The organism is Trinickia sp. Y13 (genome assembly GCF_029522115.1).
In the GTDB taxonomy this organism is placed as follows: domain Bacteria; phylum Pseudomonadota; class Gammaproteobacteria; order Burkholderiales; family Burkholderiaceae; genus Trinickia.
On record NZ_JAKWFK010000008.1, the window covers coordinates 229,651 to 287,321 of the forward strand.

Annotated in this window: 45 protein-coding genes (2 of these 45 only partly in view); 26 read left to right on the forward strand and 19 right to left on the reverse strand. The window is 63.0% G+C overall.

Annotation, left to right across the window (positions count from 1 at the left end):
* The 3 genes from MMB74_RS16360 to MMB74_RS16370 form a co-directional block, all read left to right on the forward strand.
* Positions 1 to 865 carry the 3' portion of a 3-keto-5-aminohexanoate cleavage protein gene (locus MMB74_RS16360; RefSeq protein WP_277429764.1) on the forward strand. Its footprint begins 191 nt before the window's first position, so 865 of the gene's 1,056 nt are visible here — the last part of the coding sequence; its start codon lies off the left edge, out of view; its stop codon occupies positions 863 to 865.
* Positions 866 to 1,029: 164 nt separating this feature from the next.
* Complete coding sequence (locus MMB74_RS16365; RefSeq protein WP_277429699.1) at positions 1,030 to 2,364, forward strand: MFS transporter; 1,335 nt, start codon at positions 1,030 to 1,032, stop codon at positions 2,362 to 2,364.
* Between the two features lie 23 nt (positions 2,365 to 2,387).
* Entirely contained in the window at positions 2,388 to 2,948 is a 561-nt protein-coding gene (locus tag MMB74_RS16370; protein ID WP_277429700.1) for an alpha/beta hydrolase, read from the forward strand.
* A gap of 145 nt (positions 2,949 to 3,093) precedes the next feature.
* On the opposite strand, the gene MMB74_RS16375 is transcribed toward MMB74_RS16370, so the two are convergent.
* Positions 3,094 to 4,227 carry an acyl-CoA dehydrogenase family protein gene (locus MMB74_RS16375; RefSeq protein WP_277429765.1) on the reverse strand — a complete coding sequence of 378 codons (1,134 nt, stop codon included), beginning with the start codon at positions 4,225 to 4,227 and terminating at the stop codon, positions 3,094 to 3,096.
* Positions 4,228 to 4,255: 28 nt separating this feature from the next.
* Here MMB74_RS16375 and MMB74_RS16380 point away from each other — a divergent pair, with 28 nt between their 5' ends.
* From MMB74_RS16380 to MMB74_RS16405, 6 genes are all read left to right on the forward strand, one after another.
* Complete coding sequence (locus MMB74_RS16380; RefSeq protein WP_277429701.1) at positions 4,256 to 4,441, forward strand: hypothetical protein; 186 nt, start codon at positions 4,256 to 4,258, stop codon at positions 4,439 to 4,441.
* A gap of 21 nt (positions 4,442 to 4,462) precedes the next feature.
* Entirely contained in the window at positions 4,463 to 5,560 is a 1,098-nt protein-coding gene (locus tag MMB74_RS16385; RefSeq protein ID WP_277429702.1) for an AraC family transcriptional regulator, read from the forward strand.
* A 134-nt stretch (positions 5,561 to 5,694) separates the two neighbouring features.
* Positions 5,695 to 7,473 (forward strand): CHASE3 domain-containing protein, encoded by a 1,779-nt coding sequence (locus MMB74_RS16390; protein WP_277429703.1) that lies wholly within the window; start codon positions 5,695 to 5,697, stop codon positions 7,471 to 7,473.
* A 26-nt stretch (positions 7,474 to 7,499) separates the two neighbouring features.
* Positions 7,500 to 7,958 carry a response regulator gene (locus tag MMB74_RS16395; RefSeq protein WP_277429766.1) on the forward strand — a complete coding sequence of 153 codons (459 nt, stop codon included), beginning with the start codon at positions 7,500 to 7,502 and terminating at the stop codon, positions 7,956 to 7,958.
* Entirely contained in the window at positions 7,955 to 9,460 is a 1,506-nt protein-coding gene (locus MMB74_RS16400) for a PAS domain-containing protein (RefSeq protein WP_277429704.1), read from the forward strand. Before MMB74_RS16395 ends, MMB74_RS16400 begins: the two co-directional genes overlap by 4 nt.
* Positions 9,461 to 9,778: 318 nt before the next feature.
* Positions 9,779 to 10,066 (forward strand): H-NS histone family protein, encoded by a 288-nt coding sequence (locus MMB74_RS16405; RefSeq protein ID WP_277429705.1) that lies wholly within the window; start codon positions 9,779 to 9,781, stop codon positions 10,064 to 10,066.
* Positions 10,067 to 10,374: 308 nt separating this feature from the next.
* Here MMB74_RS16405 and MMB74_RS16410 read toward each other — a convergent pair whose 3' ends face one another.
* Entirely contained in the window at positions 10,375 to 13,485 is a 3,111-nt protein-coding gene (locus MMB74_RS16410) for an ATP-binding protein (protein ID WP_277429706.1), read from the reverse strand.
* A gap of 310 nt (positions 13,486 to 13,795) precedes the next feature.
* The gene (locus MMB74_RS16415; RefSeq protein ID WP_277429707.1) at positions 13,796 to 14,536 is read right to left on the reverse strand and encodes a response regulator transcription factor; all 741 of its coding nucleotides are present in this window, start codon (positions 14,534 to 14,536) and stop codon (positions 13,796 to 13,798) included.
* 405 nt (positions 14,537 to 14,941) lie between these two features.
* Between MMB74_RS16415 and MMB74_RS16420 the strand changes: the two genes are divergently transcribed.
* The 7 genes from MMB74_RS16420 (at position 14,942) to MMB74_RS16450 (ending at position 23,917) form a co-directional block, all read left to right on the forward strand.
* Entirely contained in the window at positions 14,942 to 16,402 is a 1,461-nt protein-coding gene (locus MMB74_RS16420) for a FecR domain-containing protein (protein WP_277429708.1), read from the forward strand.
* Positions 16,403 to 16,413: 11 nt separating this feature from the next.
* On the forward strand, positions 16,414 to 18,852 hold the full coding sequence (locus tag MMB74_RS16425) for a CHASE2 and HATPase_c domain-containing protein (RefSeq protein WP_277429709.1): 2,439 nt from the start codon (positions 16,414 to 16,416) through the stop codon (positions 18,850 to 18,852).
* Between the two features lie 79 nt (positions 18,853 to 18,931).
* Positions 18,932 to 19,576 (forward strand): DUF4136 domain-containing protein, encoded by a 645-nt coding sequence (locus tag MMB74_RS16430; protein ID WP_277429710.1) that lies wholly within the window; start codon positions 18,932 to 18,934, stop codon positions 19,574 to 19,576.
* Positions 19,577 to 19,688: 112 nt separating this feature from the next.
* Positions 19,689 to 20,267 carry a hypothetical protein gene (locus tag MMB74_RS16435; RefSeq protein WP_277429711.1) on the forward strand — a complete coding sequence of 193 codons (579 nt, stop codon included), beginning with the start codon at positions 19,689 to 19,691 and terminating at the stop codon, positions 20,265 to 20,267.
* Positions 20,268 to 20,360: 93 nt separating this feature from the next.
* Positions 20,361 to 21,764, forward strand: coding sequence for a GGDEF domain-containing protein (locus MMB74_RS16440; RefSeq protein WP_277429712.1), 1,404 nt, complete (start codon positions 20,361 to 20,363; stop codon positions 21,762 to 21,764).
* Positions 21,765 to 21,917: 153 nt separating this feature from the next.
* Positions 21,918 to 22,580: a response regulator transcription factor gene (locus MMB74_RS16445; RefSeq protein ID WP_277429713.1), complete on the forward strand. Its 663-nt coding sequence runs from the start codon at positions 21,918 to 21,920 to the stop codon at positions 22,578 to 22,580.
* Complete coding sequence (locus MMB74_RS16450; protein ID WP_277429714.1) at positions 22,577 to 23,917, forward strand: ATP-binding protein; 1,341 nt, start codon at positions 22,577 to 22,579, stop codon at positions 23,915 to 23,917. Before MMB74_RS16445 ends, MMB74_RS16450 begins: the two co-directional genes overlap by 4 nt.
* 27 nt (positions 23,918 to 23,944) lie before the next feature.
* On the opposite strand, the gene MMB74_RS16455 is transcribed toward MMB74_RS16450, so the two are convergent.
* Together MMB74_RS16455 and fusA are read right to left on the reverse strand one after the other, a co-directional pair.
* Positions 23,945 to 24,499, reverse strand: a complete 555-nt coding sequence (locus tag MMB74_RS16455; protein WP_277429715.1) for a thioredoxin family protein — start codon at positions 24,497 to 24,499, stop codon at positions 23,945 to 23,947.
* Between the two features lie 98 nt (positions 24,500 to 24,597).
* The gene (fusA, locus tag MMB74_RS16460) at positions 24,598 to 26,649 is read right to left on the reverse strand and encodes an elongation factor G (RefSeq protein ID WP_277429716.1); all 2,052 of its coding nucleotides are present in this window, start codon (positions 26,647 to 26,649) and stop codon (positions 24,598 to 24,600) included.
* Between the two features lie 959 nt (positions 26,650 to 27,608).
* Between fusA and MMB74_RS16465 the strand changes: the two genes are divergently transcribed.
* Complete coding sequence (locus MMB74_RS16465; RefSeq protein ID WP_277429717.1) at positions 27,609 to 28,241, forward strand: hypothetical protein; 633 nt, start codon at positions 27,609 to 27,611, stop codon at positions 28,239 to 28,241.
* A 157-nt stretch (positions 28,242 to 28,398) separates the two neighbouring features.
* Here the strand turns inward: MMB74_RS16465 and MMB74_RS16470 are convergent, their stop codons facing one another.
* The 3 genes from MMB74_RS16470 to MMB74_RS16480 all read right to left on the reverse strand — a co-directional run bounded on the left by MMB74_RS16470 (position 28,399) and on the right by MMB74_RS16480 (position 33,703).
* Positions 28,399 to 29,520 (reverse strand): porin, encoded by a 1,122-nt coding sequence (locus MMB74_RS16470; RefSeq protein WP_277429718.1) that lies wholly within the window; start codon positions 29,518 to 29,520, stop codon positions 28,399 to 28,401.
* Between the two features lie 432 nt (positions 29,521 to 29,952).
* On the reverse strand, positions 29,953 to 31,407 hold the full coding sequence (locus MMB74_RS16475) for a carbohydrate porin (RefSeq protein ID WP_277429719.1): 1,455 nt from the start codon (positions 31,405 to 31,407) through the stop codon (positions 29,953 to 29,955).
* Positions 31,408 to 31,633: 226 nt separating this feature from the next.
* Entirely contained in the window at positions 31,634 to 33,703 is a 2,070-nt protein-coding gene (locus tag MMB74_RS16480) for an NAD(+) synthase (protein ID WP_277429720.1), read from the reverse strand.
* A gap of 284 nt (positions 33,704 to 33,987) precedes the next feature.
* Here MMB74_RS16480 and MMB74_RS16485 point away from each other — a divergent pair, with 284 nt between their 5' ends.
* Positions 33,988 to 34,590, forward strand: coding sequence for a Spy/CpxP family protein refolding chaperone (locus MMB74_RS16485; protein ID WP_277429721.1), 603 nt, complete (start codon positions 33,988 to 33,990; stop codon positions 34,588 to 34,590).
* Positions 34,591 to 34,753: 163 nt separating this feature from the next.
* Here the strand turns inward: MMB74_RS16485 and araH are convergent, their stop codons facing one another.
* The 9 genes from araH to MMB74_RS16530 all read right to left on the reverse strand — a co-directional run bounded on the left by araH (position 34,754) and on the right by MMB74_RS16530 (position 45,095).
* Positions 34,754 to 35,749: an L-arabinose ABC transporter permease AraH gene (gene araH / locus MMB74_RS16490; RefSeq protein ID WP_277429722.1), complete on the reverse strand. Its 996-nt coding sequence runs from the start codon at positions 35,747 to 35,749 to the stop codon at positions 34,754 to 34,756.
* Positions 35,750 to 35,825: 76 nt separating this feature from the next.
* The gene (gene araG, locus MMB74_RS16495) at positions 35,826 to 37,337 is read right to left on the reverse strand and encodes an L-arabinose ABC transporter ATP-binding protein AraG (RefSeq protein WP_277429723.1); all 1,512 of its coding nucleotides are present in this window, start codon (positions 37,335 to 37,337) and stop codon (positions 35,826 to 35,828) included.
* A 50-nt stretch (positions 37,338 to 37,387) separates the two neighbouring features.
* The gene (locus MMB74_RS16500) at positions 37,388 to 38,392 is read right to left on the reverse strand and encodes an arabinose ABC transporter substrate-binding protein (RefSeq protein ID WP_277429724.1); all 1,005 of its coding nucleotides are present in this window, start codon (positions 38,390 to 38,392) and stop codon (positions 37,388 to 37,390) included.
* Positions 38,393 to 38,592: 200 nt separating this feature from the next.
* On the reverse strand, positions 38,593 to 39,519 hold the full coding sequence (locus MMB74_RS16505; protein WP_277429725.1) for a Gfo/Idh/MocA family oxidoreductase: 927 nt from the start codon (positions 39,517 to 39,519) through the stop codon (positions 38,593 to 38,595).
* Positions 39,520 to 39,533: 14 nt separating this feature from the next.
* Positions 39,534 to 40,460, reverse strand: a complete 927-nt coding sequence (locus MMB74_RS16510) for a dihydrodipicolinate synthase family protein (RefSeq protein WP_277429726.1) — start codon at positions 40,458 to 40,460, stop codon at positions 39,534 to 39,536.
* A gap of 21 nt (positions 40,461 to 40,481) precedes the next feature.
* Positions 40,482 to 41,591 (reverse strand): galactofuranose ABC transporter, permease protein YjfF, encoded by a 1,110-nt coding sequence (gene yjfF, locus MMB74_RS16515; protein WP_277429727.1) that lies wholly within the window; start codon positions 41,589 to 41,591, stop codon positions 40,482 to 40,484.
* The gene (locus MMB74_RS16520; RefSeq protein ID WP_277429728.1) at positions 41,588 to 42,631 is read right to left on the reverse strand and encodes an ABC transporter permease; all 1,044 of its coding nucleotides are present in this window, start codon (positions 42,629 to 42,631) and stop codon (positions 41,588 to 41,590) included. The genes yjfF and MMB74_RS16520 overlap by 4 nt, the downstream gene beginning before the upstream one ends.
* A complete protein-coding gene (locus MMB74_RS16525; RefSeq protein ID WP_277429729.1) occupies positions 42,628 to 44,154 on the reverse strand; it encodes a sugar ABC transporter ATP-binding protein in 1,527 nt (508 codons plus the stop codon). Before MMB74_RS16525 ends, MMB74_RS16520 begins: the two co-directional genes overlap by 4 nt.
* Positions 44,155 to 44,180: 26 nt before the next feature.
* Positions 44,181 to 45,095, reverse strand: coding sequence for an ABC transporter substrate-binding protein (locus MMB74_RS16530; protein WP_277429767.1), 915 nt, complete (start codon positions 45,093 to 45,095; stop codon positions 44,181 to 44,183).
* Positions 45,096 to 45,562: 467 nt separating this feature from the next.
* On the opposite strand from MMB74_RS16530, the gene MMB74_RS16535 reads away from it, so the two are divergent.
* Positions 45,563 to 47,308 carry an IlvD/Edd family dehydratase gene (locus MMB74_RS16535; protein ID WP_277429730.1) on the forward strand — a complete coding sequence of 582 codons (1,746 nt, stop codon included), beginning with the start codon at positions 45,563 to 45,565 and terminating at the stop codon, positions 47,306 to 47,308.
* A gap of 492 nt (positions 47,309 to 47,800) precedes the next feature.
* Here MMB74_RS16535 and MMB74_RS16540 read toward each other — a convergent pair whose 3' ends face one another.
* Positions 47,801 to 48,529, reverse strand: a complete 729-nt coding sequence (locus MMB74_RS16540) for a FadR/GntR family transcriptional regulator (protein ID WP_277429731.1) — start codon at positions 48,527 to 48,529, stop codon at positions 47,801 to 47,803.
* Between the two features lie 298 nt (positions 48,530 to 48,827).
* Between MMB74_RS16540 and MMB74_RS16545 the strand changes: the two genes are divergently transcribed.
* The 6 genes from MMB74_RS16545 (at position 48,828) to MMB74_RS16570 (ending at position 53,938) form a co-directional block, all read left to right on the forward strand.
* Positions 48,828 to 49,367 (forward strand): DUF4142 domain-containing protein, encoded by a 540-nt coding sequence (locus MMB74_RS16545; RefSeq protein ID WP_277429768.1) that lies wholly within the window; start codon positions 48,828 to 48,830, stop codon positions 49,365 to 49,367.
* Positions 49,348 to 49,710, forward strand: a complete 363-nt coding sequence (locus tag MMB74_RS16550; protein ID WP_277429732.1) for a cupredoxin family copper-binding protein — start codon at positions 49,348 to 49,350, stop codon at positions 49,708 to 49,710. The genes MMB74_RS16545 and MMB74_RS16550 overlap by 20 nt, the downstream gene beginning before the upstream one ends.
* Entirely contained in the window at positions 49,707 to 50,420 is a 714-nt protein-coding gene (locus MMB74_RS16555) for an RNA polymerase sigma factor (RefSeq protein ID WP_277429733.1), read from the forward strand. The genes MMB74_RS16550 and MMB74_RS16555 overlap by 4 nt, the downstream gene beginning before the upstream one ends.
* An 84-nt stretch (positions 50,421 to 50,504) precedes the next feature.
* The gene (locus MMB74_RS16560) at positions 50,505 to 51,665 is read left to right on the forward strand and encodes an iron-containing alcohol dehydrogenase (RefSeq protein ID WP_277429734.1); all 1,161 of its coding nucleotides are present in this window, start codon (positions 50,505 to 50,507) and stop codon (positions 51,663 to 51,665) included.
* Positions 51,666 to 52,002: 337 nt separating this feature from the next.
* A complete protein-coding gene (locus MMB74_RS16565; RefSeq protein WP_277429735.1) occupies positions 52,003 to 52,281 on the forward strand; it encodes a hypothetical protein in 279 nt (92 codons plus the stop codon).
* A gap of 13 nt (positions 52,282 to 52,294) precedes the next feature.
* Positions 52,295 to 53,938 (forward strand): DUF2334 domain-containing protein, encoded by a 1,644-nt coding sequence (locus tag MMB74_RS16570; RefSeq protein ID WP_277429736.1) that lies wholly within the window; start codon positions 52,295 to 52,297, stop codon positions 53,936 to 53,938.
* 70 nt (positions 53,939 to 54,008) lie between these two features.
* On the opposite strand, the gene MMB74_RS16575 is transcribed toward MMB74_RS16570, so the two are convergent.
* Positions 54,009 to 56,573, reverse strand: a complete 2,565-nt coding sequence (locus MMB74_RS16575; RefSeq protein ID WP_277429737.1) for an EAL domain-containing protein — start codon at positions 56,571 to 56,573, stop codon at positions 54,009 to 54,011.
* Between the two features lie 312 nt (positions 56,574 to 56,885).
* Between MMB74_RS16575 and MMB74_RS16580 the strand changes: the two genes are divergently transcribed.
* A protein-coding gene (locus MMB74_RS16580) for a class I SAM-dependent methyltransferase (protein WP_277429738.1) crosses the window boundary here: on the forward strand, positions 56,886 to 57,671 show its 5' portion. 81 nt of this gene lie beyond the right edge of the window; only the first 786 of its 867 coding nucleotides appear in the window; its start codon is at positions 56,886 to 56,888; its stop codon lies beyond the right edge, outside the window.

Consider the following 57,671-nt stretch of genomic DNA (forward strand, 5'->3'; position numbering starts at 1 on the left):
ACTCGACGGCAAGGGCTCCAAGCGCTTGTCGAAGTTCAACGAACTGATCGCCGGCGTGCGCGAAGCGGTGCCGGACATGATCATTCAGGTAGGCGGATCGATTTCGTTCGCCCCGGAAGATGAAGGGCAATCCGCCAAGTGGCTGTCGGACGACACGCGGCACATGCTCGCCGATCTAACGCCGAAGCCGGATCAGGTCACCGTCGCGATTAATACGGTGCAGATGAACATCACCGAGCTTATGCGCCAGGACGAGATCGGCGACACGTCGCTGTGCGAGCCCGCCTATTGGGAGGCATACAAGGAAATGACCGTCCCCGCCGGTCCGCGCTGGGTCGAGGAACATCTGAAGCGCCTGCAGGGCGCGCACATTCAGCCGCATTTCCAGCTCACGGGCATGCACTCGCTCGAGACGCTCGAGCGCCTGATCCGGCGCGGCGTCTATCATGGTCCGCTCAACGTCACCTGGGTCGGCATTGGCGGCGGCTTCGACGGACCGAACCCGTACAACTTCATGGAATTCATCCGTCGCTGCCCAGATGGCTCGTGCATCACGCTCGAATCGTTGATGAAGAACGTGCTGCCGGTCAATACGATGGCAATGGCGATGGGCCTGCACCCGCGCTGCGGGATCGAGGATACGATCATCGACCAGAAGGGAAGGCGGATGACGTCGGTGCAGCAGATCGGGCAACTGGTGCGGATCGCGCACGAACTCGGCCGCGAGATCGCCACCGGGAAGGAAGCCCGAGAGATCTACAAGATCGGCGTCCAGTACCGGGATGCCGACGAGACCCTCGCGAAGCTCGGCATGGCGCCGAACCGCAGGGCGGGGCAGCTCAACGTGCCGCTACGCGCGGCGTAAAACCGGCGCGGCGGGGCGCCTTTGCCGATCCGCCGCACTACTGCAACCCGATCAACTCGTCGCGACAGCGGCGCTCGAACGAGCGCCGTGACACATTCATCGAGCGGTCCCGCGCAAGGCTGCGCGCGGACACACCGCCACGCGACGTTTCGGAGGAGACGGCTTTGTATCTGCACACCGCCAAACCCGCATCGGGCGACGCGATCGATTCGCCCTCGGTCTCGTACGCCTATGCGTGGATCGTTTTCGCGCTGACGTTCGGCCTGCTCCTGTCCGACTACATGTCGCGACAGGTACTGAACGCCGTGTTCCCGCTGCTCAAAGCTACGTGGCATCTGTCCGACACACGGCTTGGCTCGCTCAGCGGCGTCGTCGCGCTGATGGTCGGCGTGCTGACCTTTCCGCTTTCGGTACTGGCCGACCGCTGGGGGCGCGTGCGCAGCGTTATTCTGATGGGCACGCTCTGGAGCATTGCCACGTTGGCCTGCGCGCTCTCGCGCAATTACGACGACATGCTGCTGGCGCGCGCGTTCGTCGGCGTCGGCGAAGCCGCCTACGGCAGTGTCGGCCTCGCCATCGTGCTGAGCATCTTTCCGCCGTCGCTGCGCGCTACGCTCACGGGCGCGTTCATGGCAGGCGGCGCATTCGGCTCAGTGTTCGGCATGTCGCTCGGCGGCATCGTGGCCGTGCGTCTCGGCTGGCGCTGGTCGTTCGGTGCAATGGCCGTGTTCGGGTGCATTCTCGTCCTCGCATATTGGCTGATCGTGACCGAGCGGCGGATCAGCGCATCACGGGCGAGCACGGATGGCGACGCGAACTTGATCGCCCAATCCGCGGCGCGCCCGAGCTTTGGCGCGCTGCTGCGGGGGCTGTTCTCGACGGTATCCGTGATTTGCGCCTATGTTGGCAGCGCGCTGCAACTCTTCATCATGGGTGCCGTGCTGGCGTGGATGCCGAGCTTCCTGCATCGCTATTACGGCCTCGCCCCCGACCGGGCGGGTGTCGGCGCGGCGGCGTTTCTGCTGCTGGGCGGCGCCGGGATGATCGTGTGCGGCATCGTCACCGACCGGATCAGCCAGACCTTCGCGATACGCAAGTGGGTGTCGGCGATCGCCTATTCGCTGAGTTCCTTCGTCCTGCTCACGGTCGGCTTCCATCTGCACGCCGGCCCCGCGCAACTCGCCGTGATCGGCGCCGGCGTGTTCTTCGTCGCCGGTACCTCGGGCCCGGCGGGAGCGATGGTCGCACGACTCACGCCAGAAGCCATTCACGCGTCTGCGTTCGGCACGCTCACGCTCGTCAACAACCTGCTTGGTCTCGCCCCCGGTCCGCTCGTGACGGGCATGATCGCCGATCGCATCGGTCTGCTGGGCGCGTTGCAGGCGATCCCATTCGCCGCGCTCGCCGCCACACTGGTGTTTGCCATCGGTAAACGGTATTACTCGAGCGATCTGGCGCGCCTCGCGAAGCTGGAACGCGCAGCGGCGGCTCGTCGATGATGCATTTGCTTGGATGACAGCGCATGAACGCTCTCGAAACCCCGACGCTCCTCATCGTTCCCGGCTTGCGCGATCACGTCGAGGACCATTGGCAAACCCATCTCGAACGGATGACGCCTGGGTCGCGCCGCGTGCCTCCGCTCGAACGCGACAAGCTCAGTTGCGCCGTGCGCGTCGCGGCGCTCGATGCGGCACTCGCGCAAATCGAAGGCCCTGTCATTCTGGCGGCTCACAGCGCGGGCGTCATGATTGCCGTGCACTGGGCCCGCTGCCACCGCCGCCCGATACACGGAGCGTTGCTCGCCGCGCCGGCCGATCTCGAAACACCGATGCCGGAAGGCTATCCCACTCAGGAGACGCTGGCACGGCATGGCTGGCTGCCGATACCGCGAGAGCGCTTGCCGTTTCCGAGCATCGTCGCGGGCAGCACCAACGATCCGCTTGCGGCGCTCGACCGAGTCGAGGCATTCGCGCATTCATGGGGTAGCCGGTTCGTGAACGTCGGCGCCGTTGGGCATTTGAATCCGGCGGCGGGCTATGGCGCGTGGCCGCAGGCCCAGGCGCTGATCGGAGCGCTCGTCTAGGCGAAGCGTTCGACCGTTGTCGGACGCGGATCGGTTGCCGAAGCGATCGCGCTATACGCCGAGCGAGAATGGCGGTATCGGCCGCCATGAGGCCGGCAATGCCGCCACGACGGGTAGCGCCGCATGCAGATGCGACATCACCCCGTTACAAATGCCGAGCAATCACCATTCGCTGGACTTCGCTCGTCCCTTCGTAGATTTGTGTGATGCGCGCGTCGCGGTAGTGGCGCTCGACCGGGTAGTCGGCGAGGTAGCCATAGCCGCCGTGGATTTGGATCGCCTTCGAGCACACTTCTTCCGCCACTTCGGAGGCGTACAGCTTCGCCTGAGAAGCTTCCGACAAGCAAGGTTTGCCCGCGCTGCGCAGCCGTGCCGCGTGATGGACGAGCAGCCGCGCCGCATTCAGGCGCGTGGCCATGTCGGCGAGCATGTGGGCGATCGCCTGATGGTCCTTGATCGCCTTGCCGAACTGGATCCGGTCGCCCGCATAGGCCCTGGCTGCGTCGAAAGCGGCGCGCGCGATACCAACGGCTTGCGCGGCAATCCCGATCCGGCCGCCTTCCAGATTCGATAAAGCGATCTTGAGCCCTTCGCCGCGGGCGCCGAGCAGGTTCTCCTCAGGCACGGCGCAATCTTCTAGCGTGATCGGACAGGTGTCGGACGCACGAATTCCTAGCTTGTTTTCAGGGCGGCCGACCGAGAAACCGGCCGTATCCGTCGGCACGATGAAAGCCGACAAACCGCGCTTTCCTAGCTCCGGGTCCGTGACGGCGAATACGATCGCCACGCCGGCGCGCCCGCCGTTCGTGACGAATTGTTTGCTGCCGTTGATGACCCATCGCCCATCGGTGAGGACGGCGCGCGTTTTCAAGTTGTTCGCTTCGGAACCCGCTTGCGGCTCCGTCAGGCAGAATGCGCCGATCGTCTTGCCGAGCGCAAGCTCCTGCAGCCAGCGCGCTTGTTGCTCGGGCGTGCCGAACTTCAAGATCGGACCGCAGCCGACCGAATTGTGGACGCTCATCAGCGTCGCGCAAGCCGCGCAACCGGCCGCGATTTCCTCGAGGGCTAGCGCATAGGCAATGTAGTCGGTATAAGTGCCGCCGAGTTCGGGCGGCACCATCATGCCGAGCAGCCCCAACTCGCCCATCTGGCGAACGATGTGCGCGGGCAGGGCGCCGTCACGATCCCACTCGGCCGCATGCGGCGCCAAGCACTGCGTCGCGAACTCGCGCGCGGCATCGCGAATCATTCTTTGTTCGTCGGTATAAAGCTCGTCCATCGCAGTGGCAGTCAATCGTTCGAGAGGCATGAAATCGATTCGGTTCGCGTTCGGCCATCGCACCCGCATGGGCAACGAACGGCCAAGCATCGCAACGCAGCGCGACCATGGGCGCGAGCGCCCCGGCCTTGGCGAGACCTTGCGCCGGCATTACACTCTCCGGCTCGATGCACGCAAGAGCAAGAGTGCGCGGCCGGCATGCGACGAAGTGTAGGCACAGCGGCTGCCGCTTTCGATGCTCAGGCCGCTCATTCGCCGTGAGCGCATTTGCCACGAGGCGGCTGTGCGCGCCGGCAGGCCTTCAGAACAAGATATGGACAAAGAAAAAGGGACCATTGCCGTCAGTCTCGTCGAAGAAGCCGTGCGATGCGTGAAGCGCTGCGGCGTCGATCCATCGCCGATGCTCGAGCAAGCAGGCATCTCGCCACAGTTGCTCGCAGCAGCGCAAGCGCGCGTCTCCTCGGCGCAATACGGCGCATTGTGGAATGCGATCGGGCGCGGGCTCGACGACGAGTTCTTCGGTCAGGATTCGCACCCGATGCGCAGCGGCAGCTTCATCGCGATGTGCCAAGCGGCGCTGACCGCACGCAACGGCGCACAGGCGATCGCACGCACGACTGGATTCATGCGGCTCGTGTTGGACGACCTCGCTGCGCAAGTCGACGCGACGCCTGAACGCGTGCGCCTGGTGTACCGGCTGCGCGAAGGCGTGCGCGAGAAGGAGATGTTCGCCTACGCGACGCACTTCATCCTCGTGTACGGCGTCGTATGTTGGCTGGTCGGGCGGCGCATTGCGGTGCGCGCGGCGCGCTTCAGTTGCGCCGAGCCCGCTGCCGGGCACGAGTACCGCTCGATGTTTTGCGACGATCTGCGCTTCGGCGAACGCGACTCCTACGTCGACCTCGCACCGGCATTCTTGGAACTACCGGTCATCCAAACGGCGAACTCGCTGAAAACGTTTCTGCGCAATGCGCCCGCGAGCTTCATCGTCAAGTACCGCAACCCCGATTCGCTCGGTGCGCGCGTGCGGCGCGCGCTGCGCACGCGCCCGATCGAGGCGTGGCCCGGCGCGGATACGCTCGCCGTCGAACTGGGCCTGGCCGAAGCGACGATGCGGCGCAGGCTCAAGCGCGAAGGAGAAACGTATCAGTCGATCAAAGACGCGCTTCGACGCGACATGGCCATCGCCGCCTTACAAAGCGGTGACCGAACCATTGCCGACATCGCCGAAGCGCTGGGCTTCGCCGAGCCGAGCGCGTTCCATCGTGCTTTTCGCAAGTGGACGGGCGCTCGACCGACCGATTATCGCCAAACCAAGGCCGCCCGCCGCTGAGCACGCCGCTTGCACCACCGCTGCGCGTTGAAAACACATTGGCGCCGAATACGATTTGTCGCTCGATTCTTCAGCGGAATTGCCTATCTTGTAACGTATAGACGAGCCGAGCTTGCGAGTTCGAGGCGAGGGACATGGATAAAGCCGTCAAACGGTTCAGCAGCACCGCATCGAGTTGGGTCGGGTGGGGCTTGCCCCTGATTGCCGTCCTGATGCTGATTACCGCCGGGATCGGCGCATTTGGCACCATGAGCCTGTACGACAGCGAGGCTCAGGTTCAACATTCGAACGAAATCCGTTCGAGCCTCGGGCAATTGCTTGCATTGGCGCGCGATGCCGAGACGGGCCAGCGCGGTTTCGTGATCACGGGGCGTGACGAATACCTGGAACCCTACAGCGACGCGGCGCCGCGGATCGCACGCGAGTTCGATCGTCTTTCGTCGCTGCTCAAAGGTGACGGGCGGCAAGAACAACGGCTCGCAAAGTTGCGGGCGCTGATGGACCGCAAGCACCAGGAACTGGCCAAGGTCATCGACATGCGGCGCACGCAAGGGTTCGAGGCGGCGCAGGCCATCATCATGACCGACACCGGCAAAGCCTTTATGGACCAAGCCCGGGCGACCGTTGCCGAGATGGAAGACCATGTCGACGAGCAACTCGCGGCGCGCCAAGCGAACGCCCGCCGCATACGTGATTTGGCGGTGCTGTCTGGATTGGCATCCGGCGTATTGACCCTGCTCGTTTATGCCTCGTTCGGCTACGTGGCGCGGCGCTTGCTGCGCGATTTAGCCGAATCGGCCCGCTCGTTGTTCGACCAAAAGGAGTTGCTCGAGGTGACGCTCGCTAGCATCGGCGATGGCGTAGTCGCGACGGACATCGAAGGGCGCGTCACGTTCTTCAATCGGGTCGCGCAGGCGCTGAGCGGGTGGCGCGGCGAGGAGGCGCTTGGCCGCCCAGTCGGCGATATCTTGAGATTAGAGCGCACGTCGGACGACAGCGTGGCCGAGAACCCGGCCATCACGGCGATGCGGGAGCGGCGCAGCGTCGATCATTCGAGCGGCGTCGTGCTCGTGGGCCGGGACGGCCAGCGCACGCACGTCGACGCGAACGGTGCGCCGACGTTCGACCCGGAAGGCAGGCTGGTCGGCTCCGTACTCGTCTTGCATGACGTGACCGAACGCGAGCGTGCCGAGCGCCAGATACGGCAGCGCACGGAAGAGCTCGCGCGCTCGAACCGCGACCTCGAGCAATTCGCGTACGTCGCCTCGCACGATCTGCAGGAGCCGCTGCGCGCTGTCGCCGGACCCTTGCAGTTGTTGCAGCGGCGCTATCAAGGTCAACTCGACGCGCGCGCCGACGAGTTCATCGGGCACGCCGTCGACGGCGCCACACGAATGCAGACGCTGATCGACGATTTGCTCAGCTACTCGCGCGTCGGCCGCCTCGAAGATCCGAAGCAACCGGTTCCAGCCGAGCAGGCGCTCGAGTTCGCCCTCAAAAACCTAGCGGTCGTCATCGACGAAACCGGCGCGCAAATCGAGCACGAGGCATTGCCTGTCGTACAGGCCATTTCGTCGCAATTGGCGCTGCTTTTTCAAAACCTCATTGGCAATGCAATCAAATTCCGCAGCAAGGAGCGCACACCGGTGATACGGGTTCGAGCCGAACCGCTCGGCCGCGAATGGCGATTTTTAGTGGCGGACAACGGCATCGGGATCTCCGAACAATACTTCGAGCGGATCTTCGTCATTTTTCAGCGCTTGCATACACGCCGGGAATATCCGGGAACGGGACTCGGGCTCGCGCTGTGCAAACGTATCGTCGAACATCATGGCGGCAAAATCTGGGTGGAATCGACGCCGGGCGAAGGCACGACGTTCTATTTCACCGTCCCCCGTGCAGCCGCGGGCTAACGCATTGCGACTAGGAGCCAATGATCGTGCTACGCGACGGCAGCGGTAACCTCGTTCATATCCTCCTCGTCGAGGACAGCCCCACGGACGTCATGTTGACGCGCGAAGCGATGGAGCAATACAAAGTGCTCAATCCGCTCGATATCGTCGACGATGGCGTAGACGCCATGGATTACCTCAAAGGCCGCGGCAAATACGCCGGTCGCGAGCCGACGCGGCCGGGACTCATCATCCTCGACCTCAATCTGCCGCGCATGAGCGGGCGCGAAGTGCTGTTCGAGCTCAAGCAGGACCCAGAGTTGCGCAACATTCCGGTGGTCGTGCTGACGACATCGAAGTCGGAGGAGGACGTGATGAAGTCGTATTGCCTTCACGCGAATTGCTTCATCACGAAGCCGGTCGATTTCTCGAAGTTCATCGACGTCGTGCGCAGCATCAACGAATTTTGGTTTGGCGTCGTCACTCTACCGCCGGTACGCTCTTGAATACGCCTGCTTCCGTCAACGTCCTGGTGGTAGAGGACAGCCCGACCGACGCGCTGCTCATCGGCGAAGCGCTGGCCGATATCACCGACTTCGACCATTGCCTATCGCACGTGGAAGCGCTCGAGGACGCGCTTGCACAGGCCCAGGACACGCCCTTCGATGTCGTCTTGCTCGACCTGGGCCTGCCCGACAGCAACGGCATCGATACCTTCCGGCGCTTCAAGCACGTCGCGCCGGATACGCCCGTGCTCGTGCTGACGGGGCTGGCCGACATCTCCGTCGGCCTCGTTGCGATTCAAGAAGGTGCTCAGGACTACCTACTGAAGCGCGAAATCCAAGCGGGGCTGCTCAGCCGCGCGATAAGGTACGCCATCGAGCGCCACCGTGCGCTGACCGCGCTCGCCGCAAGCGAAGAGCGGTTTCAATTGGCCGTCAACGGTGCAAGCGCGGGGCTTTGGGATTGGAACCCGCGCACGGACGAACTGTACTTGTCGCCGCATTTTCGCGAGATTGTCGGTCATGATGAGGATGAATTGGCAAATGAAATGCGGGCGCATTACGACATCGTTCACCCGGACGATAGCGAACGCGTCATGCGTGCGCTCAAGGCGCACATCGAAGATCACCGCCCTTACGATATCGAGTATCGCGTGCGCACGCGCTCCGGCGAATACCAGTGGATCCAATCGCGCGCCCAAGCGCTCTGGGATGCATCGGGCGTCGCCTATCGCATGGTTGGGTGGATTTTGGATGTCACCGACCGGCGCCGCGCGAACGAGGCGCTGCGCGAGTCGCGTGAGGACCTTCAGCGTCTTTCGGCGAATATCGAGCATATTCGCGAGGAAGAGAAAACGCGCATCGCTCGCGAGTTGCACGACGATCTGGGCCAATTGCTCACCGCGCTGAAGATCGACATGGCCCGGTTCGAACGGACCATCGAAGACAAGATCGATGAAACGTCGGCGGGAGCGTTGCGCGACATCTACGGATTGATCGATCAGCTCGTCGGCTCGGTACGACGCATTGCGGCCGACTTGCGCCCGGTCATGCTCGACGACCTCGGCCCCATTCCCGCCATCGATTGGTTCATTCACGAGTTCTCGGCGCGGCATGGCATCGCGGTGAACGCGCAATACAACACGAATGAAGTCGCTTTCAATCGCGACAGCGGCACGGAAGTGTTCCGCATGGTTCAGGAAGGATTGACCAATGTCGCTCGGCACTCGGGCGCCAGCGAAGCGAGCGTGGAGATCGTGCGCGAAGAGCCGTTTTGCATCGTCAAGATCCGTGATAACGGGCGGGGGGCGCTGCGCGAGGCGCGCCGCAGCCGGAAGTCGTTCGGGCTGATCGGCATGCGCGAGCGCGCCGCACGCCTGGGTGGCGAACTGACGATCCAAACAGCGCCCGGGCAGGGCTTCATGTTGATCGCCACGCTCCCGCTCGCGATCGTGGAGGCGCCCGACATCGACGACGCTGGCGCTGGCGGCGTCGTCAAGCACTGAGGCCTGCGCTCGAGCAACATCCGAATCGTTGCTGCGCGGCCCGTCCAGGGCTACCCGCGCGGTAAATCGACTCGCTTGTCGCGGCTCGATCATGCCGGGCGGATAGTAGGGTATTTTTGCCATAGCGCAATTGACCGGGCAATTTACATTTGGCTCCAACGGAGCAGGCACGGGCATTGCTCATTGCTCTGCCGCCTAATGCCTATGAGCACGGCAGTGTGTGCGCAATTGCGCCGTTCCGAAGACTGGAGCGTCTTGTCCAGGCCCGAGCGGCGGAGCCCAAGCGCTTATCGATTAACCGTATGGAGGAATAAGTCCGTGACGACGTACAAGGAATTACTAGCAAGAAAACAAGCACTCGATGCAGAAATTGAGCAGGCGCGCAAAGAGGAAGCGGATGCCGCCCTCGCAACGATTCGCGAGACTATCGCTGCATTCGGATTTACGCCGGACGACGTATTTGGCACGCGCCGGAAAGCGCGGGCCGCGCAGAATATCGCCCCGCGCTTTCGGCATCCGGAAACCGGCGAAACGTGGGGTGGCCGCGGACCGCGTCCTCGCTGGTTGAAGGGCAAAGACCCCGAACAGTTTCGGGTGAGCCACTGAGCGGTTCGGGCGGCTAACGGCGCCGATGCACAGCGCCGACTCACGAGCGCCCCAGAACGCGGGCTGCGAGTCGGGGGCCGTGAGCCCACGGCGGACGGTAAAACTGCGCGTCCTTTCTCGTAAGTTTTTCCGGCCGCCGACGGCGCCTAGTGTCCTCTCCCGTCAGTTCTTTGATAAATGAAATGGTCCATTTGGCCGTCAGGCAAGGAGCGAGGAGGTGCCATAGCCGTAGCTATGGCAACGACGAGCGACGCCGCATGGCGGTCAAATGGGCGATTGCATATCAAAGGAACTTGCGGGAGAGGGCACTAACGCTCGATATCGATCGTCATGGCGATACCGCGAGCGATTTCAATCGCACGCCGGTAGGACGCGTTAAATTGCGCGCCTAATTGCTCGAAACCGGCGGCATCGCCTTTCGATGCCGCCGCTTCGATTTCTGCGCAAAGCTCGCCGAGCGGCAGTGCGCCGATCGAACGCGAAGACGACTTCAACTTATGCGCGACGGATGCGGCTTCGCCAGCGCGGCCGTTCGCCAAGTGCCCGTGCAACTGCTCGGCCAGTTCCGCCGAGCATTCGATGTACTCCATCAGCAACGCTTGCACCGTCTCGCGATCGTCGCCGACGATGCTCTTGAGCACGCCTATATCCACAACTGTATCGGCTCGTTCGTCGATAGCGCGAGCCTCGTCAGCCTCGTCGGGCCCGCTTGCTCGTGGCGCCTCGGCAACCGCCGCAGCCGCATCGTGACCGCCATGGGCGGCAGCGGGCGCCGCGCCGCGCTCCGGCGCCGCGGCGGCAGGCGAGGTCGGCGCTTGGGCGTCGCGGCGGCGTTCGGCCGTCCATTGGACGAGGGCTTGCTCGAGCAAGTTCAGCTTGAGCGGCTTCGTCAGGTAATCGTCGATGCCAAGCGCCTTGGCGCGATTGGCTTCGCCGGTGATCGCATTGGCGGTGAGCGCCACCACCGGCACGCGCGCGCGCGCCTCTTGCGCCTCCTCGGCGCGGATGGCCTGCGCGAGCTCGTAGCCGTCGCGCCGAGGCATGTGCAAATCGGTCAACACGAGCGTATAGGGCTTGGCGCGCCACATTTCCAGTGCTTGCTCGCCGTCCACGGCCATATCGGCCGCGTAGCCGAGCAGCGCCAGTTGCCGCGATATCACCCGCCGATTGATCTCGTCGTCTTCGGCGACGAGCAGCATGACGCCATCGGCGACGCTGTGCGTGCGGGCTTCATCCGCTTGCTCGGCGCCGGCAAGCATATCGCCATGGGCGCGGCCGGCCGCGAGCGCGACCGCGTCGACGAGCAGCCGACGGCGCAGCGCTTGCGCGCCGAGCGTCACGGTACCGCCCGTTCGCGTCATCAAAGCCAAGCTGCGCGACGCGGCGATTTGCACGTCGCCGAGCAGCATCGAGGCCGCACGCGACCCGCCAGGCGCGACGGCTTCGACGGTGCAGCGTTCGTCGTGAACGAGCACGCACGACCCAATCGAGCGTGCATGCGCTTGTCGGGCGTCCTGAAGGTCGGCCGCGATCTCGACCTGCGCGCCTGCGTGGCGCAAGTACTCGGCCGCGTCTTCACAGCGCCAGTCGGGCGACGCGACGACGATGCACGACAGGCCGGACAGGTCGGCCGTCTGGCGCGGTGTGCCGCCGTCGACCGGCTCGAGCGGCAGCAAAACCGTGAAGGTCGATCCGCGGCCCGGCTCGCTTTGCACGGACATCTCCCCGCCCATCATCGCGACGAGACGGCGGCAGATCGCAAGTCCGAGGCCGGTGCCGCCGAAACGCCGGGTCGTCGACGCCTCGGCTTGGCTGAACGGCTGGAACAATTTTCCAAGGGTGTCGGCCGTCATGCCGATACCGTTGTCGCCGATCTCGAAGCGCACTTGCGCAGGCGCGCCTTGCACGAACGTCGCACGCAGCGCCACCTGTCCTTGCACGCCGTGCCGGCCCGCGGAGAACTTGATCGCGTTGCCGACGAGGTTGTAGAGAATTTCGCGCAGACGCGTGTCGTCGAACATCGCGGTCGGCGGCAGTTGCGTCGAAACGTAGGTGCGCAAGGCGACGCCGCGTGCATCGGCCACGGTGACGAGCGAGGTCGACAGCCCATCGACGACTTCTTCGATCGACGTCGGCACTCGATCGATTTGCAGCTTGCCGGCTTCGATCTTCGAGAAATCGAGAATGTCGTCGATGATCTTGAGCAGGGCCGAAGCGCAATCGCGAATCGTGCAAACCATTTCCTTCTGATCGGCCGATAGCGACGAGCGCATCAATACCTCGGTCATGCCCACGACGCCGTTCATCGGCGTGCGAATTTCGTGGCTCATGGTCGCGAGGAACGCGCTTTTCGCACGCGATCCGGCTTCGGCGTCGCTACGCGCCTGTTCGAGTTGCTCGCCCTTGGCGATTTCTCGATCGTGCGCTGCGGCTAAATTCGAGAGCAACGCCTTCGTGCGGCGTTCCGCCGCGACGATCAGCACGGTGAGCATGACCGCGGCAGCCAACAACAAGAAGCTGCGTGTGCGCCATGCCGCAAGAAACTCGGCGGTCGAATAGCCGACGACGACGGCGAGCGGATAGCCCTTCAGCGTGCGATAGCTGATGACAGCGTCGCGGCTGTCGATGAACGAAGCCGTGCGCAAGTTGCCCGACGGCGAACGTTCGAGCGCCTGCCGCAGCGGATCGTGTGCGGGCAGGGTCGCGCCGACCGCTTGGTTGCGACCCGAGCGCAACGCGCGAACGATATAGTCCCGCGTGCCGACGACTGCAACGACGCCGTCCGCGCCGATGCGCAGACCGTTGTATAACTCGGTGAAGTAAGTCGGATCGACCGAGACGACGACGACCCCGAGAAAGCGCCCGTCGAGGGAACTGATGCGTTGCGATAGTTGCAGCGAAGGCTTGCCGCTCGCGCGGCCGATCACCGGCCGTCCGATCATCAAAGCGTTGCTGGGGTTATTCAAATGAATGCGAAAGTGCTCTCGATCGGACAAGTCGATCGGCTTGAAGCCGGGGATGGTGGAGGCCCGCAAGTACCCATGCGAATCGATGACGGCCACCTGCACGAACACATCAAGCTTGAGCAAGCCGGAACTGACGTAGTAAGCGAGCGGAATGGATACGCCGTCGTTTTGCACTTGCCAGGAAACGAGCGCGGCGACTTGTTCCGCTTCGCGCATGACGCGCACGGTGTGGGCGGTGAGCGCATCGGCGAGCGCCGTCGCACCGGAGCGCGCGCTGCGCATCTCGGCGTTCGCGTCCCAAATCGTTAGCGCGCCGAGCGCGAACCAGAGCGATGCAATCAAGAGCAGCGTCTGCAGTTTCACGCGCGCAAAGCGGCGCTGCATCAACTTGCGCGACGGCGCAAGCGCCGGCACGCACGGTGTGTCTTCTTCGGAAACTGGGGGAGCATCCATATGCGACACTCGCAAAAAACGTGGAAGCCGCAATGACGCCGTCATCGCGCTGATAACCGCTATTACGGCGCGCGACGCCGAAACTTCAGACTTGTTTTTGCGAGGGCAGGGAAATCGCCGGGGCGACCAGCGGGAAGGCCCGCGTCCATAGAGCGCAATGAATCCGGCTCTGCGCGCAGCCGAACCCAATTTAGCGCTTGGATAAGCTAGTCGAAGCTCAAAGGAGATATCGGTTCGCGCGCACGGAGCAAACCGATATACCCAAATAAGGGAGCGAAGCGGTTTTCAGTCCCGGGCGGGCGCTTCGCATTCATGCGTGGCTCGCGCGCGGCTGGCCGCCCGGTTCCGCTTCCTGCGCTGCATCCGACACCATTTCGAGCCGATAACCATGTCCATAGACCGGCATGAGTCTGACCCCGTGCTCGGGCCTCAACTGCAACTTCGACCGTACGCGCGACATGTGCGTGTCGAGCGTTCGAGAAATCGCATTTTGCGGCTGCCCCCAAAGTGTGCCGCCGATATATTCGCGCGACAGGACTCGTCCCACATGTTGGAAAAGCAGCAACACAAGATCGAATTCGCGACCGGTCAGCTCGATAGGCGCATCGCGCAAGAAGCACGTGCGACCGACCGCATCGATGCGATAGCGGCCCACCTCGATCACGGTCTGCGTAGCAGCCGCGCCGGGATAGGCCCGGCGGCCGAGCGCATCGATGCGCGCGAGCAACTCGGAGTTTCCGATCGGTTTGACCATGTAATCGTCGGCGCCAGACGAGAGTGCGGTGACGATGTCCGCTTCGAGCGAGCGGCTCGTCATGAACAGGATAGGAATTCGTTCGGTCAAATTGGCGCGCGCCCAGATCGTCACCTGGTGCCCCGTGACCCCGGGAACACTCCAATCGAGCAGCAGCAAATCGTAACGCTCGCGTTTTAATCGGCGGATGAGCTGACTGCCATCGCGAAACACGTCGCATTCGTGACCGTTCGAAGTCAAGATCGACTCCATATGTTCCGCGAGAATGTCGTCGTCTTCCAAATAAGCGATCTTCATTTCGTACTGGTCTCGAATGGATGAATGACGTTTGCCTCTGAAGCGAGAAAGATTCGTGCGGCACGCTTTTTCGTTCGAATTGTAGCGTTTTTACCAAAGTGTGGATTGGGGCCGGCGCAGCGCGAACGGCGATTGACATTTGTTTGCAATCGCTTTTGCTCGCCGCATTTGTCTATCGGCGCGGCCCCATAACGTGTTCGCATGCGGCACTGCGCTCACGACATGAACGAATTCGATGCAAAGCGACGCGAAATTCGTTAAGCTCGCGGGCTGGCAGCGCATGTCCACCAGCAAGTCCACCATTGCGCAGGGAATACTCGAAGAGGCGTCGATTCCGAGGCCGCCTCATGGCTCAGCGCAAGCGCTGTTTCGTAAAAAAACAACGGAGCATTGATAGATACGACGATGCACAGCCGATTAGCCGTCTCTTGCGCAGCCTTGACCGGCGAAACATTCGATATCGACAACGGCGGACGTCTTTCGCGTCGATCGCGTTCGCTCGTGGCGTTGGCCGGCATAGCGCTTTCCCTGATATTTTCATTGCCCTTGCAAGCGCAGACGATCGATGCGAACAAGACGGCCACTTACGTTACCGCGGCAGGGGATACGCTCTATGAAGTCGCGCAGCGCTATTTGAGCGATGTGCGCGGGTGGCGGGAGTTGGCGGGTCTGAATCACGTCAGCGCACCACGGCGGCTGCCTGCCGGCGTGGCGTTGCGCTTGCCGCTCGCTTTGCTGCGCCGCGATGCAATGCCGGTGAACGTCATTGCAACGAGCGGTCCAGTGACGGTCCGAAGCCGCGGCACGCGGCTTCGCGTCGCGCTGGCGCCCGCGGTGCCGCTGCTCGTCGGGCGGGTGCTCGGCGAAAACGATGCGGTCAGCACTGGCCCCAACGGCTTTGCAACGCTCGAACTTGCCGATGGCTCGTATGTAAGTCTTACGCCCAACACCAGCATCGTGCTGTCGATCCTGCGCAAGATGGCGCTGACCGACATCAACGACCGCGTGATCGAACTCGAGCAGGGCGAGGTCAGCACCGAGGTGACGCACGCCAAACAGAGCGCAGACCGCTTCGAAATACGCACGCCGTCGATCGTCGCCGGCGTGCGCGGGACACACTTTCGCGTCCAGATGTCGCCTTCGATGACGGCAATCGAGGTGCTCGACGGCAAAGTCGCACTCGGTGCGGCCAAAGATGCCGCTCGGCCCGAAGTGAACCGTCCCGCCAGCGCAGCGCAATTGATCGCGGCGGGTGAGGGCAGCGCCACGCCCCTCGGCGGGGACATCGGCGCGCCTTTGCCGTTGCTGCCCGCACCGGCCCTCGTCGATCCCGCGAAGGTGCAAGACGCCAAAGCCGTTTCCTTCGATCTCGAGCCGCAAGCCGGCGCGCAAGCGTATCGCGTGCAGATCGCGCGTGACGCCGATTTGCTCGACGTGATCCGCGAGACGCGCGTGCAAGCGCCGACGGCCGGGTTCACGGACGTGCCCGACGGCACCTACTTCGTGCGCGTATCCGCGATCGATCATCATGGCCTGGAAGGGCTGCCCCGCATCTATGCGTTCGAGCGCCGTGAGAACGAGGTCCACGCCACCGCCGCGCCGACCAACGGCTTGCATGAATACCGGTTCCTTTGGCGAGCCTCGCGCGCCGAAACCGGCGCCGGCACGCGGTTCCGCCTAGTGCTTTCGCACTATCGAGATCTGCGCGACCCCGTGGTCGACGCAGTGGATTTGACAACCACGTCGCTCGTTGTTTCACGATTGCCGCCCGGCGATTACTACTGGTGCGTGACCGCCGAGCAATACGAACATGGGCGCTTTTACCAGACGATTGGCCCGGTGCGCGAATTCACACTGGCTCATTGAGGAAAGTGAGAATGACGCATGAGCAGACGCTCGCCACGCCGTCCCAGCATCGGTCGAAATGGCGGCCGGCGCTCAGCGTTTGGCAACGCTTCGTGTGCGAATGGCTCGTCATCGGCAGCCTTGGAGTTGCGATCGTCTCGGCCTGCGTCTACGGGCAAATCGCCGCCAACCTCGATCGGCTCCTCTACGATCGGCTGCTGACGTTTCATACGCAACCGCTCGCCCGCGATATCGCGATCGTCAGCATCAACGACGAAAGCGTGTCGCAGCATGGGCGTTGGCCGTGGCCGCGCGATTTGCAAGCTCGCTTGATCGATGCCGTGGCGCGCGCAGGCGCGGCGGCCATCGTCTATGACGTGCTGCTGACGGAGCCCGCCACGGGAGACGACGAGCTGGCTCGGGCGCTGCACGCGGCGCCCACTTATTTACCGTTGTTCGTGAATCCGCGCGGCGGCGCGGAAGTCGTCCGCCCGTTGCCCCGGTTCGCCGCGGCGGCAGCGGCCAGCGGGCATATCGATGTCGAGCCCGATCCGGACGGCATCGTACGCGGCGTTTCTTTGCAAGAGAGCGCTGGGGGAGCGAGTTGGCCTTACATCGTCGTGCCGTTGTTCAACGACATTCGTAGCGGCAAGATCGGGATCGCAGATGGGCGTTACCGCACCGATCGCAGCGAATCGATGGCGACGGTCGTCGGGGCTTCCGACGAGGCGTTCGAACGCGCGGGAACACGCATACTCGTTCCGTTCTCGGCGCGGCTGCCGCAGGAGGATTACTTCTCTGCCGGGCAATTGCTCGCAGGCAACGTCCCTTCCGGCGCATTGCGCGGCAAAGTCGTATTCGTCGGGTTGACGGCCTCGGGCCTATACACGCATTTGGCGACGCCCCTATCGGGGCGGTGGGGCCCGACTTCCGATACCTTGCTTCACGCCAATGTGCTCAGCGCGTTGTTGACGGGGCGCGCGATCCATCAGATGGATTCGACTTGGCTCTTTGCCCTATCGTTGACCGTGCTGGCCATTTTGCTCGCGGGTTTCCTGTTCTTTTCGCCGTGGCGAACGCTCGTCATGACCTTCGGCTTGGGCGTCGTTTCGATCACGCTCAGCGCCGTCATGCTAGAACGCGGTTATGTCTGGATCTCCCCGACACCGGCCTTGGTCACATTGCTGATCGTCTATCCGTTGTGGAGCTGGCGCAGGCTGGAAATGACGATGTGGCGCTTGCAACGCGAGCTTCAGCGGCTAGCCGACGATGCGGACATTTTGCCCAACCTCTCGGCGCAGCCGCGTGGGGCGCGCGGCGATGCGCTCGAGCGGCATATCGCACTCGTCGAGCAAGCGGCCGATCGCGTACGAGATATGAAGCGGTTCGTCTGGGATTGCCTCAATAGCTTGCCCGAGCCGATTCTGATCGCCGATAGCCAAGGTCTCGTGTGCGTCGCGAACAAAGCGGCGCGTAACTATTTCGCGCGCATGGGCAGCCCCGCGCCCGAGGGTCGCGCACTGATCCACGCCCTTGGGGAACTCACGTTCGTCAAGACGATCGGTCCGGAGGGTGCTACCGACACCGAGCTTCAAGCGCATTGGCCGGCGGTGCTCGACCCGACCGATATGCGCCGCGTGTGGGCCGTCAAACGCGGTATCGAAGTGCGCGACCGCATCGGCCGCGACTACCTATTGCGCTATGCCAGGTGCCGCAACGCGCGCGGCGAAGTGTCGGGATACTGGGTGGTCGGCCTAGTGGAAGTGACGGCGCTTCATACCGCCGAACAAGCGCGGGAAGATGCATTGAGGCTGTTGTCTCACGACATGCGCTCGCCGCACGCATCGGTGCTCGCGTTGATCGAAGAAGAGATCGCCTCGACGACTTCCGACCGCATGCGCACGCTATTGCAGCACATCGAGCGCTACACGCGGCGCGCGCTGACGTTGGCCGACGATTTCGTGCAACTGACACGCGCGGAATCGCAAGCCTACGATTTCGAACCCGTGAACCTTGTCGACGTCGCGCTCGATGCGAGCGACGAGATCTGGCCGCAGGCCCGCGCCAAGCGGATCCGCATCGAGACGCGGTTCGACTCGGAAGCGCACTGGATTCGCGCCGACCGCTCGCTGATGACGCGGGCGATCACGAACCTGCTGAACAACGCCGTCAAGTACAGCCCGAACGATACGGTCGTTCAGATGAGTTTGGCGCCAGGCGCACCGGGGCGCATCGACTGCCGCATCGCCGATCAAGGCTACGGCATGGCCGAAGAGGCGCGCGCTCATATGTTCGAGCGCTTCCGCCGCTTCCGGGTGCCGGGCCAGCCGCACTCGCAGGGCGCGGGACTCGGCATGGCGCTCGTCAAGACCGTGATCACGCGCCATGAAGGCGAGGTGAAAGTGGAGAGCGAGCTCGGGCGCGGGACGGTCGTCACCGTGTCGGTGCCGCAGTGGGACGGCGAAATTTGAATGGGGGCCCGCTGTCCGGCGCCGCGGCGCGCCCAGCCGGACCCGTGACGACAATGACTACACAAACATTCGATCGAACATGAGACCGATATTGCTGCTGGCGGCTTGCGCGGCCGTGCTGACAGGATGCGCGGGGACGGAGACGGCCGTGCGCGTGCGCGCCGCGCCGGGGTTCAACCCAGGCGAGCACACGTACGCGTTTGCGGAGAGTCTGCAGGGCGTCGTCGATCCCGACGCAGCGCGCTGGGAAGCTGCCGTCGCTGGGCGGCTCGCGCAGGTCGGGTTTGTCGCCGCGCCGGCTCCGTCCGCCCACTATCGCGTCGCGCTCTCGCACGACACGCATCCTGCGTCCGTCGCCGTGCTCGATGCACATTGCGCCGAGACGAGCCCGTGCGGCGCGCCGCCGCCGTTGCGCGCCCCGGGCTTTCCCTGGCCGGGCATGAAGACCTACGCACATTCGCTCACCCTGCGGTTCTTCGATCGCGACGATGGGCGGGAAGTCTATGCCGTGAGCGCGACCAAGCGCGATCGCGAACCGCGCGCCGCGGTTGCCATCGACGCGCTCGTCGCGAGCGCTTTGGCACGCGTGCCGTTTCAGCGCGAAACACTTCGCGAGGCCAGCGGCGCCAACGAAAACCGCGCGACCGAATGGAAAGTGACGTTGCGCGAGGGCGATCGCAATGCCGAGCCACGCGTGAGCGGCGTCTCTCCCATGCCGCGTTGAGGCGCTTGCGCGCCACATTGTGCTAGCGCGCACGAAGCTAGCAGCTTTGGCAGGTCCGTAACGCCGTGCCGGCTGATAGATTCGCGGGCGGACAATGTCTTGGCTCGGAATCATGATCGAACATGTCGCATACATAAAAACAGGGTTCGTCGGGGCCGTCGCGGCTGCCGGCGCATCGCTCGGCATCGTGGCGAGCACGGTACCGGCGGCGGGTGCGGCGCCGCAGGGGACGGTGGCCACGGTTAACGGCGTCCCAGTGACGCGCAGCGCGCTCGACGCCGCCTTGGCGGCAGCGCAGCGATCCGGCACTGCGGCAGAGCAACGCGAATTCAAACAGCGCTTGATTGCTTGCGAGTTGCTTCGACAAGCGGCGCGGCAAGCGCAGCGAAGACCGCCAGGCCAGGGCTTCGCCGCGCAGTCGGGCGGCATGCCCGCATGTTCGACGCCTGAAATCAGGTCGTACGTCATGCACGGCGTGCGCCCGGCCGCCGTGACCGAGGCACAGGTGCGCGCACGTTACAGCGCACTGGCTCGTGCGCACGCGCTACCGCCCTCCGGTGCCGGGCAAGCGCCCACCGCATTCGCCCAGGTGGCCGCATCGCTTCGGCGGCAGATGGAGGCCGAACGACTGGACGACGCCATTCGCCTGTTCGCAGACCGCCTTCTTACGGACGCAAAGATCGAGCAGTAAAAGCTTGCATCCGGCGACAGGCCCGGCTCGTGCTCGGCGCAAATCTTCCGTAGAATGCGCAGGCGGGCCGATCCCTCTGCGTGGAGACAAGCGATGAGCATAACAACGACGCCGTCCGACGATACCCTGCCGTCAGTTCGCCGCATCACCGGCTGGTACGCGAACTTTCTCCTAGCAGCGTTTGCGCTGCTGCCTGGCTACCTGATCGCCTATCTCTACTATTTCCAAGACCCTCGGCTGTTGTTCGAAAGTCATACGTTTCATGAATTCGCCATTGCGGCCGCGACGCTCGAAGGCGCGTTCGTCAGCTACGTGAGCTGGCAATGCTATCGCCTCTCGGGCGAACCGCTCTTGCGCTGGTTGACGCTCGGCTTCACGGGGTTCGTACTGGTCTATGCGCCGCATGGCGCATTCACGCCCCTCGCGCACCGCCATATGTGGCTGTTCCTGCTGTACGGGCCAGCCTCGCGTCTCGTGATGGCGATCCTGCTGTTCATCGGCCTGCTGTCCTACGAGGCGCGCACCGACTCCGTCGATCGGCGCACGGATCGATGGCTGTGGGGGATGTGGATGGTTGCATTCGTCGTCGTCGATCTCTTGGTCGCCGTGCTCGCGAATTCGGCAATCGCCGGGGCGCTGGCAGTGCGGCTATCGCTCGAAGGCGGCGCATTGGCGATTTCGCTGCTCAATGTGGCCTGTTTGGTCGCGCGCAGAATTCACTCGCCGCTCATGCAAATCTTCGGTATTTCCGTGATGGCGTTCGCGTTGTCTTCACTCGCCTTCATTCTCGGAAAACCGTGGAATCACATGTGGTGGCTGGCCCACGCCATTTTCGCGGGCGGCTTCTTCTTGCTCAGCTACGGCATCGTTCAGGCCTTTCACACCACTCGTTCGTTTTCGACGATTTACAGCCAAGCCGATCTCTTGGCCCGCCTGCAACAAGAAATGACGCGCACCGAGGGCGCGTTGCAAGAGCTGCAACGCAGCAATCAAAAGCTCGAATCGCTCGCGGCCATCGATCCGCTGACCGGCGCAACCAACCGGCGCGCGTTCGTCGAGCGCCTCGAGGCCGAAGCCGTCGCGGCTAGGCGAGGCGGCACGGCATTCTCACTGCTCGCGCTCGACATCGACAATTTGCAGCGTATCAATGAACGTTTCGGCGAACGCAAGGGCGATGAAATCCTGAAAGCCGCCACGGCCACATGCATGGAAGCGATGCGGCCGTATCAAGGTCTCGCGCGGGTTGGCGGGGGCGAGTTCATGGCGATGCTGCCCCATGCCGCGCTCGATACGGCGCTCATGGTAGGGGAGCGCATTCGCACGTCGATTCAGTCGTTGCACTTCGAGGGCGGGGTCGAACGATTCTCGGTCACCGCGAGCGTCGGCATCGCCCAATTCGGGCCCGACGGCACGACGGGCGATGCCGTCATGCGCACAGCCGACGAGCGCTTGAAGCGAGCGAAGACGCACGGACGCAACTGCGTCATCGCCGTCTGAACCGTACGCCCGACACAGGCGCAGAAGCGGCCCGATCGAAGGACAACCGCAAGCGATTCGATCGCCGCCGCTCGATGCAGTCGCGCTTAAGGCTGCGTTAAGCGGCGCTATGTCATGCTGCGCCGCGCAAAGCCACTTGGAAACGGATGAATCATGCGTTTGCTGTTGATCGAAGACGACCGAATGATCGCCGAGCCCGTGCTCGATGCCATGCGCCGCGCCGGCTATGCGATCGACTGGGCTCAGGACGGGCGCGCGGCCGAGCTCTCGCTCGGCAACGACGTCTACGATCTCGTGCTGTTGGATCTTGGGCTGCCGAAGAAGGACGGTATCGCTGTCCTGCGCTCTTATCGCGACGCAGGCGGTAGCGCGCCCGTCATCATCCTGACCGCGCGCGATGCAGTCGATGAACGCGTGCGCGGCCTCGATACGGGGGCCGACGATTACCTCGTCAAACCGTTCGACCTCGACGAGCTCGCAGCGCGCGTCCGAGCACTGCTGCGACGGCGCACCGGCCAGAAGCAGCCCGTCTACACCCACGGTGAACTCGCGCTCGATCCCGCGGCTCACGAGGTCACCAAAAACGGCGTGCCCGTGCCGCTCGTCCCTCGAGAGTTTGCCCTGCTGCACGCACTGATCGAAGCGCCTACGCGTGTGCATACGAAGCCGGAACTCGAAGAGAAGCTTTACGGCTGGGGGGCGGAGGTGGGCAGTAACGCGGTGGAAGTCCATGTTCACAGCTTGCGCCGCAAGATCGGCCCCGAGCAAATTGTGACCGTGCGCGGCGTCGGCTATCGTTTGAAGCGCGTCGTATGAGCTCGATCCGCCGCTGGCTCCTGGGTTGGCTTATTTTCGGTTTCTTGGCGGCATCGGGTATCGCGGGCTACGGCATTTTCCGGACCGTGCACGAAGAGGCGAACGAGCTGTTCGACTACGAATTGCACGCGGTGGCGCTTTCGGTGCCCCCTACGGTCGCCTCGACCGACGCCTTGGCGCACGCCCCGGTGCAATCGCGAGAGATATTCGACGAACGCATCGCCATCGAAGTGTTGGACGAGAAAGGCCGGGGCATTTATCGCTCGCCCGATGCACCGGGTATCGATCAGCTAATCGAAGGTTTTCGTACGATCGAACGTGGGGAGAAGCATTGGCGCGTCTTCGGCCTGCGCCAGAACGCGCGCTTCGTCCAAGTCGCGCAACCCGTGTCCGTGCGCGAGGCGCTCGCGGTGCGTCTAGCACTGCGCACGCTCTGGCCGCTCGGCCTCTTGCTGCCGTTGATCGTTGCGCTCGTGCTGATCGTGGTCTCGCGCGGCCTATCGCCTATCCGTGCGCTTTCGCGCGCGCTGTCGACGCGCTCGCTCGATGCGCTCGAGCCCTTGCACCCGGACGGCTCGGTTCCCGAAGAGATTCGACCGTTGGTCGACGCGTTGAACGACTTACTACATCGGCTGCACGCTGCGTCCAGCGCGCAGCGCACGTTCATCGCCGATGCGGCGCACGAACTGCGTTCACCGCTAGCTGCGCTCAAACTTCAATTGCAAGCTGCCGAGCGCGACGGCTCGCTCAAGGGCGAAGGCGAAACGCTCGCACGCATCGAAGCGCGCTTGAATCGCATCATCCGCCTCGTGCAGCAATTGCTTGCACTAGCGCGCGAGGACGCGGAGCCATCGGCGCTGCTGGCGCCGGTATCGCTGCGTCGTCTTGCCGAGCAGGCCGTGGGGGACTTCTCGCTGATAGCGGAAACGAAATCGATCGATCTCGGGCTTGAGCTGACAGCCGCGGCAGGAGAAGAGGACCTCTTCGAAGTGCGCGGCGACCCGAATGGGTTGTCCGTACTCCTAAATAATCTCGTCGACAACGCGATTCGGTACACGCCGCAAGGGGGGCGCGTCGATTTGATTCTGCGCCGAATCGGCCCGCGGATCGACTTCGAGGTTCGCGATACCGGCCCGGGTATCGCTCAAGCCGAACTCGCGCGGGTCTGCGATCGGTTCTATCGCGGGGAAGGGGCGGCCGGGGAGGGCAGCGGGCTGGGCTTGGCGATTGCGTCTCGCATCGCAAGCCGCCACGGGGCCGAGTTGTCCTTGCGCAACAATGCAGATGGGATCGGATTGTCGGTCACGGTATCGCCGTTGCAGGCGGCTTCGCCTTAGTTTGCTTCTCGCGTTCGATTCTCGCGCTCAGTCCTTGCGCGCCAGCAGTTTCTCGATCCACGCTTGCGTTTCCCGATAGCCGCCTTCGCCGACATGCGTGTAGACGACATGCCCCTGCTTGTCGATCAAATAGAACGCGGGCCAATACCGATTGCCGTAAGCGTTCCAGGTCGCATAAGCATTGTCCTGTGCGACGGGGAATCGAATCCCGTACCGCTGAATCGCGTCTTTCACGTTTTCCGTGACGCGCTCGTTCGGAAACTCGGGCGTGTGAACGCCGATGACCGTCAAGCCTTTGCTTCGATATCGCTGATCCCAGTCCTTCACATAAGGCAGTGTATGGAAGCAGTTAATACAGCCATAGGTCCAAAAGTCGATCAGCACTACTTTGCCGCGCAACGCCTGCAGCGTGAGCGCGGGGCTGTTCAGCCAATGATCGATGCCCGTGAACTCGGGCGCCATGCGTTGGCCGGCGGCTGCGTGGGCGAGCCGATCGTCCGCGCGGCTGACGGCGGGCGTGCCGGCGGCCGCCGCCAAGCTCAAAGCGGCGGCCATGACTAGAGGGCGTGCTGATGTGCGCATTTGCATTTCCTTCCCGTTGCGTGGCAGTCAGCGATAGATACGCATTGCAATCGCCAACGGATGCACGGGTGAGGAAATGGCCGGAAGCTAGCTGCTCCTCATCGGTCGCCGCCTTCCTCTTGCCGCCGGTACTGCGCGGCGAGCTTGTCTTGTTGGGTGGGCGGCACAGGATCGTAATGGCTGAGCTCGATGTTGTAGTTGCCATCGCCCCCCGCCATCGCGTTCAGGCGCGATTGGTACTCGCTCAGTTCGGACAACGGCGCCTTCGCGGTCACCACCACCGATTGGCCGTTGAGCGTGCGCGAGCCTTGAACCTGAGCCCGCCGCGACGATAAGTCGCCAATGATGTCGCCCATCGCGGCCTCGGGCGCGGTCACTTCGAGATCGACGACGGGTTCGAGCAAAATCGGTTGCGCTTTGAGGACGGCGTCGATGAATGCCTTGCGGCCCGCGACGACGAACGCGACCTCCTTCGAATCGACGGGGTGGTACTTGCCGTCATGAACCGTCACACGAACGTCCTGCATCGGAAAGCCGGCGAGCGGACCGCTTTCGATGACTTGAAGGATGCCTTTTTCGACGGCGGGCATGAATTGCCCCGGAATTGCACCGCCCTTGACCGCATCGACGAACTCGTAACCGGCCCCGCGCGGCAGCGGCTCCACGCGCAGCATGACTTCGCCGAATTGGCCGGCGCCGCCCGTTTGCTTTTTATGGCGGTAGTGTCCCTCGGCCGCCGCGCCGATCGTCTCCCGGTAGGCGATCTTGGGCGGCCTCGTGACGACTGCGAGCTTGTATTGATCGGCAATCCGCTCGAGCATATGCCGCAAATGCAGTTCGCCCAAACCGCGCACGACGGTTTCATTGGTTCCTGCCGGATGCTCGATCCGCAAGCAGGGATCTTCGGCGGCGAGCTTCTGCAGGATCTCCCACAAGCGCTGCTCGTTGCCGCGCCGTTCCGGCTCGATGGCGAGCGCGTAGATCGAGCTCGGAAACTCCAGCGGCGCTAGATGGATGTCGCCATCCTCGGGGGCATCGTGCAATACGGCGTCGTAGCCGATCTCGTCGACCTTCGCCGTGGCGCATATGTCGCCCGGGCCCGCTTGCGCGATGTCGGCGTGCTCCTTGCCTTGGAGGCGCATCAGGTGGGCGACGCGAAAGGGGTGGCGCGCGCTGCCGATGTAAAGCAGTCCGTCGCGCCGCACCGTTCCCTGGTGGACACGGAACACGGCCATTTTGCCGATGTAGGGATCCACCACGATCTTGAAGACATGCGCGAGTACATGCTTGTCCGCGTCGGGCGCCGCGCGGACCGTTTCCCTCCGGCCGTCGACTTCGCGGTAAAAGAGGGGAGGGTTGCCTTCGAGCGGACTAGGCAGCAACCGCACCAATACGTCCAAAAGCTGCTCGATCCCCGTACCTGTTTCGGCCGAGGCAAAGCAGATCGGCACCAAATGCCCTTCGCGCAACGCTTGCTCGAGGGGCGCATGCAATTGCTCCGGCTCGATCGCTTCACCCTGCTCGAGATAAAGCTCCATCAAATCGGCGTCCAACTCGATGACTTGGTCGACGAGCGCGTCGTGCGCCGCTTGGACGCTGAGAAAATCGGCGTCGCCTGAAGGATTGAAAAAACAATCCACCACACTCTGGGCTCGCTGAGCGGGGAGATTGATCGGCAAGCAGGTTTTGCCGAACGCCTCTTGTATCTGCTCGACTAGCGCGGGCAAATCGACTTTCTCGCCGTCGATCCCGTTCACGATGATCATCGTGCAGAGTTTGCGCGCTTTGGCCCACGCCATCATGCGGCGCGAGGCCATTTCAACGCCGGTGCGCGCATTGATAACGAGCGCCACGGTCTCCACGGCAGCGAGCGCGCTCATCGACAGCCCGCAGAAATCGGGGTAGCCCGGCGTGTCGACGAGATAGACGCGCGTACCCCTGTAATCGAGGTGCGTCACGGCGGAGCTGAGCGAATGGCGGTATTTGCGCTCCAGCGGGTCGGAATCGCAGACGGTGGTGCCACGCTCCACGCTGCCGGCATTGTGAATGGCGCCGCTCCGATAGAGTAGCGCCTCGATCAACGAAGTCTTACCGCAGCCAGCATGACCGACCAACGCGACGGTACGAATGGCTTCGGGGTGATGGTCCATGGCCGCCCTCGTCCTGCGATCGCAATGGGGCCATTATTGGCGAAAACACGGCCCGCCGCCAAGTGGATGCGCGCCGATCGGCCGCGCGATAACCGCTTTACCTACCCGGGCAGGAAGGCTATCGCCGGATCGATCGTCATACTATTTTGGGGGCAGGAGCATTATAAATCGAGTTGTTATTCAGGATAAATCGATCCCTCCCGGTTCAAGCAGTTTCCACACCAAACATTCAAAACATAACAATTGTTAACGTGCAGATTGCAAAGCATCGCCCGCCGATGCGACGTCGGTTGGTTTGCGCATCCAGCGGAGCGGCGCGGTGCAGATTTCCACTCGTAGTTCGGGTTTTCGAGCGTCGAATTTCGAAAATGTGAAAAAGGACTGCGGTTTTCGGTTGTGGAATAGAAATCCTAAATTTTCATGTGCTTTCTTGACAGGGAAACCCTGACTCACTAAATTCTCTCTCAACTTCTATTCGAAAAAGTTCCCGCCGAGTCGGAGCGAATCGGTCGAGAGGCCGCCGCAGCGCGGCTCGTGCGGAAACGAGATTTTGATGCGGGGGCACGCGAGATGGAATGCGATCCGAAGCAAAACAGTAGTCATCGTTGCGTCGCGCGCAGCTTGCGGCGGCAGCGGCAATCGGCGCTTCGTCGTCCCGATCCGAGGCGGCCACATCGCGTCCCTGGGCGCACCGAGATCCATTCTTACCAATTCGCGTTTCGCGGGAAACCCCGATAGCTGCTCGGCAACGTAACGGCGCACAAAGCCGCCCCGATTTTTCCTGAAACTTTCGGTCATGGTACCGAGGGGTCACTGCATCCGATCGATGGGCGCGGCCACCCCGGCGGGCAGAAAGAATTACCAAGCTGTTCGGTTCAAGTAGTAGCGACGTGTTTATTCATTAAATAACCGAGGGCATAAACATGGGCGGCGACGTGGTGCGTTATGGGGACTCAATCGTGTTGAAAAGTTGTGACTGTAGCGACCCCTTGTATTTGGGGTTCGTCAGGCGGTTCGAAGGCCGCCGCAATCCGCTGCTCCTGTCGACCGAGGTATCGGAGGCCGATAAGCATCCGCCGAGCGATTATCAATGGCGTTTGCTACCGGTGGTGGGCGCGAAGCGAAAATGGGGCGATCCCGTCCAGTTCGCCGATCGCGTCCGGCTACAAGTGGTCGACGACAAGGGGAACTCGCGGATGCTCTCCGTGAGCCATTTGGACAATCGCTCGATCATGGCCGAACGGCGTCCGACGTGCGTCGACTCGTGCACCTGGTGGGTGACCTACACGAGCGAACTGCGGTTGGGGCGTGACGGCCGTGTCGGGCCTTCGGGCGATCTGTCGCCTCACCTCATGTACGGGGATTTGAACTACGTCGGCCTCGTCAACGGCGCGCGCTATCTGGCCGTGATAGACGACCAATACGGAATCCTGCGCAAGCGCACCGTGTTGCTCGACGATTTGCCCGGCACCGGAACGGCAACATGGTGGCGTATCCAACGGTCTCTACCCGAACGCGTTTCACCCGTGCGCACCGTGCAAGGAGCGTTGTCCGTACGCGCCGAGACAGCCCCCTCTCTGTCGATCGCTTAGGGCGCGGACGGGCGGCTCGGCGCGCTCGATCTGCGCTGAGCCGCCTAGCCCCCATCGCCAAGCCGGCGAAGCCGCGTTTTCAACGCTCACCTCTGCCAAAGAAGGGCGGCACTCGCGTTCGCGCATCGAACGCGAGTGCTGATGAGGCTCGCTGCGGTCAGAAACTGTGCTTGATCCCGACGTTGGCCACGACCGTTCTCGCCGCCGTAGCCGTTCCACCTGCAAGGATCGACGTCTTCAATCCTTCGAGCGGGTCCACCGTGCCGACCGCTCCGGCGTCGATGTACGCGAGTTGCTCGTATAACGTCGTGCGCTTCGAAAGGGCGTAGTCGTTGCTCAGGACCAGCGCTTTCGCTGCACTGTTGTGCGCACCCCGGTATGCGTTGTAGTAGCCGGCGAGCGTTGCCGTGTTCGCGCTACTCCACCGGTAGTCGATGCCCGCGCCGAACGAATGAACGGTGGAGAGGTCACTCCCGTTGACCGTGCGGTCGATCACGTCGACATAGTTGAACTTGCCGGTTACCGGACCATAGGGCACCGCGATACCGGCACTCCACAGCTGGCTGACGTTCGCGCCAGTCACGCTGTCTGCAATCGACTGATACGACACGGAAGCCGTGAGCGGTCCGGTATAGGTCGCGCCCAGCGAGATCTCGCTGCCGCGCTTCAGACTGCCTGCGACGCCGCCGAGCGAATAAGCCGCGGCCATCCAGACCGGGCCCAGCGTATTCGAGTATTGCACCGCGTTGCCGATGAACACGCCGACGTCGTTGCTGGGGCTAGTGCCCGCGCCCATTGCATTGCCCGGTGCGGCGAGCTGCGTATAGGCCCACGGATACAGACCCGACAAGTTCTCCTTCATGCCGCGCGGGTCGGTCGTCAGCGCGGCAAGCAACGACGGACTGTATTGGCGCCCGAGCGTCACCGTGCCCCAGCTCGTGCTCAAACCGACATTGGCCTGGCGCCTGAAGATTTCCGACGAGAAGCCGGGGCCGCTCGTCATCGTGCCTGAATTGCTACTGAAGTGACCTTCGAGATCGAATATGGCTTTCATGCCGGCGCCGAGGTCTTCGGCGCCGCGAAGCCCCCAGATACTGGGGCTGATACCGCCGGTCGCAAGCTGCACCTGACTGCCCGCGCCGGTGGCCGCGTGGTTCGTATAAAGCAGGCCCGCGTCGATGACTCCGTAGAGCGTCACCGACGATTGTGCGGCCGCTGCACCCGCCGCGCAGCCGAGCATGATCGCCACGAAACTTCGTCGATAGTACTGATTGTGCATGGTGTCTCCATCAATTTTTGAATTGGCCGAGCCGGGTCGGCTTCTTTGTCGAGCGATGCACGCATCTCCCGAGAGAACGGCGCCGCGACCGGATGCAACATGCATGCCAGTCTTTTTTGTTCCCGTTTCGATCTGATGGTTAGGAGACCTATGTATCGGGCGATGCCTGACAAGGCAGCGCGCAGAGCCGAAAACCCCTCGGCCCTAGCTCGTGCGCATCGAACAGCGGTGTGTTGTCTCGAGTGTTTCGTATTGCGACAACCTTGCGACAATGGCCGCACACCCGTGTGGCAAGACGGTAATCGTGAGAATGACCCGTGCAAGTGACGGCGAACGTTGGCCCTATCAACATGTACCGGACCAGTTGGGCCAATGAATAGGCGGGCGCTGCGGTGGCCGCGGCGATCGGAAGCATGCCCCCGAACGGCTGCGTTAGAACGTCACGGTCGTGCGCACCCCGACGACGAACGTATTGCGCAATGCTCGCGTTTGATCGTTCGGATTCTGGCCAGCACCTGCGTTGAAGGTGTATTGCGCGTCGCCTTGCACGACCCACCACGGCGTCACTTGATATTGGTACGTTGCTTCGAGCGCCGTCTCGCTGCCGCGCACGACATAGCCGTTGTCCGCGTCCAGTGCGCGCGCATGGCTGCCGATCTTCACGTATGCGAGACCCAAACCGACGCTGTCGTTGTCCCGGCCCTTGAACGGGGCTTTCATAACCATGCCCAGATTGGCGCTCATGCTGATGAGGTTGCGATCGCCGGGCGCGCCCATGACGCGCGCGAATACGCCGATGCTGCGCGGGCTGTCCGCGCCCGCGCGCCAAACCATTTGATCGGCGACGGCGTAAAAACCGTAATCGCCGCGGTGTTGCGCCGGGGCGCCGGTCGAAGCAGGGGAGGCGAGCGAGAGACCCGTGCCGTCCAAGCGCTGATCGGCAAACCGCTCGTTGTTGTACCAGAGGCCAAGCTTGTAGGTGCCGGGTAATCCGCCGCTTGCCTTGACCGCATCGGAACCGCCTTGACCTTGCGACGGCTGGTTGATCGCGTACTGCAGCTCGCCGATGTAAAGCGCCCCGTTATGCAAATTAAAGCGGGTGCCGCTGCCGTTCAATCGCTGCGGGTCGCCCTCGCCGGGCGCGGGATTGCCGTCGAATACGCCCGCCAGCGCCGTGAGAGACGGTGTGAGCTGCGCACGCACGCGCACGCCGAGCGAGGACAACGGGTAGGCCGGGCCGCCCGAAGGCATATCGTAGGAGGGCACGCCGGCCCACCCGAACATCGTGTTCACGAACGTGTTGGCGTACGTGCTCACCATGAATTCCTGGTCGAGACTTTGCTGCCCGACCTTGACATCGACACGATCGCCCAGCATCGACTGCTGATACCAGAGTTCCCACAGACGCGTGGTGTCGTCCGCCTCGATCCCGCTCGCCGTATTGAGCGTGCCCAGGTTGTATTGGCTCAGGTTGCGGCCGTGAATCTGCAGAGCGCTCACGTTGAAGCTGCCGCCGGGCAGGCCGAAGGCCTTGCCGGTGTCGATACCGAACGTTGCCGTGGTCACACCGTCGTACGCGCCGCCGCGTGCAAGGCCGCCGCGCAGGTTTGCGAGATATTCGCTCGTCTCGGTCAGCGTGAAGGTGGCGCCGTGCTTATCGAGCCACGGACGCAGCCCCCCCATGTCGCCCAGCAAATTCTGACGCGTGGCGAGGCTATCGGAGGCCTCCGGCGAGGGGGCCTGCGCGTTGCTGCCAGCTCCGGCAGATTGCGCGGAAGAATCGGGCTCGCCCGCGGCCAGGGCCGCGCACGATGCAAGTGTGCTCAAGACGAGCGCGGCGCAGCGGGTCAAAGGAAGCGAAGCGCTGCGAGCAACGGCTTGGGACATCGGAACTCCTTTATCTTTTTCATGACGCAACCGCACGGCGAAAACGCGGCGGCCAGCCCGGTTTGCGGAAATGACGCGTCGCGCCGTGTGCTCGAACGACGAGGCGCGAGACGGGACCGCATTTTACTCAGCAAATGCGGAAATTGAAACAATAATGCGATTGATTCGTATTGGCAATTGAAAGCATCGCGGCAAAGCCGGGGTACCGTCAGGCGCATTGCCCCCGCTAGACGCCTCCGTCCTCGTCGGGAATCGCGGCGAGCTCGGCAAGCCATGCGTCGGCGGTCGAATCGCTTGGCGCACGATAGTCGCCGCGCGGCGATAAAGAGCCGCCGGAGCCGACTTTGGGGCCGTTGGGCAGACAGCTTCGCTTGAATTGCTGCCCGCCGAAAAAGCGCAGGAGAAACACGCCAAGCCAAGCTTTGATCGCTCCGATTTCATAGCTGTGCCGCTTTTCGTCAGGCAAATCGGGCCATGGCCCCAGTGCGGCGTCTTGCCACGCCGTCCATGCGAGAAAGGCGACTTTCGAAGGCCGGTATCCGAAGCGAAGCAAGTAGTAGAGATTGAAATCCTGCAATTCGTAGGGGCCGACTTTGTCTTCGGTGCGCTGAATATCACCGGCTTCTCCCGCCGGGATCAGTTCGGGACTGATCTCGGTGTCGAGCACGTCCAGCAAAACGGCGCTGGCCGCGTCGCTCAAGGCGCCCGATTGCGCGCTGCGGCGGATCAGGTATTGAATCAACGTCTTCGGCACGCTCGCGTTCACGCCATAGTGCGACATTTGATCGCCGACCCCGTACGTGCACCATCCCAGCGCGAGTTCGCTAAGATCGCCGGTGCCCACGACGAGCGCGCCGTATTGATTGGCCATCCTAAATAAATGGCTCGTGCGCTCGCCGGCTTGCACATTCTCGAACGTGATGTCGTGCACCGGTTCGCCGTTCGCAAAGGGGTGACCGATATCCTCGAGCATGCGCAGGCAGCTCGGGCGAATATCGATTTCGCGCGTCTCGCAGCCCAACGCGGCGACGAGGCGTCGCGCTTGATCGAGCGTACGCGCACTCGTGCCGAACCCGGGCATGATGCAACCGATTACTGCCGTGCTGGGCAACCGCATCGCCTGAACGGCGCGCATGCAAACGAGCAACGCCTGGGTCGAATCGAGCCCTCCCGAGACGCCGATGACGAGCCGCGAGGCATTAGCCGCACGCATTCTCGTGACGAGCCCTTGCACTTGGATGTCGTAAATCTCGCGGCAACGCTCGTCGCGGCGCGCAGGGTCCGAGGGAACGTAGGGGAAGCGTTCGTACGTGCGCGAGAGCGGCAAGCGAATCGTGCGCGGTAACATCGCGGGCACCGATACCGTACGAAAGCGCGCGCAGGCATCGCGATGCGCATGCGCCGAATCGCCGAACGTCGTTTGCCTCATGCGCTCGCTGACGAGCCGATCGAGATCGAGATCAGCGACGACGCATTGCGGCGCGTCGAGAAAGCGTCGCGTCTCGACGAGCGCGTTCCCGTTTTCATAAACAATGCCGTGACCGTCCCAGGCAAGATCGGTCGTCGATTCGCCGTAGCCCGCTGCGCTGTATGCGTAAGCGGCCAAGCATCGCGCCGATTGATCGCCGACCAACGCACGGCGAAAATCGGCTTTGCCCACGGTCACGTTCGAAGCAGACAGATTGAGCAAAACCGTGGCGCCAGCCAAAGCCGCGAACGACGACGGGGGCACCGGCACCCATAAGTCTTCGCAGATCTCGACATGGAACGTGAGCAGCGGTTGCTGTTCGAAGCGAAACAGCAGGGCGCTGCCGCAAGGCACATCGGTTTGCCCCAGCAGCGAGATAGAGTCGCGCAGCAAGCGATTGCCTGGCGCAAACTGCCTCGGCTCGTAAAACTCCCGATAGTTCGGCAAATAGGTCTTGGGCACGACCCCGAGGATCCACCCTCGATGGATCACCGCGGCGCAGTTGAAGAGCAAGCCGTCGATCTCGAGCGGCAAACCGACGACGACCACCGATTCGATGTCGCGAGAGGCAGCCGCCACGTCGCCAAGCGCGGCGAGGCTCGCGTCGAGCAACGCTCGTTGATGAAACAGATCGTCGCAAGAGTATGCCGACAGGCCGAGTTCGGGAAACAGCGTCAATGCCGCGTGGCGCGCTTCGGCTTCTCGCATGAGCGCGATCGTTTCCTTGGCGTTCGACGCAGGGTCCGCCACATGGGTACGCGGCACGGCAACCGCGATGCGTGCGAAGTTGTGCCGGTACAAATTGAAGAAGCTCGGTCCATCGGTCATTGCGAATCCCCCCATGGTCGATAAGGCGTAATCGGCTAGCGTCAAGCGAAGCTTAGCGCGGAGCGGACTTCCCGTCGCGGCGCGTTCCCCGTATTCATAGCAGATCGGGGGCATCGCATGCCGTGCGCACACGCTTAGCGTCGCCCAGGGGCGCCCGGCGGCATATCGATCGGCCAACCGTTGACCTTCGTCAAGCGCCCAGCGTTCGCCCGTGCCTATAGTCGATTCATCGAACATGTTCATCGATTCGTCACTCGATACATAGGCAAATCAGGGAGAGTGTGATGTCGTCTTTAAAAAAACTGAAGATGGCCGCGCTAGTCGCGGCTGGCGCGGCGCTCGTTTCGATCGCTGCGGCTCCCACGTCGACGTTCGCCCAAGCGTCCGGCGCCAGAGGCTCCGGCGGCTATGGCTATGGCCCGGGCATGATGCGAGGTGGTAACGGCTATGGCCCGGGCACGAGGGGTGGCGGCTACGGGTATGGCCCCGGCATGATGGGCGGCGGCTACGGGTATGGCCCCGGCATGATGGGCGGCGGCTACGGCTATGGCCCGGGCATGATGGGCTATGGCGGCGGCTGGTTGGACGCGCTTGGGCTGAGTGACGAGCAGCGCACGAAGATCAATCGCATCCAAGACGATACGCGGCACGCGCACTGGGCGCTCATGAACAGCATGATGGACCAACAGGCCAAGCTGCGCGACTTGTACGAAGCACCGAAGCGCGATTCGGCGGCGATCGACGACACCTACAAGACGATCGGCGATTTGCGTCAAAAAATGATCGACTCTTCGGTCGAAGCGCACAAGCGGATGGAGGCGGTGCTCACTAGCAAGCAGCGAGAACAACTGCGCACCTATCGCGAGCAGGACGGCTGGGGCTGGTAAACGCGCGTAAAAAAAAGGCCGAACGAATCGTTCGGCCAAATCGCCTCGTCAGTCGGAGATCGATGCGGGGTCTTGCCCGCTTAGAGGGTGGGAGCGGCCGGGCGATGGTGCGCCCGGTACGCCGCCCGGCAATGGTCGAAGGAATCAGGCGCCGGTATGCGTCTCAGTGCGCCCGGCGGCTGCGACGTAGATGATCGAAGAGCACGGCCAGCAGCAAGATGCCGCCGCGAATCAAGTACTGATAGAACGTCGGCACGTTCAAGAGGCTCATCGCATCTTGCACCGAACCCATGATCAGCACGCCGACGAGCACGCCCGAAATCGTGGCCACGCCGCCCGTGAGCGACACGCCGCCGAGCACGCACGCCGAAATCACGCCCAGTTCGAGCCCGACCGACGTCTTGGGATCGCCTAGGCTCATCCGCGACGCGAGCATGACGCCGGCGAATCCTGTCACCAGCCCTTGCAAGACGAACACGACGATCTTGATGCGCGTGACCGGCAAGCCCGCCAGCAGCGCGGCTTCGCCATTGCCGCCGACGGCCAGCACGTTCTTGCCGAAAACCGTCTTGCGCAAGATGAATCCGAACAAGACGAAGCCGACGATGTTGCTCCAAATCGGATAGGAAATACCGAGGAACGAGCCACCGCCGAGATCGAAGAAGCGTTCTTCCGAAATCATGACGGCGTCGCCGTTCGACACGATGAAGGCGAGGCCGCGCACGACTTCCATCATGGCGAGCGTCACGATCAGCGAATTGATGCGATAGCGCGCCACCAACACGCCATTGACCAGACCGACGGCGCCGCCCGCGAGCACGCCTGCCGTGACCCCAAGGAACACGCTATGCGTGGCCGTGATCAGCGTGGATGCGACCACGCCGGAGAACGCCACGATCGAAGCCACCGAAAGATCCACTTCGCCAAGCGCCAGCACGAACATCATCGTGACCGCGATCGAGCCGATCAACGTGACCGACAGCAACAAGCCCTGCATGTTGCGGCTCGTCATGAAATCGGGCACCGTGAAGCACAGGACGATGAACAAAATCGCGAACACCATGACGATGCCGGATTTGTTGAGCAGTCGCCAGGTTTTCGCCGCATAAGCGGCCGGCCCGCGTGCAGCGGGTTGCGAAAGGGTTTGAGGTTGTTGCATGGTCTCGTCTCGTTCATTGCCGCTTGCTGCGCGGCAGGAAAATCAGTAGTGCCAATGAATCGGTGAAATCGATGCGTCAGCGGGGCAGCGCAAGCTTGATCAGTTGATCGGGGGTCGCTTGCTCCTTGGGCAGATCGCCCACGACACAGCCTTCCTTCATGACGATGATGCGATCGGCAACGCCGATCACTTCCGCCAAATCGCTCGATACGAGCAGCACGGTTCTGCCTGCTTCGGCAAGCCCGTAGAGCAGGTCGTAGATCTGCGCGCGAGCGCCGACGTCGATCCCGCGCGTGGGCTCGTCCATGACGAACACGTCGATCTGCTCGGCCAGCCAGCGCGCGAGGATCACCTTTTGCTGGTTGCCGCCCGAGAGCGTGCCGATCGGGGTATTGCCGTCGCGCGTCTTGATCGACAGCTTGCCGATGTAGTCTTCGGTCAGCTCGCGCTCGCGCCGTTCGTTGAGCAGCCAACGAGCGAAGCTCGAATGGCGCCGTGCGCTGATGTTCATGTTGTCGGCCACCGACGCGATCGCGACGATGCCTTCCTGCTTGCGGTCTTCCGGGCACATGGCGATGCCGGCCCGCACGGCGTCGCGCGGCGTACCGAAGCGCCTGGCGCGGCCATCCAATTCGACGTGCCCGGCGCTCGGCCGCACGGCGCCGCATACGAGCTTCATCAGCTCGGAGCGGCCCGCACCAACGAGGCCGAAGAAGCCGAGGATCTCGCCGCGGCGCGCGCTGAAGGAAACCGGTTGTGCCAAGCCCGGGCCGATCAACGCTTTGGCCTCGATGCGCACGTCGCCGATGGGACGCGCGCGATAGCCGTAGACATCGCGGATCGAGCGCCCGACCATCGAACTGATCAAGCGATCGCGATCAAGCCCGTCGACCGAGTCGAACGTCTCGATCGAGTGACCATCGCGAAACACGGTGACGCGGTCACACAGCTCGTAGACCTCGTCCATCCGGTGCGTGACATAGACAATGGCGCGGCCTTCGGCCCGCAGCCCGTTGATGATCTTGAACAACTGCGTGGTTTCGCGCGCCGAAAGCGAGCTCGTGGGTTCGTCGAAGGCGATCACGCGCGCATCGCGCATGAGCGCCTTGCCGATCTCGATCATTTGGCGCTGCCCGATCGAGAGATCTTTCACCTGCGCGCGCGGGTCGATGCGCTCGCCCAAACGTTCGAGCGTCTCGGTGGCGCGCGCGATCAGCGCTCGCTCGCTGAGCACGCCAAGACGGCTCGGCAACTGGCCGAGCATCAGATTCTCGGCCACAGTCAATTCCGGGACCAGGTGCAATTCCTGGTAGATGATGGCGATCCCGGCTTCGATCGCCGCCTTGGTGCCGGAGAAGTGCTGCTCGACGCCGCCGAGCTTCAACGTGCCCGATTGCGGCACGTTGACGCCCGAAAGTACCTTGAGCAGGGTCGATTTACCGGCGCCGTTCTCGCCCATCAAGCCGTGCACTTCGCCGGCGCGTACCGCGAACGACACACGATCGAGGGCGAGCACGCCGGGAAAACTGACGGTGATCCCGTCCAGCTGCAGGTATGACGAGGCCGGACCGGCGTTCGTCGCGTCCATGCGGCTTGCGCCGCTCTCTACCGTAGCATCGTTCGCGTCATGCATGACGTTTAAATCCCCAGTTCCTTGCGCACGTCGAGCCAGTTGGTACGCGTCATCAGCTTGCCCGTGGTTTGCGTATCGGCGGGCGGCTGCTTGCCCGTCTTGATCCACTGCACCAGGTTCTCGGCGCTCTCCTTGCCGTGGTTAGTCGAGCTCACCGCGATCGTGCCGTAAAAGCCCGTCGGTTCCTTCTTCTGGAACTCGGCGAATGCTTCGCCCGCACCGTTGATGCCCACGCCAATCACGTCAGCCGACGGAATATGCAACTGCTCCGTGGCGCGCACACCGCCCAGCACCGATTCTTCGTTCAGCGCAAAGATCACCCACTTCTTGATGTTCGGGTGCTTCGACAACACCGGAGAGGCTGCGACGAAGCCGCCTTCGTCGTCGGTCGTCTTTTGCGGCGCATCGAAGATGTTTTCCTTCTTGAAGCCGTTCGCGAGCAGCGTCTGCGTCGCGCCGTCCGTGCGCAGCTTGGCCGTCGGCAGTTCATAGTCGGAGATGCGGATCGCGCCCACTTCCTCCGGCTTCCAGCCGCGGCGCTTCATCTCGTCGGAGATCGCCTGGCCCACTTGATTGCCGATCTTGAACGCTGACATGCCCAGGTGAGGCACGTCGGCAAGCGGCTTGCCCGTGGAATCGACGAGTTGATCGTCCACGGTGACGAACTTCATGCCGTACTTCTTGGCGCGCGCTTGAATCGCCGGTCCAAGGCGCACGTCCGGGGCGCAGATGACAAAACCCTTCGCGCCTTGCGCGCCCAGGTTGTCGATCGCGCTCAAGACACGCTCGCCATCGGGCGTGCCGATGTTGACGACCGAGAAGCCCTCGCTCTTGCCAAGCGCGGTAGCTGCCTTCTCTTCGTTGATGAACCACGCCTGCTCGGGCATCTTCACCAGGAAGCCGATTTTCAAGGGCTCGTCTGCGTGGACGCCGAGCGGGACCGCGAGGGGAGCGGCCAAAAGAGCGGCCATCGTGGCACGCAACGTGAAGCGGCGAAGCTTGCTGGTCATACTAGTCTCCTTCTTGTCGGTCTCAGTGGACCGTGTTGTGACTCGAAACGAATCGGTAAGGTTAGTAGTCCTAAATAACTTCCTGCGTACCCCCGATAACGTGCTCATTCGAGCCTCGGCAGGCGATGAACGGGGAGGGAGCGGCGTCGAGGCCGAGCCCGATCCGACGACCGGCTCCGCCTTGGAATCGCTCCCGCAATCTATTCGACGAACGGTTCGAGAATCTCCCGTCTTCCGAGCAGGAAGGCATCGGCGACGATGCCGAGCGGGCGCACATCGACATCCCGCTCGCCGCGCTCGATCAGATTGCGCCAGTGAGCATAGAGCGACGGGTACTCATGCACCGCACCGAGCGCAACTTCGCGGCCGTCGATATGCAGGCGATTGCCGCCCTGAGACAGCAGCAGGACGCCGTCTGCCGTTTTGACCTCGATCTCCCAAAGCTCCTGCGGCCCATGGCGCCAATCGAACTCGACATGCACGGGCACGCCCGCCGTGTCGAACAGTTCGAGATCCGCCGAGATCGGCATTTGCCGGTTCGACGGAATGCCGAGCGTCGAGGACACGAGCGCCAGCTCGCGCGGCATGATCCAAGTGACGATCGATAGCGCGTTGATGCCGGGATCGAACACACCGAGTCCGCCCGGTTCCCAGATCCACGTTTGCCCAGGGTGCCAACGGCGCACATCCTCTTTCCAGCGCACGTTCACCGAGCGGATGTCTTGCGTGGCGAGCCAGGTGCGTGCCGCCTCGACGCCCAGCGCATGTCGCGAGTGCCAGCTCGCGAACAGCGTCAGGCCGGCGCAGCTTGCCATTTGCTCGAGCGCGCGCACTTCGCTCAAACAGCCGCCGGGCGGCTTCTCGAGCATGACGTGCTTGCCGGCGGCGAGCGCCGCGCGCGCCTGCGCGAAACGCGGCAATGGGGGGGCGCTCAGCGATACGGCTTCGACATGGGGCTCCGCGGCAAGCAGCGCTTCGAGCGTGGGGTAATTGCGCACGCCTTCCACGCTGGCATTGCGGCTTGCACAGGCCACCAGCTCGAAGCGCGGGTCGGCCGCGATCGCCGGTAGATGTTGGTCACGCGCAATCTTGCCGATGCCGACCAGCGCGATAGAAATCTTCTTCATCTGAGCCTCGGCGATCACAAGCCCCAACGCAGCGCGAGCGGGTTCGCTTCACGAGCGAGTTCCAGCAGCTCGGCGCGGGTGGCCGGCGCGAGCGGGTCCAAGGGGCGACGCACCGCGTCGCTCTTGATGACGCCGCCTTCCTTCATCACCGTCTTGGCCGCACGCAAGCCGCATTGGCGGTTCTCGTAGTTGATGAGCGGCAGGATCCGCGCATAACCGGCGCGCGCTTGATCGCGGCGGCCCGCACGATGATCGTCGAACACGGTGCGAATCAGATCGGGCAACAGCGCGCTCGACATCGTGCCGGTCGCGCCGGCATCGAGGTCCGGCATCAAGGTGATGGCTTCTTCGCCGTCGAACGGTCCTTCGATCGCATCGCCGCCCGCGGCGATCAGCGCGCGCAGCTTGGCGGCCGCCTGCGGCACTTCGATCTTGAAGTAGCGAACCAGGGGCAACTCGCGCGCGATTCTCACGAGGAATGGCACGCTCAACGTCACGCCCGAAAGCGGCGCGTCCTGGATCATGACCGGCACGTTCGCGGACGCCGCGACCTGCGCAAAGAAGTCGAACATTGCGTTTTCATCGACACGCAGCGTCGCGCCATGGTACGGGGGCATCACCATGACGATGCTGGCGCCGGCGGCAGCCGCGCGCTGCGCGCGCTCGGCTGCGATCTGGGTGCTGAAGTGGCTGCACGTGACCATCACCGGCACGCGCCCGGCCACGTGCGTCAAGCATAAATCGATCAGTACGTCGCGCTCGGCGTCGGTCAGAAGAAACTGCTCGGAGTAGTTCGCGAGAATGCAGATGCCGTCGACGCGTTGATCGATCATGCAATCGAGCACGCGGCGCTGGCCGTCGAGATCGAGTTCGCCGGTTTCCGTAAACGGCGTTGGTGCGACTGGGAATACACCCGAGAAAGGGCGGGTCGATACGCTCACTATTCGTACTCCTAATAAAAACTATCCATGCATCCGGTTCAGGCGCGTGAGACGGGCGCGCAACCCGAGCGGGGCTGCGCTGCTGCGTTCGTCCGGGGCGCCGTGCTTGGCGGGATCGCGCACGGCCGTGCTCCCGAGCCCCGAGCCATTCGATTTGCGCCGCGCCGCTTGCCGCTCGATCACCCGTTGCAGCAGGCAGAACACGCAGAGCAGGGCGCCGATCACGATGCGTGTCCACCACGAGCTGAGCGTGCCGTCGAACGTGATCAGCGTTTGAATCGTGCCGAGCACGCCCACGCCGAACACCGAGCCGATGATGTAGCCGACGCCGCCGGTCAGCAGCGTGCCGCCGATCACGCTCGCCGCGATGGCATCCAGCTCCATGCCCTGGCCTTGCAAGCCGTACCCCGACAGCACGTACAACGTGAACACGAGGCCGCCCAGCGCCGAACACAGACCGCCCAACGCATAGACGCCGACCTTCGTACGCGCGACCGGCAAGCCCATCAGCAATGCCGATTTTTCGTTGCCGCCGAGCGCATACACATTGCGCCCGAAGCGCGTGAAATGCGCCACGTAGATCGCAATCGCAAGCGTGACGAGGGCGATCAAAGCGCCTGCGGTGAGCGAGCCGCCGCCAAGCGGCAGGCTGTAGCTCGCCACCGCGTGAAACGACGGCTCGCTGATCGTGATCGATTGCGTGGTGACGAGAAAGCACGCGCCGCGCGCGAGAAACATCCCGGCAAGCGTCACGATGAACGGTTGCAGGCGCAAGTAGTGAATCAGTGCGCCCATCGCCGCGCCATAGGCCGCGCCGATCGCGAGCACGAGCGGCGCCACGGCCCAAATCGGCCAATGCCAGCGTTCGGCGCATACGGCGCAGACGATCGTCGTAAAAGCCACGACCGCGCCGACCGACAGGTCGATGCCGCCCGACAAGATCACGAACGTCGTGCCGATGGCGACGATGAGCAAGAAGGCGTTATCGACGAGCAGACCGAGCAGAACCTGCATCGAGCCGAAGCCCGTATACATGAACGAGCCGAAACCGAACAATGCGGCGAACAGCGCGATCGTGACGACGATAGGAAGCGTGCGCGGATCGAGAAGACGACGGATGAACGCGCTCATTGCACCTCCGTGCGGGCGCGAGTGGAAGAAGCCGACGCTGCGAGCCGTGTTGCCAGTTGAGCCAGCAACTCGCGCGCACGCGCCGATTGAATGACGCTCACCACGAGCACGACGATCGCCTTGACGACCAGCGTCGCTTCCGGCGGCACGCCGATCGAATACGTGGTGTATGTCAGCGTCTGAATGATGAGCGCGCCGAGCACCGTTCCGATGAGCGAGAAGCGCCCACCCGCGAGCGACGTGCCGCCGAGCGTCACGGCGAGAATCGCGTCGAGTTCGAGCAGCAGGCCGGCATTGTTGCCGTCGGCGCTGCGCACGTTGGAGCTCGCCAAGATGCCGGCGATCGCCGCGGTCAGCCCGCAGAATACATAGACGCCGAAGACGATCGCGCTCGAGCGCAAGCCGACCAGCCGCGCCGCGACGGGATTGACGCCGATCGCGCGCACCAGCAAACCGAGCGCCGTGCGATTGACCAGCAGCGAAGTGATGGCGACGACGATCAGCGCGATCCAGACGGCACACGGGACCATCGCCACGAAACCGTCCCCGAGCCGCAGGTAGCCGCGTGCGCCGATCGGAATGATCTGGCCACCCGTGAGCAGTTGCGCAACCCCGCGCCCGGCAACCATCAGAATCAGCGTTGCAATGATCGGTTGCATGCCGACGAGGGCGGCGAGCAACCCGTTCCATGCGCCGGCCAGCAGGCCCACGCCCAGTGCGGCCGCCAGTGCGAGGCCCACCCGGTTCGGATCGTCCGCCAACACCACGGCCGCAGTCGCCCCGGCGATCGCGACGACCGTGCCCACCGAGATGTCGATGCCCCGAGTGGCGATGACGAGTGTCATGCCGAGCGAGACGACGACGAGCGGTGCCGCGCGATTGAGGATGTCGATTGGCGCGCCGAACAAGTGTCCGTCGAGCACCGTGATCGCAAGGAAGTCGTGCCGGTGCACGACATCGAGCGCGAATAGCAGCAGCAGCGTGACGATGGGCCACAGCAGCGGATGGCGCGCGATCGTCTGCAACGAACGCGAGTTCATGCTTGGCCTCCGGCAATGAGTCGATACACTTCATGCTCGTCGAGCGCATCGCCCGAGAGCTCGGCAACTTTACGTCGATCGCGCAACACGGCGATACGGTCGCTCACGCGCAGCACTTCTCCGATCTCCGAAGAAATCAACAAAATGCCGAGCCCTTTCGCACATAGCTGCATGACGCGATCCATGATTTCGAACTTCGCGGCGACGTCGATGCCGCGGGTCGGCTCGTCCAGAATCAACATCTTCGGATCGATGGCGAGCCAACGCGCGAGCACCACCTTTTGCTGATTGCCGCCGGAGAGCAATTCGATCGGCTGCTCGATGTCGCGAGCGCGAATGCCGAGCGCCTTCACATAATGCTCGGCGATCCGCTTCTCTTTGGCGCGACCAAGCGGGCGCCACCAGCCCATTTTGGCTTGGAGCGCGAGCACGATGTTCTCGCGGATCGACAGCGCCGCGACAATGCCTTCTTTCTTGCGATCCTCGGGGCAATAGCCGATGCCGTGCTTCACCGCGTGGCGCGGCGAGCCGAGCTTCACCGGCACGTCGTCGACGGTGATCGAGCCGGTGTCGGCGCGATCGGCCCCGAACAAGAGCCGCGCAGTTTCGGTGCGTCCCGAGCCGAGCAACCCGGCGAGCCCGACGATGCGCCCCGATTCGAGCGTCAAATCGATCGGCTGCACCGCGCCGCGCCGGCCGATGCCGCGCATATCGAAGCGTGGCGACGTGCGTCCGGCCGCGCCCGCGCTTGCCGCGTCGGCCGCCGACGGCGAACGTTTACGTTCCGCCGATACCGGAACCTCGCCGACCATCTTGCGCACCAAGTCGTCGACGGGCAAATCCTTCGCCAAATACTCGCCTTCGCGTTGGCCGTTGCGCATCACGGTAATGCGATCGGAAATGGCGTACGTCTGCTCCAAGAAGTGCGTGACGAACAGGATCGCGATGCCTGACTGCTTCAACTTGTTTAGGACTTCGAACAACTTCGCCACTTCGGAATCGTCGAGGCTCGACGTCGGTTCATCGAGGATCAGCACGCGCGCGTCGACGCTGACAGCGCGCGCGATCGCCACCATTTGCTGCACGGCGATGGGGTAGGTATCGAGCGACTGTGTGACGTCCAGCGAGATATTCAACTGCGCGAGCGCCTCCTTAGCGCCCGCGTGAATCGCCTTCCAATCGATCGCTCCGCGGCGCCGCGGCTGGCGCCCCGCAAAGATGTTCTCGGCAACCGAGAGGTTGGGGCACAGATTGACTTCCTGGTAGAGCGTGCGAATCCCGGCCGCTTCGGCTTCGAGCGGCGCCGAAAATCGAACGCTCCGACCGTCGACGCGGATCTCGCCCGCGTCGTGCGCATGAACGCCGGTCAGCACGTTGATGAGCGTCGACTTGCCCGCGCCGTTTTGGCCCATCAACGTATGGACTTCGCCCGCAAACAGACGGAAATCGACGTTCGAGAGCGCATGCACGCCGGGAAACGACTTCGTCAAGCCGAGCGTTTCGAGTACGAGAGGGCCGGTCATGGGCTTCGCTCGCTTACCGGACGCGATCAGTACTTACGCTGCGGCAACACTTGCGCCGCGACGTTCATCGGGAACACCGTCTCGTTCGTAACGATGCGCTTGGGCAGCGTCTTGCCGGCGACGATGTCCTTCACGGCGCTCATCAATTGCGGTCCGAGCAGCGGGCTGCACTCCACGTCGACGTTGATCTTGCCCGCGATCATCGCTTGGAAGCCGCCCTTGGTGGCGTCGAACGAGACGACCTTCGGCTCGGTGCCCGGCTTCATGCCGGCTTCTTCCATCGCTTGGATCGCGCCGAGTGCCATATCGTCGTTATGCGCGTAGACGACGTTGATCTGCTTGCCGTACGTCTTGGCAAACGCCTCCATCACTTGTTTGCCGCCCGCGAGCGTGAAGTCGCCGCTTTGCGAAGCGATGATCTTGAACTTCGGATCGTTCTTGATGATTTCCATCAGACCGGCATGGCGATCGTTCGCCGGCGCCGAGCCGACCGTGCCTTGCAGTTCGGCGATGTTGATCGGGCCCGGATTGTTCTTGTACGTCTCTTCCAGCCAACGGCCCGCGCGGCGGCCTTCCTCGAGGAAGTCGGAGCCGATCATCGTGACGTAGAGCGACTTGTCTTTGACGTCGATGTTGCGATCGGTCAAGACCACGGGGATGTGCGCTTTCTTCGCTTCCTCCAACACCGGCTCCCAACCCGATTCGACGACGGGCGAGAAGGCGATCACGTCCACCTTCTGTGCAATGTACGAACGAATCGCACGAATTTGATTCTCTTGTTTTTGCTGGGCATCGGAAAACTTCAGATTGATGCCGGCGTCTTTCGCGGCCTGCTTGACGGAGACCGTGTTGGCCGTGCGCCATGCGCTTTCCGCGCCAACTTGTGCGAAACCGAGGGTGATCTTCTTGTCCTGAGCGTGGCTATCCACGACGACCGACATTGCAACCGCAACTCCGAGCAATGCGTTCAGCGCCAACCGTACCTTACGTCCCATGCTTGTCTCCGTTTGTCTGCGTGCTTGGTTTTGTTACATCGAACGAACTGCTCACCCGCTCACCGCGAGCGATCTCTCGGCGGCCCGCGACCGCGTCAATCGGTCGCAAACACCCGCCTCGCGCCAAAGTTGCCCTTTCCCGCTGTTCGGCGCGTGATTTTGTAAATAGCCAAACTATAGGCATCACCTTCCTTCGAAGCGATTAGCGTTTTCCCCAGCTTCGCTATCCCAATAGTCATGCTATTTCTATGTCCGATCTCAAGAAAAGTCGCCGCGAAGCCGCGTGATCGTGCCAATATATGGGAAGTTCGGGTGCCCGGCGTAGCGAGAAAAGTCATCTTACGATGAATCGCGGCGCAAGCAGTCGGATCTTCAATCGTTTTACTATATCTGCCTAAGACAGGCATCGAGCAATGACAGACAAACCCGCCAAGCTTCGCTCCGCCCAATGGTTCGGCACTGCCGACAAGAACGGCTTCATGTATCGCAGCTGGATGAAGAACCAGGGCATCCCCGATCACGAGTTCCAGGGCAAGCCGATCATCGGCATCTGCAACACCTGGTCGGAACTCACGCCGTGCAACGCGCACTTTCGCAAGCTCGCCGAGCACGTCAAACGCGGCGTGTTCGAAGCGGGCGGCTTCCCGGTCGAATTCCCCGTGTTTTCCAACGGCGAGTCGAACCTGCGGCCCACGGCGATGTTCACCCGCAACCTTGCCAGCATGGATGTCGAAGAGTCGATTCGCGGCAATCCGATCGACGCCGTGGTGTTGCTCGCCGGATGCGATAAGACGACGCCCGCGCTGCTGATGGGCGCGGCCAGTTGCGACGTGCCGGCCATCGTCGTCAGCGGCGGACCGATGCTGAACGGCAAACACGAAGGACGCGACATCGGCTCGGGCACGGTCGTTTGGCAATTGAGCGAGCAAGTGAAGGCCGGCCGCATTTCGATTCACGAGTTCATGGCTGCCGAAGCGGGCATGTCCCGCTCGGCCGGCACTTGCAACACGATGGGCACGGCATCGACGATGGCATGCATGGCCGAGGCGCTCGGCGTGACCTTGCCGCACAATGCGGCGATCCCGGCCGTCGATTCGCGCCGTTATGTGCTCGCGCATCTATCGGGCATGCGCATAGTCGAAATGGCGTTGCAGGACCTGCGGCTCTCCAAGTTATTGACGCGCGAAGCGTTCGAAAACGCGATTCGCGCCAACGCGGCGATCGGCGGCTCGACCAACGCCGCGATTCACTTGAAGGCTATCGCCGGACGAATCGGCGTCGAGCTCGAACTCGACGATTGGACGCGCGTGGGGCGCGGCACGCCGACGCTCGTCGATCTGCAACCGTCCGGCCGCTTCTTGATGGAAGAGTTTTATTACGCGGGCGGGTTGCCTGCGGTGTTGCGGCGCTTGGGCGAGGCGGGGCTACTGCCGCACCCCGATGCGTTGACGGCGAACGGCCATTCGCTTTGGGAAAACTGCAAGGAAGCGCCGATTTATAACGACGAGGTGATTCGCCCCCTCGCGAAACCGCTGGTTTCCGACGGCGGATTGTGCGTGCTTCGGGGGAACCTCGCGCCGCGCGGCGCGGTATTGAAGCCGTCCGCGGCAACGGCAGCGCTGCTCAAACATCGCGGCCGCGCCGTCGTCTTCGAAAACTTCGACGATTACAAAGCCCGCATTGCCGACCCTGAGCTCGACGTGACGCGGGATTCGATCTTGGTGATGAAGAATTGCGGGCCGAAGGGCTATCCGGGCATGGCCGAGGTCGGCAATATGGGCTTGCCGCCGAAGATCTTGGCGCAAGGGGTGACCGACATGGTTCGCATTTCGGATGCGCGCATGAGCGGCACTGCCTACGGCACCGTCGTCTTGCACGTCGCACCCGAGGCGCGCGCGGGCGGACCGCTTGCCATCGTGCGCAACGGCGATTGGATCGAACTCGATTGCGAAGCGGGGCGCTTGCATCTGGACATTACCGAAGACGAAATGACCCAGCGCTTGGCCGCCTGGCGCGAGCAGAACGCGCGGCCGAATGCGGCGGACGCCAGCGGCTATCGCAACCTCTATGTCGATCACGTACTGCAAGCGGACGAGGGATGCGATTTCGACTTCCTGGTCGGTTGCCGCGGAGCGGAGGTGCCGCCGCACTCGCATTGAACCCGCAAGGGCTGCATATAGTGGGTTCGGGCGCACCGCAACGCGGTTCAACGGCTGCGCGCCGAACCCCTCATCGGCTTAAAATCCGCCTTTGTGAATCACTCGATCGTTCGATCGTTCGATTCACGCCACGAAACCAGGGTGTGTCCGCGCCGCGAACGACGCATCCGAGCCAACATTTCATCACATCGAAGCATTCGTCGGGGCCGCGCGGCAGAGCGCGAATGTCATTGCGTTCCACGGTGATCGCGAGGACTTCACGCATAGCCTCAAGGCGATAGAAGACCGCGTAAAGCTGTACGACGTGGCCTAGCGAGCGAAAGCGAAATCCAGCGCGATCAAAAACCAGAACATGCTGGAGGTGAGACGAATGCCGGATGCGATCAAGAACGATCCCTATCGTTCTGTCCCAGACACAGGGCTATCGAGCTCCCGCTATCCGACATCCGCGTCTCTGGGCACTAAGATCGCACTGACAGACGGCCACCTAGATCAAGGCCGCCCAGGCTGCCCGATAACCAGAATCGTCTCGGCATCCGCCTTCGCGTGTTCCAATTGAACGAGACTCGCTTGCCGCGCCCCGAGCGGATCGCGATGCTCGATCGCCGTCAAGATCGCTCTATGCCGCGGCAATGAAAGGGCATGCGTATCGGGATGGCGGCTAGTCAGCTTGATCGATTCCATCAGCGCGAGCGACATCATGTTGCCGATGAAGGCGAGCATGTCGTTATGCGTGGCCGCCATCACCGCCCGGTGAAACTCGAGATCGGGCTCCAACAAATCGCTCGGCGTTTGCGCGCTTTCCATCCGCTCATAGCAGCGCCGAATGCGCACGACGTCTTCCTCGGTCGCTTCCGTGGCGGCAAGCGCGGCCGCTGCCGGTTCGATGATGCGGCGCACCGTCAATAGCGAACGGAAGAACTCGCCCTCGGGCGTCACGCTGATCGTCCAAAACAACACATCCGGATCGAGCATGTGCCATTCTTCGCGCGGACGCACGACGCTGCCCACGCGCGGCTTCGATACGACGAGACCCTTCGCCACGAGCACCCGCGTGGCCTCGCGCAGGACAGGGCGGCTTACGCCATAGGCTTCGCACAGCGTGGGTTCGGGCGGCAGCCGTTCGCCGGGTGCGAACTTGCCGCTGACGATCTCGATGCCGAGTTCTTGCACGATCCGCGCGTGCATGCTCTTGCGGTTCTTGAGATGTCGATAGTCCATAGAGTTCGAGATTGCGGCCGGCCGAGCTCAGCGTCAAATCCGATGCGCAACGCACGGCGGCATAGGCGGCGAGGTGTTCGCCAGCATAGCACAGGCAGTGTCCCCATTACGACCCGAATAACCCTCGATGCCCCCTATATTGCGGGGTCTTTTCGCAGTTCGGCCGGGCCGCGAAGGTTCGGAAAAAAACGGGAACGCGGCGGCGCGACGTGACATCTATCGCGGCAAGACCCACCCGTTTTTCTTCCTTGAATTGAATGGGCGAGGGCGCACCCCGACTTAGGAGAGACACGTGAACCTGAAACCGCTACCCAAGCTCTTGTTGGCCGTCGCACTCGCCGCGCCGGCGGCGTATGTGCAAGCGGGCGCCGACGCACCGACCGACGCCCAAATCGCCGCTATCGTCGTCACGGCCAACCAAGTTGACATCGACGCCGGAAAGCTCGCGCAGCAAAAAGGCAGCAGCAACGACGTCAAAGCGTTCGCGCAAACGATGGTGCGGGACCACACGGGCGTCAATCAAGCCGCCGCCGATCTGGTGCACAAGCTGAACGTCACCCCCGAACCCAATGCGACGAGCGCGTCGCTGAAGCAGGGCGGGGATGAAAATCTGGCGAAGCTGCGAGCGTTGAACGGCAAAGCATTCGACAAAGCATACGTCGATCACGAAGTGGCTTACCATCAAGCGGTGCTGGATGCGATGGACAAGACCTTGATTCCCGATGCCAAGAATGCCGAGTTGAAGGCGCTGCTCGTCAAAGTGCGGCCGGCGTTCGTCGCTCACTTAAGCCATGCCAAAGCACTCGATGAGCAACTCGATGGACACGGCCACGAATAAGCGGGGGCGGCGTTTTTGCGCCGTCACGGTGACGCTCTGCGCCGCCGCTGCGAGCGCGCTCGCGTTCGCACTTCCCGCATCGGCGAAGACATGGACGATCGCGATCGCCGACATGCGGTTCCAGCCTGCGAGCGCCACCGTCGCGCGCGGCGACACGATCGTTTGGGTCAATCATGATCTCGTACCGCATACCGTCACATCCGAGGGCTCAAGCTTCGACTCGCATACGATCGCGCCCGGCGGCAATTGGCGCTATCGTGCGACGGCGCCGGGACGCTACCCGTACGCCTGCACGTTTCATCCGACGATGCGCGCGACGTTGATCGTGAAGGGGAAACCATGAACTTGGACCTGGCCGCCGGCGACGCCACGGCGCCCGACTGGCAACTGGCCGACGATCGGGCGCTCGCGGCCGCGGTCGGCGCCGGCGAGCGCGATGCATTCGCCGCCTTGATGCGCCGTTACAATCGTCGGCTTTATCGGCTGGCGCGAGCCATCTTGCGCGACGACGCCGAAGCGCAAGACGCATTACAGGACGCCTACCTCGCGGCTTATCGCGCCATCGGCACGTTCCGCGGCGACGCGCAGTTGTCGACGTGGTTGTCGCGCCTCGTGTCGAACGCCTGCCTCGGACGCCTCAGACGCGACGCGCGCAGGCATGCCGCTGCGCCGATGGTCAGCACATCGGCGAACGACGGATCGGATCGCGAACTCATGGATACTTCCCACGCCGCCTCGCCCGACGACGCATTGATGCGCGCCCAGCTGCGCCGATTGATCGAGCGCAAGCTCGACGCGCTACCCGAATCGTTTCGGGTCGTCTTCGTCATGCGCTGCGTCGAGGAACTCAACGTGGAAGAAACGGCGCAGTGCCTCGGCATCCCCGAAGCGACGGTGCGCACGCGTCATTTCCGCGCGCGCAGCCTGTTGCGCGAATCGCTGGCTCAAGATCTCGACCTGGCCGAGCGCGATGTCTTTTCGTTCGACGGCGCCCGGTGCGACCGCATCGTCGCCACGGTCCTCGCGCGACTCGACGATTCGGCAAAGGCATGACGCAAGGACTGCCCGCACGATAGGGGTCGTAGCTGAGCGGGTTTCGGCTAAGATGCATGGCGATACCGCGAGCGGAGACCCCACATGGCAGAACCATTTCGCTTTCAAACCGTACCTACGATCGTCGTTGAATTCGGCGCGGCCCGGCGCCTGGGCGCGTTGCTGCGCGAGCGTTATCCCGCGCTCGTGCGGCTGTGCCTCGTCACCGACGGTTTTCTCCACCGCAGCGGGCTGCTCGCGCCCGCACTCCGCGATTTGGCCGCGAATGGATGGGAGGTGACGGTCCTCGATAACGTGGTGGCCGATCCGCCGGAGCAGGTGGTGCTCGAGGCGGCTTCCCATGCGCGCGATGCGCAAGCGCAGATCGTCGTGGGGCTCGGCGGCGGCTCGTCGATGGATGTTGCCAAGCTGTTATCGGTCCTGCTTCCCAACGAGCAACAGCTCGCCCAAATGTACGGCGTCAATCGAGTGGAAGGCGCGCGTGTGCCGCTCGTGCAGATCCCGACCACGGCAGGAACCGGCTCGGAGGTGACGGCCGTTTCGATCGTCACGGTGGGCGAGGCGACGAAGATGGGCGTAGTTGCCCCGCAGTTGCTTGCAGACCTTGCCATCCTCGATGCCGAACTGACGCTGGGGCTGCCCGCGGCGGCAACCGCCGCGACCGGAATCGATGCGATGGTCCATGCGATCGAAGCCTACACGTCGGCTCGCTTGAAAAACCCTATCTCCGACATGCTGGCGGTGCGCGCACTGCAACTGTTGTCGAGCAACTTGCTCACGGCATGCAGCAACGGCCAAGACCGCGCCGCGCGCGAAGCGATGTTGCTCGGCGCGACATTCGCCGGGCAGGCCTTCGCCAATGCCCCGGTGGCGGCCGTGCATGCGCTCGCTTACCCGATCGGCGGCATCTATCACGTACCGCATGGCTTATCGAACGCACTCGTGCTGCCGCACGTGTTGAAGTTCAATGCCGAGGCCGCCGCGCCGCGCTACGCCGAATTGGCGGACGCTGTGTTGCCCTCGGTCAGCGGCAACAGCGACGAAAAGACTCGTGCATTGATCGGACATATCGAGCATCTGATCGCCGAAACGGGCATCCCACGCACCTTACGCGCAGTGGGGATCGAGCGGGAAGGACTGCAACGCATGGCGCAGGACGCCATGCTTCAGCAACGCTTGCTCGTCAACAATCCCCGGCCCGTTGCCGAAGCGGATGCGTTGGCGATCTACATCGCGGCGTTCTGACGTCGCACCCCCGTCGATGAGTCGCCGCTTACCCGCGCACGAGTGTGCCTACGCGCACAGTAACGCGTGCGCGCATCGATTACGATTTCCTTACGCATCGTAAGACAGACAAGCCGCACTTCTTGGCGCGCTTCATAGCGCTCTGAGGCGGTCGTTCGCGTTCGCAGTGTCCGCACTGCGCGCGGCGGCTTGCGTCGGTCTGCGCGCCCCCGCGCAATGCCGCTGCAATGGTATGGCTGCTTTGCCGATGCGCCCCCATGGCGTCACGCTCGACAGCTCGCAATGCTTGCTGGGGAGACGTGCGCCCTTCGCTCGCCATCGTCCATCGGAGCCTCTTGTGAAGATTCTCCACCTCGCTATTCGTCTAGCGCCGTCCGTCTGTGTGGCGGCGCTGCTCACCGCAGGCGCCCAGGCGGTCGAGCCGCTCGCGTCGAGTGCCAAGCCATCGGCTCGACCTCATCGCGTCGTCCCCCCCCCGAAACCCATCGTCGTCACAGAAATCATGCCGGGCATTCCCGAGCATGAAAAGAGCGTGACCGAGCAGGGCAAAGGCAAGCCGCGCGGCTTCGATGCGCGCCGCCATCGGTTGCCGAACGGCAACTACAAGCGCGACTGAATAGGGGACCACCATGAAAAGAATATTGCTCGCATGCCTATTGTCGATCGGTCTTTTGACCGCGCAATGGCCCGCCACCGCCCAGGCTCAAACGACCACCGCCAACGTGCTCGTGCTTTACGACGCGCCGCCGAACGACCCGTACACGAAGCTCGGTTTCGCATACGCGATCATGCTTCGCAACTTGCTCGGCCACTTCAACACCAATGTGACGCTCGCTCCCGTTTCGAGCTACACGGCCGGCAATGTCGAGAACTATCAGGCGACGTTCTATCTGGGGAGTTACTTCGATAACGCCATCCCGGCCGCGTTCCTTGGCGACGTCGCCAAGACGAACAAGACGGTCGTATGGTTCAAGTACAACCTATGGCAGCTCGCATGGGATTCGACCTATGGATTCACCACGCGCTATGGCTTCACGTTCACGGGCCTGCGCGGACTGGCCACGACGCCATCGAGTTCCAATCCGACGCCGGACTTCTTCGACACGGTCACGTACAAGAACCAGAACATGGTCAAGTACTACGCGTTCAACGCGAGCACGGGGGTGGTCAGCGCCGACCCGGACATCGGTTTAACCGCCGTGGCCGATGCCACCAAGGCCACGTCGCTCGTCACGATCAAGGACAGTCAGACCGGCGCGCAAGCGCCGTACGTCATGCGCTCGGGCAACTTCTGGTATTTCGCCGATATGCCGTTGTCGTACATCGGGCCGCGAGATCGGTACCTGGTCTTGTGCGATTTGTTGCACGACATCCTCGGCACCAATCAGGCGGTGCTGCATCGCGCGCTCGTGCGCTTCGAGGACGTCAATGCGTTCACCACGACCGCATCGATGAAAACACTGACCGATTACCTCTACAACAAGCACATTCCATTTTCGATCGCCACCATTCCATTGTACGTCGATCCGCTCGGCGCATACAACGGCGGCGTGCCGCTGACGGTGCACCTATCGCAGGCGACGGGGCTCAAGCAATTGCTCAACTATGCGCTTGCGCGCGGCGGCAAAGTGCTGATGCACGGCTATACGCATCAATACAACTCGACTCCCAATATCGACAACGCGGTGAGCGGCAACGATTATGAGTTCTGGCTCGCAAGCCAAAACCGCCCGGTCGACGAAGACTCGGTGCAATGGGCAAGTGGCCGGCTGAGCGCCGGTCTGCAGGAGTTCAAATCGAACGGCTACACCCCATTCGCATGGGAAGCGCCGCATTACCAGTCTTCGCCGCTCGCGATGAAGGCCGTTCCGCCGTTGTTCAAGACCACGTATCAACGCGCCGTGTATTACACGTCCGACACGCCGGTTTTGAATTCCACCGCGGCCAACCACGACTATGCGGTAGGGCAGTTCTTTCCGTACATCATCAAGAGCGACTACTACGGGCAGCGGATCATTCCCGAGAACCTCGGCAACATCGAGTACAACATCTGCTCGATCGATCCATTCTCATGCATGACCTATACGTGGAACGACCTCTACACCAACGCGCAATATGCGTTGGTCGTGCGCGACGGATTCGCATCGTTCTTCTTCCACCCGTTCTGGCTTGAACCCGATCTCGGCACGCCGGGCTTCCAAGACTTCAAGAACCTCGTTCAGGGGATCAGCGGGCTCGGCTTTACCTGGGTGGCTGCCGATACCGTGCAGTGAGTCATCGATAGGAGCATGGAAGGCGGCGATGCAGGATGCGAGCGCGTCGCCGCCCTCGGCAACAACATCCTCAGGTCTCCGAACTCGCCTCGCTAAGCGGCATGCGTTCGGGCGGCCCCGGCCTGCCCAATAGGAATCCCTGTATTTCCGGGCAGCCGACCGCACGCAGAAACTCCAATTGTTCTCGAGTTTCCACGCCTTCCATCACGACGTTCATCTCGAGCGCATGCCCCATCGCGACGATCGCTTTAATGACCGCGCCGTTCATCGCACGACCGTCTTTCGCCGTCGTCTTCTGCAAGAACGAACGATCGATCTTGAGCGTGCTAACGGGTAAGTCTTTCAAATACGCCAACGACGTGTAGCCCGTGCCGAAGTCGTCGATGGCAAGGCAGATGCCGCGTCGGGCGAGCTCGTGCAGCAAGCCGACGATCTCCGCTTGCTCGTTCATCGCGACGCTCTCAACGATTTCGAGTTGCAACCGTTCCGGCGGCAGTTGGCTATCCTCCAGCGCAGCGTCGAGATCGGACAGGAAACCGGGCGCCAAGCACTGCCTGGCCGAGATATTCACGCAGACGCGCCCGAACTCAAGGCCGCTATCGAGCCAACGGCGCGCTTGCGCGCAAGCTTCGCGCAGCCCCCATGCGCCGATCGGCGTAATCAGGCCGGACTGCTCCGCAAGCGCAATGAATTCCGGCGGCTCGATGATTCCGCGCTCGGGGTGCCGCCATCGAAGCAGTGCCTCCACGCCCACGATCGCATTGCCCGCAAGCTTCCATTGCGGCTGGTAATACAAGCAGAATTGTCCGTGATCCAAGGCATGCCTCAGATCCGTGAGCATTTGCAACTGCGCAAGCGCCGACGATTCGACATTGCGATTGAAAAGCTGGAAGTTGTTCTTGCCATTGTTCTTCGCGGCATACATGGCGAGATCGGCAAGCGATACGAGTTGGCGCGGGTCCGCAGCGTCGTCGGGATAGACGCTGATGCCGATGCTCGGCGTCACGCAAGCTTGATGCTCTTTGTAATCGACGGGCGCGGCGACGACATCGAGGAGCGAATGCGCGATGCGCACGACGTCTCTGATCTCGTCGACTTGCTCGATCACGAGCGCAAATTCGTCGCCGCCCAACCGCGCGACGGTATCGCTCGACCGAACCTGCTGCGTGAGACGCTGAGCGACTACTCTCAGCACTTCGTCTCCGCCCAAGTGCCCGAGCGTGTCGTTGACGAGCTTGAATCCGTCGAGGTCGATATACAAGACCGCGACTTTCTTTCGGGTGCGGGCCGCATGCGCAATGGCGCGCTTCAGGCGTTCGTCCAGCACGGAACGATTGAGCAACCCGGTCAGCGCATCGTGCGTCGCGCGATGTTTCAGGCGCTCCTCGGTCTGTCGTCTTTGGGTGACGTCGGAGAAGATCCCCGCGTAGTGCAAGACGTTTCCGTCATCGTCACGAATGCTCGCGATCGTCAAGTATTCGAGGTACAACTCGCCGCCTTTGCGCCGGTTCCAAATCTCGCCTTGCCATTGGCCGACGCTCGTCAGCGATTGCCAAAGATCTCGGTAGAACTGCGCCGATTGGCGCCCCGATGACAGCAAACTGGGGTTGCGCCCGACGATTTCTTTCTGCGTGTAGCCGGTGATGCGACTGAAGGCGGGGTTCACGCGTTCGATGATGCCGTTCTTGTCGGTCACGACGATCCCTTCCAGTGCCGACTCGATGACGCGATCGGCCAAGTCGGTGCTGCTCGGCGATGCCGCGGTCGTCTCGGCTCGACCGAGCAGCACGTTTCGCAACTCCTCGAGATATTCGGTGCGAACGAACTGCAAGATGTCCGCGAATCCAACGAGCCCGGAACAGCGGCCCTCGCGGTCCAGCATGCCGATGTGCCGGGTGCGGCCCTTCAATATGCATTGCTGCGCGGCATACAGGCTTTCCGTTGCCGCTAAGGTCTCGAGCGGCCTGCCGGCGATATCGCCCACGGTTCCGCGGTGCGTGTCCTGCGCGATCGATGCAACGATGTCGCGCTCCGTGAGGATGCCTGACGGGGAATCGCCATAGTCGACCACGACGGCATCGACACCGCTGGACAGCATGAGCGCCGCGGTTTCCTGCACCGATGCATCCCAGCGAGCCACGAGAGGCGAGGGCACCCCTAGCGACTCGATGGGCTTTAATCGCAGCAGGAAATGGGAGAAATCGATGCTGGGGCTCACGATCAGGTCGGACTGACTCAACACCCCGATCGGCATCCCATTCTTGACCACCACGACATGACGGACGCCGGAACATCCGAGCCGCGCCGTGACTTCGCCCGCCGTTAGGCTTGCGTCCGCGGTAATCAACGGGCTGCTCATGATGCCGTCGAGCGCACGCTCCGGCCCGAAGCCGTTGGCCACGGCCGATAGCGCATCCCGTTCGGTCCAGATACCGGCTGCGATGCCGTTGTCCTGCACCACGATCGCGCTGCAATCGTGAGCCGTCATCCGCCGTGCAGCTTCCCGCACCGAGGTCTGCGCCGGGCACGAGAGCAGGGCGGCAGTCAGAATTTGCTCGATGGGAACGTCGTAATTGATGGAACGCATGCGCTGAGTGACTTCGAAACCGAAAGAATCCGTTGAGATGTCCGCCATGCTCGATCCTTGTGGACCGATCGGTATTGACGCAAATCAACGTCGACGCGGCGGCCTCGCATTTGCGAAGACTCCACGACGTTCGACCGGTCCCGGCCTAGGTTCGCGCAGCCGCGACATGCGTAGGCGAGGGGCGCAAAACTCGCCGCACACTCGACGCTTTACGCTTTTCATCGCTTTACGTTTTTTGCCGCATGGCTCACCATTTTGGGCCGAACGCCGAAGCGGCGAGGTGAAGCCGCCGGTTTCCCGGCTTCATCGATGCCGTGCCACCCCAAGCTCACACCAAACTCGTCGAGTGATCGAAACGCCATGAGCACGCCCAACCGTAGCACCCCAAACGGACCGGACCCCACCGCGATGCGCACCGCCTTATGGCGAGCGCTGCATCTTCTGGTCGATTCGCCGCCTCATGTCCTCGCCGACGACATCGGCCTGCGATTAATCGCGCCCGAAGACGGGTGGCGCGACAGGCCGGACATGCACCCGGAAGGTACTCGAGGGTATCGCGCCTCGATCGTGGCCCGCGCGCGTTTCGTCGAGGATTTGGCGATCGAAGAATCCGCGCGCGGCATCGGGCAATACGTGCTGCTCGGCGCGGGCCTCGATACGTTCGCTCAGCGCAAGCCCGAGGTCGCATCCCGTTTGCAAGTGTTCGAAGTCGATCAACCCAGTGTGCAGCGGTGGAAACACGAGCGTTTGACTGAGCTCGGCTTCGGCATCCCGCCTTGGCTTCGTCTCGTCCCGGTGGACTTCGAGGCCGGCGCCTCATGGTGGGACGAACTGCTCGCCAACGGCTTCGACGCAGGCCAGCGAACATTGGTGTCGTCGACGGGCGTGTCGATGTATTTGACGCGCGAAGCGATCGTCGCCATTCTCTCGCGCGTCGCGGCCTTGCCCAAGGGCTCGACGTTCGCCATGACTTTCCTGCTGCCGCTCTCGCTGCTCTCTGCACAAGAGCGTCCGCGGCATCAAGCCGTCTATGATCGCGCACGCGAAGCCGGTACGCCGTTTCTCAGCTTTTTCGAGCCAGAGGAAATCGTTGCGCTTGCGCTCGAAGCTGGATTCTCGTGGGCTCGCCATGTATCGACGGACGAT

What these genes read in the sequence shown, in the direction of transcription:
- MMB74_RS16450 (WP_277429714.1), top strand. Translation starts at nt 22,577, where the DNA reads ATGAGCTCGATCCGCCGCTGGCTCCTGGGTTGGCTTATTTTCGGTTTC.
- MMB74_RS16475 (WP_277429719.1), bottom strand. Translation starts at nt 31,407, where the DNA reads ATGTCCCAAGCCGTTGCTCGCAGCGCTTCGCTTCCTTTGACCCGCTGC.
- MMB74_RS16470 (WP_277429718.1), bottom strand. Translation starts at nt 29,520, where the DNA reads ATGCACAATCAGTACTATCGACGAAGTTTCGTGGCGATCATGCTCGGC.
- araG (WP_277429723.1), bottom strand. Translation starts at nt 37,337, where the DNA reads ATGGACGCGACGAACGCCGGTCCGGCCTCGTCATACCTGCAGCTGGAC.
- MMB74_RS16420 (WP_277429708.1), top strand. Translation starts at nt 14,942, where the DNA reads ATGCACAGCCGATTAGCCGTCTCTTGCGCAGCCTTGACCGGCGAAACA.
- MMB74_RS16410 (WP_277429706.1), bottom strand. Translation starts at nt 13,485, where the DNA reads ATGGATGCTCCCCCAGTTTCCGAAGAAGACACACCGTGCGTGCCGGCG.
- MMB74_RS16370 (WP_277429700.1), top strand. Translation starts at nt 2,388, where the DNA reads ATGAACGCTCTCGAAACCCCGACGCTCCTCATCGTTCCCGGCTTGCGC.
- MMB74_RS16485 (WP_277429721.1), top strand. Translation starts at nt 33,988, where the DNA reads ATGTCGTCTTTAAAAAAACTGAAGATGGCCGCGCTAGTCGCGGCTGGC.
- fusA (WP_277429716.1), bottom strand. Translation starts at nt 26,649, where the DNA reads ATGGACCATCACCCCGAAGCCATTCGTACCGTCGCGTTGGTCGGTCAT.
- MMB74_RS16480 (WP_277429720.1), bottom strand. Translation starts at nt 33,703, where the DNA reads ATGACCGATGGACCGAGCTTCTTCAATTTGTACCGGCACAACTTCGCA.
- MMB74_RS16550 (WP_277429732.1), top strand. Translation starts at nt 49,348, where the DNA reads ATGGACACGGCCACGAATAAGCGGGGGCGGCGTTTTTGCGCCGTCACG.
- MMB74_RS16440 (WP_277429712.1), top strand. Translation starts at nt 20,361, where the DNA reads ATGAGCATAACAACGACGCCGTCCGACGATACCCTGCCGTCAGTTCGC.
- MMB74_RS16455 (WP_277429715.1), bottom strand. Translation starts at nt 24,499, where the DNA reads ATGCGCACATCAGCACGCCCTCTAGTCATGGCCGCCGCTTTGAGCTTG.
- MMB74_RS16575 (WP_277429737.1), bottom strand. Translation starts at nt 56,573, where the DNA reads ATGGCGGACATCTCAACGGATTCTTTCGGTTTCGAAGTCACTCAGCGC.
- yjfF (WP_277429727.1), bottom strand. Translation starts at nt 41,591, where the DNA reads ATGAGCGCGTTCATCCGTCGTCTTCTCGATCCGCGCACGCTTCCTATC.
- MMB74_RS16525 (WP_277429729.1), bottom strand. Translation starts at nt 44,154, where the DNA reads ATGACCGGCCCTCTCGTACTCGAAACGCTCGGCTTGACGAAGTCGTTT.
- MMB74_RS16500 (WP_277429724.1), bottom strand. Translation starts at nt 38,392, where the DNA reads ATGACCAGCAAGCTTCGCCGCTTCACGTTGCGTGCCACGATGGCCGCT.
- MMB74_RS16520 (WP_277429728.1), bottom strand. Translation starts at nt 42,631, where the DNA reads ATGAACTCGCGTTCGTTGCAGACGATCGCGCGCCATCCGCTGCTGTGG.
- MMB74_RS16385 (WP_277429702.1), top strand. Translation starts at nt 4,463, where the DNA reads ATGCTCAGGCCGCTCATTCGCCGTGAGCGCATTTGCCACGAGGCGGCT.
- araH (WP_277429722.1), bottom strand. Translation starts at nt 35,749, where the DNA reads ATGCAACAACCTCAAACCCTTTCGCAACCCGCTGCACGCGGGCCGGCC.
- MMB74_RS16445 (WP_277429713.1), top strand. Translation starts at nt 21,918, where the DNA reads ATGCGTTTGCTGTTGATCGAAGACGACCGAATGATCGCCGAGCCCGTG.
- MMB74_RS16540 (WP_277429731.1), bottom strand. Translation starts at nt 48,529, where the DNA reads ATGGACTATCGACATCTCAAGAACCGCAAGAGCATGCACGCGCGGATC.
- MMB74_RS16570 (WP_277429736.1), top strand. Translation starts at nt 52,295, where the DNA reads ATGAAAAGAATATTGCTCGCATGCCTATTGTCGATCGGTCTTTTGACC.
- MMB74_RS16535 (WP_277429730.1), top strand. Translation starts at nt 45,563, where the DNA reads ATGACAGACAAACCCGCCAAGCTTCGCTCCGCCCAATGGTTCGGCACT.
- MMB74_RS16430 (WP_277429710.1), top strand. Translation starts at nt 18,932, where the DNA reads ATGAGACCGATATTGCTGCTGGCGGCTTGCGCGGCCGTGCTGACAGGA.
- MMB74_RS16435 (WP_277429711.1), top strand. Translation starts at nt 19,689, where the DNA reads ATGATCGAACATGTCGCATACATAAAAACAGGGTTCGTCGGGGCCGTC.
- MMB74_RS16380 (WP_277429701.1), top strand. Translation starts at nt 4,256, where the DNA reads ATGAAATCGATTCGGTTCGCGTTCGGCCATCGCACCCGCATGGGCAAC.
- MMB74_RS16415 (WP_277429707.1), bottom strand. Translation starts at nt 14,536, where the DNA reads ATGAAGATCGCTTATTTGGAAGACGACGACATTCTCGCGGAACATATG.
- MMB74_RS16390 (WP_277429703.1), top strand. Translation starts at nt 5,695, where the DNA reads ATGGATAAAGCCGTCAAACGGTTCAGCAGCACCGCATCGAGTTGGGTC.
- MMB74_RS16505 (WP_277429725.1), bottom strand. Translation starts at nt 39,519, where the DNA reads ATGAAGAAGATTTCTATCGCGCTGGTCGGCATCGGCAAGATTGCGCGT.
- MMB74_RS16530 (WP_277429767.1), bottom strand. Translation starts at nt 45,095, where the DNA reads ATGTCGGTCGTCGTGGATAGCCACGCTCAGGACAAGAAGATCACCCTC.
- MMB74_RS16425 (WP_277429709.1), top strand. Translation starts at nt 16,414, where the DNA reads ATGACGCATGAGCAGACGCTCGCCACGCCGTCCCAGCATCGGTCGAAA.
- MMB74_RS16375 (WP_277429765.1), bottom strand. Translation starts at nt 4,227, where the DNA reads ATGGACGAGCTTTATACCGACGAACAAAGAATGATTCGCGATGCCGCG.
- MMB74_RS16560 (WP_277429734.1), top strand. Translation starts at nt 50,505, where the DNA reads ATGGCAGAACCATTTCGCTTTCAAACCGTACCTACGATCGTCGTTGAA.
- MMB74_RS16555 (WP_277429733.1), top strand. Translation starts at nt 49,707, where the DNA reads ATGAACTTGGACCTGGCCGCCGGCGACGCCACGGCGCCCGACTGGCAA.